52 protein-coding genes, 1 tRNA gene, 4 pseudogenes and 1 riboswitch (1 of these 58 running past the window's edge) are annotated in these 54,900 nt (G+C 71.7%); of the genes and pseudogenes, 32 read left to right on the forward strand and 25 right to left on the reverse strand.

The annotated features are described in order from the left end of the window. Nucleotides 1-128: 128 nt before the first annotated feature. Nucleotides 129-200 (forward strand): annotated as a pseudogene (locus ACH4U7_RS24220) (DNA-binding response regulator); the annotation flags it as partial. Nucleotides 201-312: 112 nt separating this feature from the next. Next, nucleotides 313-384 (forward strand): annotated as a pseudogene (locus ACH4U7_RS24225) (DNA-binding response regulator); the annotation flags it as partial. 89 nt (nt 385-473) lie between these two features. On the opposite strand, the gene ACH4U7_RS24230 reads toward ACH4U7_RS24225, so the two are convergent. Then, nucleotides 474-1,178 carry a DUF461 domain-containing protein gene (locus tag ACH4U7_RS24230; protein WP_398529939.1) on the reverse strand — a complete coding sequence of 235 codons (705 nt, stop codon included), beginning with the start codon at nt 1,176-1,178 and terminating at the stop codon, nt 474-476. Between the two features lie 750 nt (nt 1,179-1,928). Between ACH4U7_RS24230 and ACH4U7_RS24235 the strand changes: the two genes are divergently transcribed. The 6 genes from ACH4U7_RS24235 to ACH4U7_RS24260 all read left to right on the forward strand — a co-directional run bounded on the left by ACH4U7_RS24235 (nt 1,929) and on the right by ACH4U7_RS24260 (nt 8,739). Then, the gene (locus ACH4U7_RS24235; RefSeq protein WP_003953493.1) at nt 1,929-2,411 is read left to right on the forward strand and encodes a CarD family transcriptional regulator; all 483 of its coding nucleotides are present in this window, start codon (nt 1,929-1,931) and stop codon (nt 2,409-2,411) included. Between the two features lie 302 nt (nt 2,412-2,713). Continuing rightward, a complete protein-coding gene (ispD, locus tag ACH4U7_RS24240) occupies nt 2,714-3,505 on the forward strand; it encodes a 2-C-methyl-D-erythritol 4-phosphate cytidylyltransferase (RefSeq protein ID WP_398529940.1) in 792 nt (263 codons plus the stop codon). Between the two features lie 43 nt (nt 3,506-3,548). Then, on the forward strand, nt 3,549-4,031 hold the full coding sequence (gene ispF / locus ACH4U7_RS24245) for a 2-C-methyl-D-erythritol 2,4-cyclodiphosphate synthase (RefSeq protein ID WP_398530228.1): 483 nt from the start codon (nt 3,549-3,551) through the stop codon (nt 4,029-4,031). A gap of 146 nt (nt 4,032-4,177) precedes the next feature. Beyond that, nucleotides 4,178-5,578: a cysteine--tRNA ligase gene (cysS, locus tag ACH4U7_RS24250; RefSeq protein WP_398529941.1), complete on the forward strand. Its 1,401-nt coding sequence runs from the start codon at nt 4,178-4,180 to the stop codon at nt 5,576-5,578. Between the two features lie 181 nt (nt 5,579-5,759). Next, nucleotides 5,760-6,713: a 23S rRNA (guanosine(2251)-2'-O)-methyltransferase RlmB gene (rlmB, locus tag ACH4U7_RS24255; RefSeq protein ID WP_398529942.1), complete on the forward strand. Its 954-nt coding sequence runs from the start codon at nt 5,760-5,762 to the stop codon at nt 6,711-6,713. A gap of 412 nt (nt 6,714-7,125) precedes the next feature. Next, on the forward strand, nt 7,126-8,739 hold the full coding sequence (locus tag ACH4U7_RS24260) for a DoxX family membrane protein (RefSeq protein WP_398529943.1): 1,614 nt from the start codon (nt 7,126-7,128) through the stop codon (nt 8,737-8,739). Between the two features lie 294 nt (nt 8,740-9,033). Here ACH4U7_RS24260 and ACH4U7_RS24265 read toward each other — a convergent pair whose 3' ends face one another. From ACH4U7_RS24265 to ACH4U7_RS24275, 3 genes are all read right to left on the reverse strand, one after another. Then, the gene (locus tag ACH4U7_RS24265) at nt 9,034-9,828 is read right to left on the reverse strand and encodes an NDP-sugar synthase (protein ID WP_398529944.1); all 795 of its coding nucleotides are present in this window, start codon (nt 9,826-9,828) and stop codon (nt 9,034-9,036) included. A 56-nt stretch (nt 9,829-9,884) separates the two neighbouring features. After that, nucleotides 9,885-10,304 (reverse strand): hypothetical protein, encoded by a 420-nt coding sequence (locus tag ACH4U7_RS24270; RefSeq protein WP_398529945.1) that lies wholly within the window; start codon nt 10,302-10,304, stop codon nt 9,885-9,887. 326 nt (nt 10,305-10,630) lie between these two features. Continuing rightward, complete coding sequence (locus ACH4U7_RS24275; RefSeq protein WP_398529946.1) at nt 10,631-11,767, reverse strand: ABC transporter ATP-binding protein; 1,137 nt, start codon at nt 11,765-11,767, stop codon at nt 10,631-10,633. Between the two features lie 197 nt (nt 11,768-11,964). On the opposite strand from ACH4U7_RS24275, the gene ACH4U7_RS24280 reads away from it, so the two are divergent. From ACH4U7_RS24280 to ACH4U7_RS24300, 5 genes are all read left to right on the forward strand, one after another. After that, a tRNA-Thr gene (locus ACH4U7_RS24280) sits at nt 11,965-12,037 on the forward strand. Between the two features lie 612 nt (nt 12,038-12,649). Beyond that, nucleotides 12,650-13,390, forward strand: a complete 741-nt coding sequence (locus tag ACH4U7_RS24285) for a hypothetical protein (RefSeq protein ID WP_398529947.1) — start codon at nt 12,650-12,652, stop codon at nt 13,388-13,390. Between the two features lies 1 nt (nt 13,391). Beyond that, nucleotides 13,392-14,375: a LuxR family transcriptional regulator gene (locus ACH4U7_RS24290; RefSeq protein ID WP_398529948.1), complete on the forward strand. Its 984-nt coding sequence runs from the start codon at nt 13,392-13,394 to the stop codon at nt 14,373-14,375. 360 nt (nt 14,376-14,735) lie between these two features. Further along, entirely contained in the window at nt 14,736-15,428 is a 693-nt protein-coding gene (locus ACH4U7_RS24295) for an IclR family transcriptional regulator (RefSeq protein ID WP_398530229.1), read from the forward strand. A 110-nt stretch (nt 15,429-15,538) separates the two neighbouring features. Beyond that, nucleotides 15,539-16,675: an aminopeptidase P family protein gene (locus ACH4U7_RS24300; protein WP_398529949.1), complete on the forward strand. Its 1,137-nt coding sequence runs from the start codon at nt 15,539-15,541 to the stop codon at nt 16,673-16,675. Nucleotides 16,676-16,776: 101 nt separating this feature from the next. Here ACH4U7_RS24300 and ACH4U7_RS24305 read toward each other — a convergent pair whose 3' ends face one another. Together ACH4U7_RS24305 and ACH4U7_RS24310 are read right to left on the reverse strand one after the other, a co-directional pair. Further along, on the reverse strand, nt 16,777-17,787 hold the full coding sequence (locus ACH4U7_RS24305) for a zinc-binding dehydrogenase (RefSeq protein WP_398529950.1): 1,011 nt from the start codon (nt 17,785-17,787) through the stop codon (nt 16,777-16,779). 49 nt (nt 17,788-17,836) lie between these two features. Beyond that, nucleotides 17,837-19,045: an NAD(P)-binding protein gene (locus tag ACH4U7_RS24310; protein WP_398529951.1), complete on the reverse strand. Its 1,209-nt coding sequence runs from the start codon at nt 19,043-19,045 to the stop codon at nt 17,837-17,839. Nucleotides 19,046-19,174: 129 nt separating this feature from the next. Here ACH4U7_RS24310 and ACH4U7_RS24315 point away from each other — a divergent pair, with 129 nt between their 5' ends. Beyond that, nucleotides 19,175-19,915: a pentapeptide repeat-containing protein gene (locus ACH4U7_RS24315; RefSeq protein WP_398529952.1), complete on the forward strand. Its 741-nt coding sequence runs from the start codon at nt 19,175-19,177 to the stop codon at nt 19,913-19,915. Here ACH4U7_RS24315 and ACH4U7_RS24320 read toward each other — a convergent pair. The 4 genes from ACH4U7_RS24320 to ACH4U7_RS24335 all read right to left on the reverse strand — a co-directional run bounded on the left by ACH4U7_RS24320 (nt 19,900) and on the right by ACH4U7_RS24335 (nt 24,129). After that, nucleotides 19,900-20,397, reverse strand: coding sequence for a hypothetical protein (locus tag ACH4U7_RS24320; protein ID WP_398529953.1), 498 nt, complete (start codon nt 20,395-20,397; stop codon nt 19,900-19,902). The genes ACH4U7_RS24315 and ACH4U7_RS24320 overlap by 16 nt on opposite strands. Before the next feature lie 211 nt (nt 20,398-20,608). Then, nucleotides 20,609-21,247, reverse strand: coding sequence for an MBL fold metallo-hydrolase (locus tag ACH4U7_RS24325; protein WP_398529954.1), 639 nt, complete (start codon nt 21,245-21,247; stop codon nt 20,609-20,611). Continuing rightward, nucleotides 21,247-22,332: an S-(hydroxymethyl)mycothiol dehydrogenase gene (locus tag ACH4U7_RS24330; RefSeq protein ID WP_089508405.1), complete on the reverse strand. Its 1,086-nt coding sequence runs from the start codon at nt 22,330-22,332 to the stop codon at nt 21,247-21,249. The genes ACH4U7_RS24325 and ACH4U7_RS24330 overlap by 1 nt, the downstream gene beginning before the upstream one ends. A 183-nt stretch (nt 22,333-22,515) precedes the next feature. Continuing rightward, the gene (locus ACH4U7_RS24335) at nt 22,516-24,129 is read right to left on the reverse strand and encodes a M4 family metallopeptidase (RefSeq protein WP_398529955.1); all 1,614 of its coding nucleotides are present in this window, start codon (nt 24,127-24,129) and stop codon (nt 22,516-22,518) included. 99 nt (nt 24,130-24,228) lie between these two features. Here ACH4U7_RS24335 and ACH4U7_RS24340 point away from each other — a divergent pair, with 99 nt between their 5' ends. After that, nucleotides 24,229-24,402, forward strand: a complete 174-nt coding sequence (locus ACH4U7_RS24340) for a hypothetical protein (RefSeq protein ID WP_398529956.1) — start codon at nt 24,229-24,231, stop codon at nt 24,400-24,402. Between the two features lie 59 nt (nt 24,403-24,461). On the opposite strand, the gene ACH4U7_RS24345 is transcribed toward ACH4U7_RS24340, so the two are convergent. Then, nucleotides 24,462-25,379, reverse strand: a complete 918-nt coding sequence (locus ACH4U7_RS24345) for a helix-turn-helix transcriptional regulator (RefSeq protein WP_398529957.1) — start codon at nt 25,377-25,379, stop codon at nt 24,462-24,464. Nucleotides 25,380-25,529: 150 nt separating this feature from the next. Between ACH4U7_RS24345 and ACH4U7_RS24350 the strand changes: the two genes are divergently transcribed. Further along, nucleotides 25,530-26,366 carry an SDR family oxidoreductase gene (locus ACH4U7_RS24350; RefSeq protein WP_398529958.1) on the forward strand — a complete coding sequence of 279 codons (837 nt, stop codon included), beginning with the start codon at nt 25,530-25,532 and terminating at the stop codon, nt 26,364-26,366. A gap of 32 nt (nt 26,367-26,398) precedes the next feature. On the opposite strand, the pseudogene ACH4U7_RS24355 reads toward ACH4U7_RS24350, so the two are convergent. After that, nucleotides 26,399-26,622, reverse strand: a pseudogene (locus tag ACH4U7_RS24355) (NUDIX hydrolase); the annotation flags it as partial. Nucleotides 26,623-26,749: 127 nt separating this feature from the next. Next, complete coding sequence (locus ACH4U7_RS24360) at nt 26,750-27,379, reverse strand: TetR/AcrR family transcriptional regulator (RefSeq protein WP_398529959.1); 630 nt, start codon at nt 27,377-27,379, stop codon at nt 26,750-26,752. An 85-nt stretch (nt 27,380-27,464) separates the two neighbouring features. Between ACH4U7_RS24360 and ACH4U7_RS24365 the strand changes: the two genes are divergently transcribed. The 3 genes and pseudogenes from ACH4U7_RS24365 (at nt 27,465) to ACH4U7_RS24375 (ending at nt 29,395) form a co-directional block, all read left to right on the forward strand. Next, nucleotides 27,465-28,187 carry an SDR family oxidoreductase gene (locus ACH4U7_RS24365; RefSeq protein WP_398529960.1) on the forward strand — a complete coding sequence of 241 codons (723 nt, stop codon included), beginning with the start codon at nt 27,465-27,467 and terminating at the stop codon, nt 28,185-28,187. Next, nucleotides 28,184-28,339, forward strand: a pseudogene (locus tag ACH4U7_RS24370) (SDR family NAD(P)-dependent oxidoreductase); the annotation flags it as partial. The gene ACH4U7_RS24365 and the pseudogene ACH4U7_RS24370, both read left to right, overlap by 4 nt. A 390-nt stretch (nt 28,340-28,729) precedes the next feature. Then, nucleotides 28,730-29,395 carry an SDR family NAD(P)-dependent oxidoreductase gene (locus ACH4U7_RS24375; RefSeq protein ID WP_398530230.1) on the forward strand — a complete coding sequence of 222 codons (666 nt, stop codon included), beginning with the start codon at nt 28,730-28,732 and terminating at the stop codon, nt 29,393-29,395. Nucleotides 29,396-29,909: 514 nt separating this feature from the next. Here the strand turns inward: ACH4U7_RS24375 and ACH4U7_RS24380 are convergent. Then, the gene (locus ACH4U7_RS24380) at nt 29,910-30,485 is read right to left on the reverse strand and encodes a TerD family protein (RefSeq protein ID WP_398529961.1); all 576 of its coding nucleotides are present in this window, start codon (nt 30,483-30,485) and stop codon (nt 29,910-29,912) included. A gap of 201 nt (nt 30,486-30,686) precedes the next feature. Between ACH4U7_RS24380 and arfB the strand changes: the two genes are divergently transcribed. Then, nucleotides 30,687-31,115 carry an alternative ribosome rescue aminoacyl-tRNA hydrolase ArfB gene (arfB, locus tag ACH4U7_RS24385; RefSeq protein ID WP_089508398.1) on the forward strand — a complete coding sequence of 143 codons (429 nt, stop codon included), beginning with the start codon at nt 30,687-30,689 and terminating at the stop codon, nt 31,113-31,115. 158 nt (nt 31,116-31,273) lie between these two features. Beyond that, nucleotides 31,274-32,467 (forward strand): serine hydrolase domain-containing protein, encoded by a 1,194-nt coding sequence (locus ACH4U7_RS24390; protein ID WP_398529962.1) that lies wholly within the window; start codon nt 31,274-31,276, stop codon nt 32,465-32,467. Here ACH4U7_RS24390 and ACH4U7_RS24395 read toward each other — a convergent pair. Next, nucleotides 32,464-32,820 (reverse strand): arsenate reductase family protein, encoded by a 357-nt coding sequence (locus ACH4U7_RS24395; protein WP_398529963.1) that lies wholly within the window; start codon nt 32,818-32,820, stop codon nt 32,464-32,466. The genes ACH4U7_RS24390 and ACH4U7_RS24395 overlap by 4 nt on opposite strands. Before the next feature lie 46 nt (nt 32,821-32,866). Beyond that, complete coding sequence (locus ACH4U7_RS24400) at nt 32,867-33,367, reverse strand: flavin reductase family protein (protein ID WP_089508395.1); 501 nt, start codon at nt 33,365-33,367, stop codon at nt 32,867-32,869. 417 nt (nt 33,368-33,784) lie between these two features. On the opposite strand from ACH4U7_RS24400, the gene cdgB reads away from it, so the two are divergent. Continuing rightward, the gene (cdgB, locus tag ACH4U7_RS24405) at nt 33,785-35,494 is read left to right on the forward strand and encodes a diguanylate cyclase CdgB (protein WP_398529964.1); all 1,710 of its coding nucleotides are present in this window, start codon (nt 33,785-33,787) and stop codon (nt 35,492-35,494) included. A gap of 469 nt (nt 35,495-35,963) precedes the next feature. After that, nucleotides 35,964-36,968 (forward strand): CBM35 domain-containing protein, encoded by a 1,005-nt coding sequence (locus ACH4U7_RS24410; protein ID WP_398529965.1) that lies wholly within the window; start codon nt 35,964-35,966, stop codon nt 36,966-36,968. 35 nt (nt 36,969-37,003) lie between these two features. On the opposite strand, the gene ACH4U7_RS24415 is transcribed toward ACH4U7_RS24410, so the two are convergent. The 3 genes from ACH4U7_RS24415 to ACH4U7_RS24425 all read right to left on the reverse strand — a co-directional run bounded on the left by ACH4U7_RS24415 (nt 37,004) and on the right by ACH4U7_RS24425 (nt 40,273). Further along, entirely contained in the window at nt 37,004-37,933 is a 930-nt protein-coding gene (locus ACH4U7_RS24415; protein ID WP_398530231.1) for a 1-phosphofructokinase family hexose kinase, read from the reverse strand. 196 nt (nt 37,934-38,129) lie between these two features. Further along, a complete protein-coding gene (gene nagA, locus ACH4U7_RS24420) occupies nt 38,130-39,335 on the reverse strand; it encodes an N-acetylglucosamine-6-phosphate deacetylase (RefSeq protein ID WP_398529966.1) in 1,206 nt (401 codons plus the stop codon). Then, a complete protein-coding gene (locus ACH4U7_RS24425; protein WP_398529967.1) occupies nt 39,335-40,273 on the reverse strand; it encodes an ROK family protein in 939 nt (312 codons plus the stop codon). Before ACH4U7_RS24425 ends, nagA begins: the two co-directional genes overlap by 1 nt. A gap of 285 nt (nt 40,274-40,558) precedes the next feature. Here ACH4U7_RS24425 and ACH4U7_RS24430 point away from each other — a divergent pair, with 285 nt between their 5' ends. The 3 genes from ACH4U7_RS24430 (at nt 40,559) to otsB (ending at nt 43,272) form a co-directional block, all read left to right on the forward strand. Then, nucleotides 40,559-41,839, forward strand: coding sequence for an extracellular solute-binding protein (locus tag ACH4U7_RS24430; protein WP_398529968.1), 1,281 nt, complete (start codon nt 40,559-40,561; stop codon nt 41,837-41,839). Nucleotides 41,840-41,982: 143 nt separating this feature from the next. Further along, nucleotides 41,983-42,201 carry a DUF3263 domain-containing protein gene (locus ACH4U7_RS24435; RefSeq protein WP_043490648.1) on the forward strand — a complete coding sequence of 73 codons (219 nt, stop codon included), beginning with the start codon at nt 41,983-41,985 and terminating at the stop codon, nt 42,199-42,201. 219 nt (nt 42,202-42,420) lie between these two features. Further along, nucleotides 42,421-43,272 carry a trehalose-phosphatase gene (otsB, locus tag ACH4U7_RS24440; RefSeq protein WP_398529969.1) on the forward strand — a complete coding sequence of 284 codons (852 nt, stop codon included), beginning with the start codon at nt 42,421-42,423 and terminating at the stop codon, nt 43,270-43,272. 72 nt (nt 43,273-43,344) lie between these two features. Here the strand turns inward: otsB and ACH4U7_RS24445 are convergent, their stop codons facing one another. Together ACH4U7_RS24445 and ACH4U7_RS24450 are read right to left on the reverse strand one after the other, a co-directional pair. Beyond that, a complete protein-coding gene (locus tag ACH4U7_RS24445; protein ID WP_398529970.1) occupies nt 43,345-44,805 on the reverse strand; it encodes a trehalose-6-phosphate synthase in 1,461 nt (486 codons plus the stop codon). 92 nt (nt 44,806-44,897) lie between these two features. Further along, the gene (locus ACH4U7_RS24450) at nt 44,898-45,845 is read right to left on the reverse strand and encodes a glucosyl-3-phosphoglycerate synthase (RefSeq protein WP_398530232.1); all 948 of its coding nucleotides are present in this window, start codon (nt 45,843-45,845) and stop codon (nt 44,898-44,900) included. Between the two features lie 168 nt (nt 45,846-46,013). Continuing rightward, nucleotides 46,014-46,158, forward strand: a riboswitch (SAM riboswitch). A 17-nt stretch (nt 46,159-46,175) separates the two neighbouring features. On the opposite strand from ACH4U7_RS24450, the gene thrC reads away from it, so the two are divergent. The 4 genes from thrC to groL all read left to right on the forward strand — a co-directional run bounded on the left by thrC (nt 46,176) and on the right by groL (nt 50,474). Next, a complete protein-coding gene (gene thrC / locus ACH4U7_RS24455) occupies nt 46,176-47,489 on the forward strand; it encodes a threonine synthase (protein ID WP_398529971.1) in 1,314 nt (437 codons plus the stop codon). 89 nt (nt 47,490-47,578) lie between these two features. Then, nucleotides 47,579-47,857 (forward strand): MoaD/ThiS family protein, encoded by a 279-nt coding sequence (locus tag ACH4U7_RS24460; RefSeq protein WP_398529972.1) that lies wholly within the window; start codon nt 47,579-47,581, stop codon nt 47,855-47,857. Between the two features lie 445 nt (nt 47,858-48,302). Next, on the forward strand, nt 48,303-48,509 hold the full coding sequence (locus ACH4U7_RS24465) for a cold-shock protein (protein WP_009716982.1): 207 nt from the start codon (nt 48,303-48,305) through the stop codon (nt 48,507-48,509). 339 nt (nt 48,510-48,848) lie between these two features. Next, the gene (gene groL, locus ACH4U7_RS24470) at nt 48,849-50,474 is read left to right on the forward strand and encodes a chaperonin GroEL (RefSeq protein WP_358630045.1); all 1,626 of its coding nucleotides are present in this window, start codon (nt 48,849-48,851) and stop codon (nt 50,472-50,474) included. A 103-nt stretch (nt 50,475-50,577) separates the two neighbouring features. Here groL and murQ read toward each other — a convergent pair whose 3' ends face one another. Together murQ and ACH4U7_RS24480 are read right to left on the reverse strand one after the other, a co-directional pair. Beyond that, nucleotides 50,578-51,513 (reverse strand): N-acetylmuramic acid 6-phosphate etherase, encoded by a 936-nt coding sequence (gene murQ, locus ACH4U7_RS24475; protein ID WP_398529973.1) that lies wholly within the window; start codon nt 51,511-51,513, stop codon nt 50,578-50,580. Between the two features lie 95 nt (nt 51,514-51,608). Beyond that, on the reverse strand, nt 51,609-52,538 hold the full coding sequence (locus ACH4U7_RS24480) for a MurR/RpiR family transcriptional regulator (RefSeq protein ID WP_398529974.1): 930 nt from the start codon (nt 52,536-52,538) through the stop codon (nt 51,609-51,611). A 97-nt stretch (nt 52,539-52,635) separates the two neighbouring features. Here ACH4U7_RS24480 and ACH4U7_RS24485 point away from each other — a divergent pair, with 97 nt between their 5' ends. Further along, entirely contained in the window at nt 52,636-52,998 is a 363-nt protein-coding gene (locus ACH4U7_RS24485; RefSeq protein WP_398529975.1) for a hypothetical protein, read from the forward strand. 152 nt (nt 52,999-53,150) lie between these two features. On the opposite strand, the gene ACH4U7_RS24490 is transcribed toward ACH4U7_RS24485, so the two are convergent. Then, nucleotides 53,151-54,413 (reverse strand): Cmx/CmrA family chloramphenicol efflux MFS transporter, encoded by a 1,263-nt coding sequence (locus tag ACH4U7_RS24490; protein ID WP_398530233.1) that lies wholly within the window; start codon nt 54,411-54,413, stop codon nt 53,151-53,153. Nucleotides 54,414-54,542: 129 nt separating this feature from the next. Here ACH4U7_RS24490 and ACH4U7_RS24495 point away from each other — a divergent pair, with 129 nt between their 5' ends. Further along, entirely contained in the window at nt 54,543-54,716 is a 174-nt protein-coding gene (locus ACH4U7_RS24495; RefSeq protein WP_398529976.1) for a hypothetical protein, read from the forward strand. A 57-nt stretch (nt 54,717-54,773) separates the two neighbouring features. Here the strand turns inward: ACH4U7_RS24495 and ACH4U7_RS24500 are convergent, their stop codons facing one another. Continuing rightward, nucleotides 54,774-54,900, reverse strand: the 3' portion of a protein-coding gene (locus ACH4U7_RS24500; RefSeq protein WP_398529977.1) for a GNAT family N-acetyltransferase. 389 nt of this gene lie beyond the right edge of the window; 127 of the gene's 516 nt are visible here — the last part of the coding sequence; its start codon lies off the right edge, out of view; its stop codon occupies nt 54,774-54,776.

The raw sequence follows: 54,900 nt of genomic DNA on the forward strand, positions 1-54,900 counted from the left end.
CAAGTTCGAGCCGTAAACCCCGGCCTCGGTGTCCCGGCCCGAGACCGACGGACGGAGTCCGGCGCAGTGTCCCGAAGCCTGTGAGGCCCTCTGGGCTGAGCGGTGCGAGGGGCGCGTGGGGAGGGGGGATTGAGCCGGATCCGGGTTCGCCGCGTTATCTGGTGACGGTGCGTGGTCTGGGTTACAAGTTCGAGCCGTAAACCCCGGCCTCGGTGTCCCGGCCCGAGACCGACGGACGGAGTCCGGCGCAGTGTCCCGAAGCCTGTGAGGCCCTCTGGGCCGAGCGGTGCGAGGGGCGCGTGGGGAGGGGGGATTGAGCCGGATCCGGGTGCGCCGCGTTATCTGGTGACGGTGCGTGGTCTGGGCTGCAAGTTCGAGCCGTAAGCCGCTACAAGCCGCCGTATGGCTTCACCGAGAGGGCCCTGGAAGTCGCTTCCAGGGCCCTCTCGGTGGTTGCTGTCGGTGCCGTCGGGTCAGTTGCCCGTCGGGGTCGGTTCGCCCGAGGCGATGCCGTTGGTCGGCGTGCCGCTCTCGTTCTCCGCCGCGCCGGACGGCTTGTTGGTCGCCGTGGCGCTGCCGGACGCCGTGGAGCCCGGCTTCTTGGTGCCGGTCTGCTTGCCGGCCGGGGTGGTGGGCGCCGTGGTGGTCGGGGTCGCGGTCGGCATCTGCGACGGGCCCCAGTCCTCGAAGTAGTGCGTCGCCGGAACCACGAACGCCGTGATCGGCACATCGCCCGTCTTGCTGAGGTCGAAGACGATCCGCTGCGCGTCGCCGTTCCTGGGGGCCTCGCGCCCGTTCTCGATGACCGCGGAAGGGTTGCCCTTGCCGCCGAGGAGCACCGAGCCGCCGGCCGGGATGATGACCGCGCCTCTGCCCTTGGCCGGGGACACCTTCACCTTGGTGCTGGTCCCGGGGAGGGTGATGGCCTTGAGGGTCTGGTTGTCCCCGCCGTTGTTGAAGATCTTGGCCGTGATGACGGCCGGGCCCTTCGCCTTGCGGTCCGGCTGGGTCACGATGGTGGCGTTCTGGATCTTGATATCGCCGATGGACGTCGCGGCGTTGTCCGGCTTGACCTGCAGCGTCTGCGCGTTGTCCCCGGCCGCGCAGGCGGAGAGCGGGGCGACCGAGACCACGAGGGCGGCGGCGGCGAGGGCGCCGCGTCGAAGGCTGCTGCTCACGGCGGCGGCATCTCCTAAGGGCTAGGTAAAAGTTGGATCAGCGGGCTTAGGTTACCGATCCCCCCGTCCGGGGCCGCACCCGACCCACCCGGGGCCGCACCCGACCCACCCGGGGTTGCCCCTGCCCGACCGGCGCGCCGCCCGGCCAGCGCCCGGCCCGCCGCCCGGGGCACCGTGGGCGGGTGCCCCGGCCCGCCGCCCGGGGCACCGCCCACGGCCGTGGAGAGACCGCAGAGAGGCCGTCGCCAAGGACGCCGCGCGATGCGATCTTCAGCTTCCCGGATCCACTTCTGACGTGCGTGTCTGATGCACGTCTGATGTGCGCGGCGAATATCGGTCCGGTGGTGGAAGGGGCGATTATCGGTAAGGAATGTGTGGACGTCCGAGAATTGATCAACACTCTTGATCCACTCTTGATCCACCCCTGATCCACTCTGGCGTGATCAATTCGGGAAAGACGATGGGATCACTCGCTCCAGGCCCGAACGGAGTAGCGGAAGTCCTTCGACTGGACTCCGGCAAAACGGGACGTAAGGTCACTCGTGAGGGGCTGTTGAGGGGTGTAACGTACGGGTTTCGCTACGCCCGTGCAGCCGCTCCCACCTGCGAATACCCGCTTCCGCAGGCCCCGCCCAGCACGTTCCGCCCGCTGTTGTCAAGCCCCGAGATATGCCCTGACCTGCGAAAACGCCATTCAGAAGAAGGCGTTCCCGTGTTACCCTGGATAGCCACGGAAGGGGTACCTGTCACATGACGTTCAAGGTTGGCGACACCGTGGTCTATCCCCATCACGGGGCCGCGCTGATCGAGGCCATCGAAACTCGCCAGATCAAAGGCGTGGACAAGACCTACTTGGTGCTGAAGGTCGCTCAGGGTGATCTGACGGTTCGTGTGCCGGCGGACAATGCGGAGTTCGTCGGTGTGCGTGATGTGGTCGGCCAGGACGGGCTGGACCGGGTCTTCGAGGTGTTGCGCGCACCGTACGCCGAAGAGCCGACGAACTGGTCCCGTCGCTACAAGGCAAATCTCGAGAAGCTCGCCTCCGGCGACGTTATCAAGGTCGCCGAAGTGGTGCGCGACCTGTGGCGCCGAGAGCGGGAGCGCGGACTCTCCGCCGGTGAGAAGCGCATGCTTGCCAAGGCACGCCAGATCCTGGTGAGTGAGCTCGCCCTCGCTGAGAACACCAACGAGGACAAGGCCGAGGCCCTGCTCGACGAGGTCCTCGCGTCCTGACACATAGATGCCGCGGTGCCCGAGTGATCCAGACATTGTCTGTCGCCGGGCGCTGCGGCATGTGCGCATGCTGGTGTCGCCGAAGATTCCGGTGCCCTGAAGTGCCCTGAAATCCGGCCCACTGTCACCACGGCCGATGCTCCGGCCGACTGCCTGCCGGCTCCGCGCCGACGGTGTTGGTGTGCCGGGCCCGGGCAGCTGACTCGACCAGTCGTCACGGAAGGGGCTGGTCGGGGCATCGCGCCCGGCACGCTGTGGCCATACCCATTTCGGTCGAGGAAGCAAACCTGAACGCCAACTCAATGTCCGTCTCAGGGCAGTCCGTGAATCCCGGGGGCAGCGAGAGCCCCGCCCGCCCCACCCGTACCGCCGCCGTGATCCCGGCCGCGGGCCGCGGGGTGCGGCTCGGGCCCGGCGCGCCCAAGGCGCTGCGTCCGCTCAGCGGTACGCCGATGCTGATCCACGCCGTCCGCGCGATGGCCCGGTCCCGTTCCGTCGCGCTGGTCGTCGTGGTCGCCCCGCCGGACGGGGCCGATGAGGTCCGCCGGCTGCTCGACGCCTATCCGCTGACCGGAACCACCGACGTGGTCGTGGTGCCGGGCGGTGAGACCCGCCAGGAGTCCGTGCGGCGCGGCCTGGCCGCCGTACCCGAGGACGTCGCTTGCGTCCTCGTCCATGACGCGGCGCGCCCGCTGGTCCCCGTCGACACCGTGGACGCGGTCGTCGCCGCCGTACGGGAGGGGGCACCCGCCGTCGTCCCGGCGCTGCCGCTCGCCGACACCGTCAAGCAGGTCGAGCCGCGCACCGGCGACCGGGCCGGGGAGCCCGAGCCGGTGGTCGGCACCCCGGACCGCGCGCTGCTGCGCGCCGTACAGACCCCGCAGGGCTTCGACCGGGCCACGCTGGTCGAGGCGCACGAGAAGATCGCCCTGGAGGGCGAGGGCGCGACGGACGACGCCGGGATGGTGGAGCGTCTTGGGGCCGAGGTCGTGGTCGTGCCCGGCCATGAGGAGGCGTTCAAGGTGACCCGGCCGCTGGATCTGGTGCTGGCCGAGGCCGTGCTCGCCAGGAGGAGGGCCACCGATGGCTTCTGAGGATTCCGGACCCTCTGAGGTCCATGGCGCGTCCCTCGCCGGGATGCCGCTCGTGGGTATCGGCACGGATGTGCACGCCTTCGAGAAGGGCCGCGAGCTGTGGTGCGCGGGTCTGCTGTGGGAGGGCGATGAGTACGGAGGGTACGGCCTGGCCGGGCACTCCGACGGCGACGTCGCCGCGCACGCCGCCTGTGACGCGCTGTTCTCCGCCGCCGGGGTCGGTGACCTCGGCGCGCACTTCGGCACCGACCGCCCCGAGTGGGCCGGGGCCTCGGGGGTCACCCTGCTGGCCGAGGCCGCCCGGATCGTCCGCGCCGCGGGGTTCGAGATCGGGAATGTGGCGATCCAGGTGATCGGCGTACGCCCGAAGATCGGCAAGCGGCGGGACGAGGCGACGAAGGCCCTTTCGGCGGCGGTCGGGGCGCCCGTGGCGATTTCGGGCACCACCACCGACGGCCTGGGTCTCACCGGCCGTGCGGAGGGACTCGCGGCGATCGCCACGGCCCTGGTGGTGCGGACGGCCTAGCCGCCCCCGGCATGGGCAAGGGAAGTCGCTCCGGCGAGCGGTTCGGCCGGACGGTTCCGCGGCCGGAGCGTCCCAAGTGTCACGCTTCTGTGTCCCTGTGGCCCTAGGGTCCCGGGGCACTGCCGCGTTCCGTCTACCCTTGATGCGTGACTATTCGCCTGTACGACACCAGCGCCCGGCAGATCCGTGACTTCAACCCGCTCACGCCGGGCTGCGTCTCGATCTACCTGTGTGGCGCGACCGTGCAGGCCGCCCCGCATATCGGGCACATCAGGTCGGGGCTCAACTTCGACATCATGCGCCGCTGGTTCAGCTACCGCGGCTACGACGTGACGTTCATCCGCAACGTCACCGACATCGACGACAAGATCATCGCGAAGTCGGCGGAGCAGAACCGCCCCTGGTGGGCGATCGGCTATGAGAACGAGCGCGCGTTCAACTCCGCGTACGACATCCTCGGCTGCCTGCCCGTGACCTATGAGCCCCGGGCCACCGGCCATGTGCCGGAGATGATCGAAATGATGCGGGGGCTGATCGAGCGGGGCCATGCCTACGCCGCCGAGGGCAGCGTCTACTTCGACGTGCGCTCGTACCCCGGCTATCTCCAGCTCTCCAACCAGGAGCTGGACGGGCTGCGCCAGCCCTCCGGCGAGGGTGAGTACGGCAAGCGCGATCCGCGTGACTTCGCCATGTGGAAGGCGGCCAAGCCCGGCGAGCCGAGCTGGGAGACCCCGTGGGGGCGCGGCCGGCCCGGCTGGCACCTGGAGTGCTCGGCGATGGCCCATAAGTACCTGGGCTCCGCCTTCGACATCCACGGCGGCGGCGTCGACCTGATCTTCCCGCACCATGAGAACGAGATCGCGCAGGCCAAGGCGTACGGCGACGACTTCGCGACGTACTGGACGCATAACGCCTGGGTGACCATGAGCGGCGAGAAGATGAGCAAGTCGCTCGGCAATTCGGTGCTGGTCTCCGAGATGGTCAAGCACTGGCGCCCCATCGTGCTGCGCTACTACCTCGGCACCCCGCACTACCGCTCCATGATCGAGTACAGCGCGGAGTCGCTGCGCGAGGCCGAGTCCGCGTTCGCGCGCATCGAGGGCTTCGTACAGCGGGTCACCGAGAAGGCCGGGAAGGTCGTTCCGCCCGCGCCCGAGGTGCCGCCCGCGTTCGCGGAGGCGATGGACGACGACTTCGGCGTCCCGCAGGCGCTCGCGGTCGTCCACACCACCGTCCGCCAGGGGAACTCCGCCCTGACCGCCGACGACAAGGAGGCGGCGGTCGCGCGGCTGGCCGAGGTGCGCGCCATGCTCGGCGTGCTGGGCCTCGACCCGCTCGACGAGCACTGGGCGGGCGGCCCGGACCGGGGTGAGGATCTGCACGGCGTGGTCGACTCGCTCGTACGGCTGGTCCTGGAGCAGCGGCAGGCCGCGCGGACCCGTAAGGACTACGCGACGGCGGACGCCATCCGCGATCAGCTTCAGCAGTCGGGGCTGGTCATCGAGGACACCCCGAGCGGGCCTCGCTGGGAGCTCGGCTCGCGCTGACCCCGGCGGCCCCGCCCCGACCGACCGACCCACCGACGCGGTGCGCCCCGGCACACCCCTACGACATGACCCAAGCAGGCAGCCGCCGGACCAGGCCCGGGGGCGCAGCCGCGCGAAGCCGTGAGGCCCGTCAGGGCCGGGCGGCCGGCGGGCGGCCACGGATGAGGAACAGGTGAACCCCATGGCCGGCAACAGCCAGCGCAGGAACCGTCGCACCGCCAACAAGAAGGGCGCGACGGTCGGCAGCGGCGGCAAGCGGCGCCGGGCTCTGGAAGGCAAGGGCCCCACCCCGCCCGCCGAGATGCGCAAGGGCCATGCCAAGCAGCGCGTCGCCCAGGCGCGCGCCAAGCAGGCGGCCCGCCGCCCGGCCCCGCGGCGCGGCGGCGGCAAGGGTACGAACGAGCTGGTCGTCGGGCGTAACCCGGTCGTCGAGGCGCTGCGCGAGGGCGTCCCGGCCAGCACGCTGTACGTCCAGCAGTTCATCGACAGCGACGAGCGGGTGCGCGAGGCGCTGAAGCTCGCGGCCGACCGCGGCGGTATCCACCTCATGGAGGCCCCGCGCCCCGAGCTGGACCGGATGACCAACGGGCTCAACCACCAGGGGCTGGTGCTCCAGGTGCCGCCGTACGAGTACGCGCACCCCGAGGACCTGCTCGACGCCGCGGCCGAGGAGGGCCAGGATGCGCTGATCGTGGCCCTCGACGGGGTCACCGACCCGCGCAACCTGGGCGCCGTGGTGCGCTCGGTGTCGGCGTTCGGTGGCCATGGCGTGGTGGTGCCGGAGCGGCGCGCGGCCGGGATGACGGCGGGGGCGTGGAAGACCTCGGCGGGCACCGCGGCGCGTACGCCGGTGGCGCGGGCGACCAACCTCACGCGCGCGCTGGAGGCGTACAAGAAGGCTGGCCTGATGGTGGTCGGGCTCGACGCGGACGGCGACACCGAGGTGCAGAACGCCGAGGTGCTGGACGGTCCGGTGGTGATCGTGGCCGGCAGCGAGGGCAAGGGGCTGTCCCGGCTGGTCGCCGAGACCTGCGACGTCCTGGTGCGCATCCCGATGCCCGGCGGCGCCGAATCGCTGAACGCGGGCGTGGCGACGGGTGTCGTGCTGTACGAGGTGGTCCGGCACCGGAGCTGAGCGGTCCGGCCCGCGGTCGGGCTTCCGGTCCGGCCCCCGGTCGGGTTCCCGGTCCGCCCCCCGGTCCGGCACCCCGTCCGGCACCGTTCGGGCTCCCGGTCCGGCACCCCGTCCGGCCCTCGGTCGGGCTCCCGGCCCGCCCCCGGTCCGGCACCCCGTCCGGCACCGTTCGGGCTCCCGATCCGGCACCCGGGCCGCCCCGGGTCCGGCTCCAGGCCCGCCCCCGGAGCTGAAGCGATCATGGTCTGAGGGGTCTCACATGATCATGGCTTGACGGGCCTCGGACACCTCGGGGCGGTCACGGCAGTGTCCTATCCGCGCGTCACTCGGTTAGTTGAGCGTGGAGACCAGAACACCCCGCACGCCCTTGGGGGGACGCGCACCGGGTTTTGACGACGAGCCACGGCTGACCATGGCCAAGGTGCCGAGCGATCCGGCACAGGTCACCGTCAATCCCGCGAGCTTCCGGGTGCAGCTCGCCGCCCCGGTGGTGAGCGACGCGCTGGCGGACACGACGCGGCTCGCCCGCGTCCCGGCCGCCGCCCGGCGCCGCCCGCCCGTGGTCTGGAGCGGCCGCACCCGGCCCGGCGGCGACGCGGACACCACCCGGCTGCTGCAGGCCGTGCGGTACGCGGGGGTGGGACTCGCAGAAAAAGGGGCCAAGGGGGACGGCGCCTCCGGCGTCGGGGACGGCGGCGATGACGTGGCCGCCACCCAGGTGCTGCCGCGGCTCGCCTTCGACGACGGCCCGCCCACGGTCATCGGCCCGCGCCGAAGCCCGTACGCCGAGCGGGGGCGCGCCCCGGCGGCAGCCGGTGGAGTGCCCCCGCAGGCGGGGGAGCGGCGGGCGGCCGGGGGGCGGACCGCTGAAGGGCGGGCGGCCCGGAGCGGGAGCCGGGGCGCCGAGGTGCCGCGACCGCGCCGCCACGCCGAGTCCGTACGGCACGGCTACTACCCCGGCCGCCGGATGAACCTGGGCGTGGTGCTGCTCCCGCTGCGCGTCTTCCTCGGCCTCATCTCCATCTACGCCGGTATGGGCAAGCTCTCCGACCCGGTCTACTTCGACGGCGGCGAGCGCGGCTCGATGGTCACCTGGCTGCGTTCGCTGCGCCCCTGGGCGATCGCCGAGCCGCTGCGCGACTTCGCGCTCGGGCATCCGGTGGGTGCGGGTCTGACGGTGGCCTTCCTACAGGTCGTGGTCGGGGTGCTGACGGTGCTGGGGCTGTGGCAGCGGCTGGCGGCCTTCTTCGGCGCGTCGCTGTCGGCCGCGCTGATCCTGACCGTGAGCTGGCGGACCGTACCGGTGTACGACGCGCCGGACATCATCTACCTCGCCGCCTGGAGCCCGCTGATCATTGCCGGCGCCCCGGTGTACTCGACGGACGCCCGGCTCGCGGGCGAGGCGTGGCGGCGGCTTGGGCCGCGGGTCGGGCTGTGGGCGCTGCGGCGGCGGGTGCTGCGCCGGGGCGGCTTCATGGCGATGATCGTGGTCGGGATGACGCTGCTGCTCGGCTCGATGCTCGGCGGTGCCGTACGGGCCTCGGAGACGGTGCGCGGACCGGCGCCGAGCGACACCCCGACGAACAACCTGCCCGGTTCGCCGCTGCCCCGGCGGGCCGACGAGAGCCCCAGCGGCGCCACCCGCGGCCCCCTCGGCGCGGGCGGGGCGCCGTCCCCGCGCGCCCCGCGGACCAGCCCGACCGCCCCGTCGGCGGCCTCCTCCACGGGCTCGCCCAGCGCGTCGGCCCCGGCAGGCAGTTCCCACCGCCCCCGCCCGTCGCACAGCGGCGCGCGGACCGCCCCAGGGCAGCCGCGGCGGCCCGCAGCCGACCCGGAGACCACGGAAGGGCCGTCGTCGGCGGGCGGGCGGACCGGCCGGGGCGGCCGGGGCGGTCTCGGCATCGGCGAGGGCGAGACCTGGCCCGAGGCGGTCACGGGCAGCGGCGGCACGTCCGGCGACTCGTACGGCTACGGCGAGAGCTCCCCGGAGAGCGGCGGCGGGGCCCTCGGCGGGCTCCTCGGCTGACGCGGCGGTCGGCTGGCGCGGGGGTCGGCGCCGACGCGCCGCGATATTGGCGTCGCGCCACGGTCTCGCTGATGTGCCGCCACCCGGCTGACGCCTCGGCCCGGCCCAGGCAGTGCCTGGGCCGGGCCGACCGCTGTCCGGGCGTTGTCCGACCGCTGTCCGGGCGCGGCTGCCGCGGGGCCGCTGCCGCGGGGCGCGGCGCTCCTCAGCAGCGCACGGCTCCAGGGCCGCGGCCGACCGCGGCGCCCGGGCCGCGGCCCGGATCATCACGCGCGTGAGCTCGTGAGCCGGCGCTCATGCGCGCTGTGCGGCGGGGGCCTGGCCCAGTGTGCCGTGCGGCGGCGATCCGGCGGCCAGCTCCTTGGCGGCCTCGGTCAGGTCCTTGGCCGTGTCGATGGCGCGCCAGTACGCGCCGTGGGGCAGCGGGAACCCGGCCAGCCGGCGCTCGCGGGCGAGCCGGGGGAAGGTGGTGCGCTCGTGGTCCCCGCGGTCGGGGAGCAGCGCGGTGAAGTCGGCGGAGAAGACGTAGACGCCGGCGTTGATGAGGTACGGCGACGGCGGCGCCTCGATGAAGTCGAGGACATGGCCGAACTCGTCGGTCTCCACCGCGCCCCAGGGGATGCGCGGGCGGGCCAGGGCGAGCGTGGCGACGGCGTCGCGCTCGCGGTGGAAGTCGGCCATGTCGCGGAGCGAGAAGCGGGTCCAGATGTCGCCGTTGGTGGCGTACCAGGACCGGTCGGGGTGCGGGAGCGACGCGGCGGCGAACTTGAGACCGCCGCCGCGGCCCAGCGGCTCCTTCTCGACGACCGTCGTCACCCGCAGCGGCAGATCCGCCGACTCCAGCCAGTCCTGGAGCACCGCCGCGAGGTGGCCGCAGGAGACGACGGCGTCGGTGACGCCCTCGGCGGCCAGCCAGGCGAGCTGGTGGCCGATGATCGGGGTGCCGGTGCCTGGGATCTCGACCATGGGCTTGGGCCGGTCGTCGGTGTACGGGCGCAGCCGCGAGCCCTGGCCTCCGGCCAGAACGACGGCTTGTGTGGGGCGCGCGGGCAGTGGGTGCCGCGCCGCGGTGCGGGCGTCATCTGTCATGGGCCGCACGATATGCGGGACCGCCGAGAACATAAGGGTGGGGGCGGCCGGCCGCGTCAGCGGCGGGCCCGGGTGACGCCGGTCGCGTACGAGGTGTCGCAGACCGGACGGGAGTAGGCCTGGGCGCGGTCCGTGCCGCCGTACTTGGCGACCGCCGCGCGGCCGAGCGCGCGGGCGATGGAGGCGCAGTGCCTGGCCAGCGAGGGCCGCTCGGATGTGGCGACTTGGAGATGGGTGAGGGCCACGCCCGGGTCCTTCTCCTGGAGTTCGGCGAGCAGCCGGTCGCGCAGCGCCTCGTGCGGGGCGCGGTGGGCGGCGCGGGTGGATGCCTTGTCGGAGGAGGCGGTGAGGATCTGCGACCCGGCCCCCGGGGAGGCCCACGGGACGCGGGTGACGGCGAGCGTCCCGGAGAGGACGAGGACGACGGGGAGGACGAGGGCGAGAGTTCTGCCGATGCGGCGGGCTGCGGTGTTCAAGACGTTCCTCGCGGTTCGTGGCCGTACCGACCGCCCGTATGCGGACGGTCGGTACGTAGGGGACTGCGGTACGCGGCGATCGTAGCGAGGAGCGATGATTTGGCGACATTTAGTCACCGTTTTGGGGGACCAGATACGCCAGAGAGGGGGGTGGGCCTTGACGGGTTGGGGTGAAATGCCCGATCTGTGAGGGTATTTATCTGTCGGGCTATTTGTCGATACAGCAACAGGCGCCGCCCGTCCGCACAGAGGCGGACGGACGGCGCCGTGCAGTCAATCGGATTGTCGCGCGCTCAGTCGCTCACGCGCTCAATCGGCTCGGGCGGTCAGTCGCTGAGCCGCTCGCCCGTGGACGTCGAGAAGACGTGGGTCTCGCCCGGGCGCGGGACGACGTGCAGCTGGGCGCCCTTCTCCGGCACCTGGCGGCCGTTGACCCGGACGACCAGGTCCTTGACCTCGCCGCCGACCTCGGCGGTGCCGTAGACGTAGCCGTCGGCGCCGAGTTCCTCGACGACGTTGACGGTGACGGCCAGACCGGCCGGGGCGTCCTTGCTCTCCTTGGTGAGGGCCTTGGCGGCGGCACCGCCCTCCTCGACCACGTCGAAGTGCTCGGGGCGGACGCCGACGGTGACCGTGCGGTCGCCCTTGTCGGACGCGGCGCTCAGCGCCTCACGGCTGACCGGGACGACGCTGTTGCCGAACTTCACGCCGCCGTCGGTGATCGGCACCTCTACCAGGTTCATCGCCGGGGAGCCGATGAAGCCCGCGACGAACAGGTTGTTGGGGCGGTCGTACATGTTGCGCGGCGAGTCGACCTGCTGGAGCAGCCCGTCCTTGAGGACGGCCACCCGGTCGCCCATGGTCATGGCCTCGACCTGGTCGTGGGTGACGTACACGGTGGTGATGCCCAGCCGGCGCTGCAGGCTGGCGATCTGGGTACGGGTCTGCACACGGAGCTTGGCGTCCAGGTTGGACAGCGGCTCGTCCATGAGGAAGACCTGCGGCTCACGCACGATCGCGCGGCCCATCGCGACACGCTGCCGCTGACCACCGGAGAGCGCCTTGGGCTTGCGGTCCAGGTACTCGGTGAGGTCCAGGATCTTGGCCGCTTCCTCGACCTTCTGCCGGATCTCCGTCTTGTTGACGCCGGCGATCTTCAGCGCGAAGCCCATGTTCTGGGCCACGGTCATATGCGGGTACAGCGCGTAGTTCTGGAACACCATCGCGATGTCCCGGTCCTTCGGCGGAAGGTGGGTGACATCGCGGTCGCCGATCCGGATCGAGCCGCCGTTGACGTCCTCGAGGCCGGCGAGCATCCGTAGGGAGGTGGACTTGCCGCAGCCGGAGGGGCCGACGAGAACGAGGAACTCGCCGTCCTCGATGTCGATCTCGAGCTGATCGACGGCGGGCTTCTCAGTGCCCGGGTAGATCCGGGTCGCCTTGTCGTACGTAACCGTGGCCATGCTGATCTGGTCCCTTCACCGGCAGGAACGTGCCGGACGATCCGAGTAAAGGCAGGGGTCTAGTCCACTTGCGCGGACTGGCCGCGACCTTAACTCGGAGTGGGGCTCCCTGTCTCTACCTGTGCTGACCAAACTTTGGGCGAGCGGAGAATTTCGAACGGATCACCCCCTCGGCGTGGGTACACTGCTGGGGACGCGCCGACTTAGCTCAGCTGGTAGAGCACCGCTCTTGTAAAGCGAAGGTCGTCGGTTCGAGCCCGACAGTCGGCTCCGCGAGCGCACGGCCCTTCGTGGCGAACCACGGAGGGCCGTTCGTCTCGCCCCTCACACCCATCCCGTGCCCCGGGTTCCCGTCTCGGCTGTCAACAAATTGCCAGCCGCGCCCCCGCGTGATCGCCCACCGTTGCCCTCCGAGTGCGCTGCGCATTCGGAGCGGGGTCACCTGGGGCGGAGTTTCCGGGTCGGAGTGCAGCTTGTTGACAATCCCGTGGCTGCCGCGCCGTGGCGTTAAGTAGAAGCGGCACAAAAGTGGGCGATTTTACTTGATCTTTACCAACTGTAGTGCGTTGACTGGCTTGCTGAGGGCGAACTAATCTCCCGCCGCAGGGGCTTGTACGGCCTTTCCAGCCACAATCCACCTACTGGACACGGGCTTCTCGACTGCGGGGAAGAAGGGCTACTCGCGGGTTGAGGACCGGTGGGTAACGGTGGCGCGGAAGTTCGTGATGCGGAAGTTCGTGATTCTGATCGGCGGCTGTGTCATTGCGGATTCAATTACGGGGCGGCCGCCGATCGCCTTCGCGGCCGTTCTCGGTGACTTGGGACGGTCGGCAGCAACCGACGGGTATGCGACGGACGGGTCGTGTGCCGCATGGGGGAGTCATGGCTGAACTGTCCATGTCCAAACTGTCCATGTCCAATACAAAGGAAGAGCCGGCGGCGTCCATGCTCGGTGCCCCGGCCCAGTCCCCGCCGATGGTGCTGGCCACCGACGGCCCCGCCGTCAGACAGGCCATCGGGCAGCTCCTGTCGCGCGCCCGGCACAGCATCAGTCTGATCGTGCCCGGCACCTTCGAGCGGGCCAAACCGATCCTCCCGCTGATGGGCCGGTTCACCGCCGTCGCGGGCACCGGGGTCACCGTGCGGGTGCTCTGCGCCCCGCAGGTCCTGGCCCCGCTCGGCATCCTCGCCGCCGCGCGGCGCGGCCCGCTGGGCTATGAGGTCCGGGTCGCGGACGTGGATCTGCAGGGGACCGTGATCGCCGACGGCAGGGCCGCCTTCGGCCGGTCGGGCGGCGAATGCGGCGGCCGGTACGCGACCTTCAACTACGACCCCGCCTCGGTCCGCGCGCTGGACCTGATGTTCGCCGGGGCCTGGGGCAGCGCGATGCCGCTGGACGAGCATCAGCGCCTGGCCGACCGGCTGCGCTCGGACTCGGTACGGATGATCCTGGAGCGCCTGCGCGAGGGTCACACGGACGATGTGGCGGCGCGCCAGATCAGGGTCTCGCTGCGCACGTACCGCCGCCATGTCGCGGCGATCATGCGTGACGTCGGGGCCAACTCCCGCTTCCAGGCCGGGGTGCGCGCCGTCGAACTGGGGCTGTTGTCGGACGTCGACTGACGTGACCGGGCACGAGGAGGGCGGCGTCGAAAACGAGCTGGCCGAGCAGGCCATCGCCCAGGAACTCCTGGCGGTACGCGCGCTCATAGCATCCACGGTCGCCGCATCAGCCGCGGCTGCCGAATCCGTCGTCGGCGATTCCGGGGCCGGTGATTCCGGCTCTGGTGAATCCGGTTCCGGCCAATCCGGTTCCGGCCAATCCGCGGCCGGTCAATCCGGTTCCGGTGATTCCGGGGCGGCCGAATCCGCGGCCGACCAGGGCGCCGGGCGACCGCGGGGGAACTCCTGGGTCGCGGCGGTGGAAACGGACGAGGAAGAAATTCGAACGGCTGCCGAAGAGCTGATCCGGGAGGCCGGGGGGAATGTCGACGTGGTGCTCGCGGCGGAGGCCGCGCATGTCGGTGCGCTGCATTCCGTACTGAGCGAATGGCTCCGCTCCGGCGGCGAGGACGTGAGAACACGTGTTCTGTGCGCCCAGAACTCACTCGACTGGAATTTTGTGCGACGGCACGCCAGGGACCGGCGGCATCTGGAGGTCCGGGTCGCCCGGATTCCGCTCCTCGCCGCGTTCATCGTCGACGGCCGCGCCGCGCTGGTGTGCGCCGACTCCGCGGTCGGCCGCCGGGCCTCCGCCATCCGCGACCCGGGGGTCATCGAGACCCTGCAGACCCTCTTCGACGGCATCTGGCGCAATGCGGTGGTGGTGAACGAGCGGGTCGACTTCGGCGACCACCCCCGGATGGAGATGGTGCGGCCGATCCTGGAGTGGCTGAGGCTCGGCGTCACCGACGAGGTCGCCGCGCGCGAGCTGTCGGTCTCGGTGCGCACATATCGCCGCTATGTCGCCGAGATCATGGCCCTGCTGGGTGCGAGCTCCCGGTTCCAGGCCGGGGTGCGCGCCGCTGAGCTGGGGCTACTGCCGGTCACACCCCCCGGGGACGCCCAGCGGGACCCGCCGCGAGACCCCCCGCGCCACCGGCGCTGAGCCGGTGGCGAGGAGGGCGGTGACCGTGGCCGGTTGAGGTGCTGGCAGCTTCCTGTAGGCGCGTTGCGGGTGCTCTGGGCGTCCGGCTAGACATGATGAACTGACCTGACGAAAGCCGTAGTTGCGGACGGTCCTGGCGCATGGGAGTGACCGGCCCGACAAGGAGGCACTCTTATGACGATTTCAACTCCCGAAATGTTGGTGACGAGTCACCGGAAGACGACTCGGGGAAACACGGCTCCGGCCGCCCCCGCCGCCCCGGAAAGGATGACTCCGGAACGGATATCTCCAGACCGGACCTCTCCAGACCGGACCTCCCCGGACCGGACCTCCCCGGAGCAGCTGCTGAGCGGGGTCGGTGTGCTCGACAAGGCATCGCTGCTGCTCGGTGTCCTGGAAGCGGGCCCGGCCTCGCTGGCCAGGCTGGTCTCCGCCACCGGCCTCAAACGCCCCACCGTGCACCGGCTGGTGCTCGCCCTGGAGCGGCTGCGGCTGCTGGCCCGGGACGCACAGGGCCGCTTCATCCTGGGGCCGAGGCTCGGGCTGATGGCCCTGGAGGCATGTCGGGACCACCTGGCGACGACGGCGGAGCCCGTGCTGAGCGAGTTGCGCGATGTGACCGGCGCCAGCGCCCGGCTCTACCGGCGCCGCGGATATATGCGTATCTGCGTCGCCGAGGCCGCGGTGGCCGGCAACCCGGTCGCACAGGACCGGGTGCCGGTCGGCGCCGCCCTGCCGATGAACGCCGGCCCCGTCTCCCAGGTGCTGCTGGCCTGGGAGCGGCCCGAGGATCTGTACGAGGGGCTGCGCGGCGCCCAGTTCACCGCCGCCACGCTCTCCGGTGTACGGCGCCAGGGCTGGGCCCAGAGCGTCGGCGGGCGGGAGCACGGGATAGCCGCCGTGGCGGCCCCGGTGCGCGGCCCCGGCGGCCGGGTGGTCGCCGCGCTATCGATCTCCGGGCCCATCGGGCGGATGTCCAACGCCCCGGGCCGGGTCTACGGCAGCGCGGTGATCGACGCGGCGGTACGGCTCGGCAGCGGTTTCCAGCGCTGAGGTCGGGGGCCGCCGCCTGTTGCGGGGTTGCCCCCTGCCGCCGGGGCCGCCCTCTGCCGCCGGGGCCGCCCCCTGTCGCGGGGTGGCCACCGCTGCGGGATGCTGTGCGCATGCCGACGCCCGCTGAGCAGCAGCTCGCCCCCATGACCCTTGAGGACTACACCGCCCGGATGTCCCGGGCGGCCCGCACCGCCGCCGACGCCGGGCTGGCCGGGCTGGTGGTCACCCCCGGCCCGGACATGGTCCATCTGTGCGGTTACCGCCCCCCGGCGGAGACCGAGCGCCTCACCGCCCTGATGCTCGTCCCGGGGCAGACGCCCCGGCTCCTGGTCCCCCTGCTGGAGCGGCCGGACGCGCTGGCCGCGACCGGCGTGGGCGCGACCGAGGTGACCGGCTGGACCGACGGCGGCGACCCGTACCGGACGGCGGCGGACATGCTGCCGCCGCGCGGCCGTTACGGGATCTCCGACGAGACCTGGGCCGTCCACCTGCTCGGCCTCCAGCGCGTTCTGCCGGACACCTCCTACTCCGCGATCGGCGAGGCGCTGCCCATGCTGCGCGCGGTCAAGGACACCCACGAGGTGCAGCGGCTCGCGTCCGCGGGGGCGGCGGCCGACGCGGCGTACGAGGAGATCGTGCAGGTCCGCTTCGCCGGGCGGCGGGAGCGCGATATCGCCGCCGACCTCAGCGCGCTGCTGCTGCGGTACGGCCACAGCCAGGTCGACTTCACGGTCGTGGGCTCGGGCCCCAACGGCGCCAACCCGCACCACGAGGCCGGGGAGCGGGTGATCGAGGAAGGCGACATGGTGGTGCTGGACTTCGGTGGCCTCAAGGACGGCTACGGCTCCGACACCACGCGTACGGTGCACGTCGGCGAGCCGACGAAGGAAGAGCGCAAGGTCCACGACATCGTGCGCGAGGCACAGCAGGCGGCGTTCGAGGCGGTCCGGCCGGGGGCGGCCTGCCAGGACATCGACCGGGTGGCGCGCCAGGTGATCAACGAGGCGGGCTACGGCGAGTACTTCATCCACCGCACCGGCCACGGCATCGGCGTCACGACGCATGAGCCGCCCTATATGGCGGAGGGCGAGCAGCTGCCGCTGGTGCCGGGGATGTGCTTCTCGATCGAGCCGGGGATCTATCTGCCGGGGCGGTTCGGGGTGCGTATCGAGGACATCGTGACCTGCACGGAGACGGGCGGGCGGCGGCTGAACAACACGGCCCGGGAGCTGCGGGTCGTGGCCTGAGAACGGAGCGGATACGGGAGGGGGCCCGGGGCCGGTGCCGCTCTCCCCTCGTGCAGCGGCACCGGCCCCGCGGGCCCGGTCTGGTGGCGGCGCCGGGACGGTTACGGCACCAGGACGACCTTGCCCGTCGTGGCGCGCGTCTCCAGGGCCCGGTGGGCGGCCGCCGCCTCGGCGAGGGGGAAGCGGTGCACCCCTGGGACGAGACGGCCGGCCGCGGCCTCGGCCATGGAGCGCTCCTCCAGCGTGCGGATCGGGTCCGGCCCGCCGGCCTTCGCCAGCATCGGCGGGCCGAGCACGACCTGTGAGGTGATGCCGCGGGCCGTCAACTCCTCCTCGCTGAACTCCAGCGGGCCGCCACCGCCGGTGAGCAGCCCGCCCGAGGACCAGCCGAAGACGAGGTGACGGCCGCCGGGGCCGAGCAGGTCCACGGCCGCGCGGCCGGGCTCCCCGCCGACGCCGTCGAACAACACGGTCGCGGCCCGGCCGCCGAGGGCCGCCCGGACCTGGTCCGGCCAGCCCGGGTCCGTGTAGTCGACGGCGATGTCGGCGCCCAGTTCGCGCACCCGCGCCACCTTCTCGGGGCCGCCCGCCAGCGCCACGACCGTGGCGCCCGCATGCCCCGCGTACTGCACCAGGAGCTGGCCGATCCCGCCCGCCGCCGAGGTGACGACGGCGACGTCGTCGGCGGTCAGCTCGGCGAACTGCAGGATCCCCATCGTGGTCCTGCCGGTGCCGATCATGGCGACGGCCTGAGCCTCGTCCAGGTTCGCGGGCACCTCGTGCAGCTTCCCGGCGGCGACCACGGCCAGTTCGGCGTAGCCGCCGGGCACCATCCCGAGGTGGGCGACCACGCGCTTGCCGAGCCACGCCGGGTCGGTGCCCTCGCCCAGCGCCTCGACCGTGCCCGCGACCTCGCGGCCGGGGATGGTCGGCAGTGCGGGCGCGGCGTGGATGGCGGTGGTCTGGCCCGCGCGCAGGGCGGTGTCGAGCAGATGGACCCCGGCCGCGGCGACCGCGATCCGGACCTCGCCCGGGCCCGGCACCGGATCGTCGGTCTTCTCGTAGCTCAGGTTCTCGGCGGGGCCGAAGGCGTGCAGGCGGATGGCGTACATGGGTGGTCTCCCTGGGCCGGTGGGGCTGTCGTACGGCCACCCTCCAACCTCAACCAAAGTTCAGGTCAAGGGGCGTTGAGCCATGCCCGGGCGTGACGGCGGTCACCGAGGCGCCGTCTCCGGCCCGCCCGCCGAGCGCGAGCGTGACCGCGGTGAGCGCGCTGTTGAACGACACCTCGCAGAGCACCCCCGGCGCCGCCACCTGGTCCCCCGCCAGATACACCCCGTCGCCCCGGTGGATCGCCGGCCGGTCCCGCCAGGTGGTGCCGGGCGCGTCCACCGCTCCCGTACGCCCGGTCGCCAGGGCCACCCGGCGGAAGACCGTACGCTCGCGCCAGCCCGGAAAGCCCAGGTCCAGCAGGTGTTCGGCGCGGGCGAGGCCGTCGGCCCTGGTCTCGTCCGGGCCGATGGGCACCTGGCCCTGGAGCAGCTGCTCGCCGGGCGGGGCCAGCGAGGGGTCCTGGGCCGTGAAGCGTTCGACCCAGCCGGGGGAGTCGAGGTCGGAGACGGCGAACGCGTCGCCGCGACGGGTGCGTACGGCCAGATCGACCAGGACCGTACGGCCGCTGTCCCAGGTGAGCGAGGCGTCGCCGAGCAGCGTGCGGGCGGTGGGCAGCGCGGTCGCGACGATCACCGGGCCCTGGTCGGTGGGCAGCGTGTCCACCCGGGAGCCGGTTTCGAGCCGTACGCCGAGCTTCCAGGCGTGGTCGGCCATCCGCTCGACGACCGCGCCCCAGCCGCCGCGCACATAGCGGGCCTCGGGCGGCACCTTGGCGGAGCGCCGGAACCGCTCCTGGACAAAGGCGGCCGACAGCTCCCCGGGGGCGTGGTGGAAGGTGGCGACGCCGACGTAGTTGGCGGCCGCGCGGGCCCCGGCCGCGCCGACGACGCCCGTCGCCCAGGTGGTGAAGTCGGCGTCGACCGGCGCCCGTTTGGCCCGCAGCAGCCTGATCATGGCGGCCGGCGGCACGCGGCGCAGCCGCCCGTCGCGGTGGAAGCGCAGCCGGGCGGCCTCCAGGGGCGAGAGGTGAGCAAGCGGGCCGGCCAGCCCGCGCTTCTTCAGCCATGACCAGTGCGGCCCGCCCGCGTAGAAGGCGTGCGGGCCTTCGTTGACGCGGTACGGGGCGGGGGCGGTGCGGGCGCGGCCGCCGAGTGAGTGATGGGCCTCGTGCAGGGTCACCACGGCTCCTGCCTCGGCGGCGGCGATGGCCGCGGTGAGGCCGGCCAGACCGCCGCCGACGACGGTGATACGGCGCATGGGCAGCACTCCTTCCCGTACTGCGACCCAGGTCGGATCGCGTTTCACGGGTACGACGGGGCGGCGCGGCGAGACGTGACATCGGGCCGTTGTCAGTGGCGTGGCTCACGATGGAGGGCGGGTCATGGCATGGCGAGCGGACGGGACGGAGCGGGTATGGCGGGGCGCGGCAGGAGCGGTGCGGCGGGCGCGGTGCGGGCGGCGCGGCGGCCGGAGGTGGTGCTGCCCGAGCTGCGGCCTTACGAGGGCGGGGAGCTGGAGCCGGAGGGGGACTACGACGGGTTGGACTTCGCCGACCTGGACTTCGCCGGGCAGCGGGCGGGCGGCGCGCGCTTCCTGGACTGCGGGTTCCGCCGCTGCGCATTCGACGAGGCCCGGCTGTCCCGGGCCAGGTTTCTCGACTGTGTGCTGGAGGGCGTGCGGGGCGTGGGCGCCGATGTCTCGGAGGCGCGGCTGCGGGATGTGGAGCTGGTGGACGCCCGGCTGGGCGGGGTCCAGCTGCACGGGGCGGTGCTGGAGCGGGTGCTGGTCCGCGGCGGGAAGATCGACTATCTGAATCTGCGGACGGCGCGGCTCACGGACGTCGTCTTCGAGGGGTGTGTGCTGGCGGAGGCGGACTTCGGCGGGGCGGTGCTGGAGCGGGTCGAGTTCGTGGACTGTGCGCTGCGCGGGGCGGACTTCACCCAGGCGCGGATGACGGACGTCGATCTGCGCGCGGTCACGGAGCTGGACATCGCGCGGGGTATGGAGCATCTGGCGGGCGCGGTGATCAGCCCGCCGCAGCTGCTCGACCTGGCTCCGGCGCTCGCGGCCCGGCTGGGCATCCGGGTGGAGGAGGCGGTCCGGGCCGGGGATCAGATGCGGGGGTAGCGGGCCTGTAGCTCCCACACCGCCGGGTTGTCGGCCAGCCCCTCGTGCATATCGGTGAGGTCCGCGATCAGATCGTGCAGAAAGTCGCGGGCCTCCCGGCGCAGCGCGGTGTGGTTGAAGGTGAGCGGCGCGTCCTCGGCCTCCACCCAGTCGGCCGTGATGTCCACCCAGCCGAAGCGCCGTTCGAAGAGCAGCCGGTCGGTCGACTCGGTGAAGTCCAGCTCGGCGTGGACGGAGCGCGCGGAGCGGCTGCCGAGCGGGTCGCGGTCGAGCCGTTCCACGATGTCGCACAGCGCCCAGGCGAAGTCGAGCACGGGCACCCATCCCCAGGCTGTGGACAGTTCGCGGTCCGCTTCCGTATCGGCGAGGTAGACATCGCCGCAGAACAGGTCGTGGCGCAGGGTGTGCACATCCGCGGTGCGGTAGTCCGTCTGCGGGGGGTCGGGGAAGCGGCGGGAGAGGGAGTAGCCGAGGTCGATCACACGGCCGATGGTGTCACGGCGGTCCCGCCCGCCGGCCCGCGCGGTCCCGCCGGGCGGGACGGCACGGGCCGATGCGGACCGGCGCGGACGGTGCGGCCCGACGCGGCCCGGCGTGGGCTGACGAGGGCCGATTCGGGTCGGCGCGAACGGTGCAGCCCGACGAGGGCCGACGCGGGCCGACGGGCCCCATGTCGGCCGGCCCGGAACGCCCTCAGTGACCGCGGGCGATCCACTCCTCCAGATGCGGGGCCTCGTCGCCGATGGTGGTCGGGTCGCCGTGGCCGGTGCGTACGACGGTCTCCGCCGGCAGCGACAGCAGCCGCTCCCGGATGGACTCGATGATCGTCGGGAAGGACGAGTACGAGCGGCCGGTCGCCCCGGGGCCGCCCTGGAAGAGCGTGTCCCCGGAGAAGACCGTGGTCAGCGTGGGGGCGTGGAGGCAGACCGCGCCCGGGGAGTGGCCGGGGGTGTGCAGCACCCGCAGCTCGGTGCCGCCGACGGTGAGCACATCGCCGTCGGCCAGCGCCCCGTCCGGCTTGCGGTCGGGGTGGCGCATATTCCACAGCACCTCGTCGTCCGGGTGCAGCAGGATCGGCGCGCCGGTGCGGTCGGCGACCTCCGGGGCCGCGTCGATGTGGTCGTCGTGGCCGTGGGTGCACAGGATGCCGAGCAGCCGCCGGCCGCCGATCGCCTCGATGATCGCGTCCGCGTCATGGGCGGCGTCGATGACGTACACCTCGTTGTCGTCGCCGATCAGCCAGACGTTGTTGTCCACCTCCCAGGTGCCGCCGTCCAGGGAGAAGGTGCCGGAGGTGACCAGCCGGTCGATGCGCACGGGCGGGGGAGTCATCAGAGCGTCACCACCGAGCGCAGCACCTCGCCGCGGTGCATCTTCGCGAACGCCTCCTCGACATCGTCAAGACCGATCGTCTCGCTGACGAACGCGTCGAGGTCGAGCCGCCCCTGCAGATACAGGTCGATCAGCATCGGGAAGTCGCGGGAGGGCAGGCAGTCCCCGTACCAGGAGGACTTGAGCGCACCGCCGCGCCCGAAGACGTCCAGGAGCGGCAGCTCCAGCTTCATCTCCGGGGTGGGCACGCCGACCAGCACCACGGTGCCGGCCAGGTCGCGGGCGTAGAAGGCCTGGCGGTAGGTCTCGGGCCGGCCGACCGCGTCGATCACGACATCGGCGCCATGGCCGCCGGTCAGCTCCTGGATGGCCTCGACGGTGTCGGCCGTCTTGCCGTTGACGGTGTGGGTGGCGCCCAGGGTGCGCGCCATCTCCAGCTTCCGGTCGTCCACGTCCACCGCGATGATCTTCGAGGCTCCGGCCAGCCGGGACCCGGCGATCGCCGCGCCGCCGACACCGCCGCAGCCGATGACGGCGACCGAGTCGCCGCGCCCCACCGCGCCGGTGTTGATCGCCGCGCCGAGACCGGCCATCACACCGCAGCCCAGCAGGCCCGCCGCCGCGGGCGATGCGGCCGGGTCGACCTTGGTGCACTGCCCGGCCGCCACCAGGGTCTTCTCGGCGAAGGCGCCGATGCCCAGGGCCGGGGACAGCTCGGTGCCGTCGGTGAGGGTCATTTTCTGGCGTGCGTTGTGGGTGTTGAAGCAGTACCAGGGGCGGCCGCGCAGACAGGCCCGGCACTGGCCGCATACGGCACGCCAATTGAGGATCACGAAGTCGCCGGGGGCCACCTCGGTGACGCCCTCCCCGACGGACTCCACGACACCGGCCGCCTCGTGGCCGAGCAGGAAGGGGAACTCGTCGTTGATGCCGCCCTCCCGGTAGTGCAGGTCGGTGTGGCACACACCGCACGCCCGCACCTGCACCACCGCCTCGCCGGGCCCGGGGTCCGGCACCACGATCGTCTCGATCCTGACCTGCTCGCCTTTGCCCGGGGCGATGACACCGCGTACGTGTTGAGTCATGGCAGCAGCGTATGTGCCGATCAGCGGTGGAGACAGCAGGGGACGGCGGTGGCGGTGGGGACGGGAACGGGCCGCACCGGGTTGCGGTGCGGCCCGTCGCCGGCACGGCGCTCCTCTGGCGCCGGGCCTACTTCAGGTGCGTGAGGTGCTTCAGGTGCTTCAGGTGCTCGGGATGCTTCGAGCTCACTTCACGTTGATCGCGGTCCAGGCGGCCGCGACGGCCTTGTACTCGGTGCTGCTCGCCCCGTACAGGTCGGTCGCCGCGCTGAGCGTGGCTGTGCGGGCCTGCGCGTACTTGGACGTGGAGGTCAGGTACGTGGTCAGGGCCTTGTACCAGATCTTGATGGCCTTGTCCCGGCCGATGCCGGTGACCGTGGAGCCGTCGTACGTCGGGCTGTTGTAGCTGACGCCGTTGATCACCTTGGCGCCGCTGCCCTCGGACAGCAGGTAGATGAAGTGGTTGGCGGGCCCGGAGGAGTAGTGGACGTCGATGTTGCCGAGCGTCGAGGACCAGTAGTCCCGGGACGCCCCGTCCTTGCTGGGCTTGTCCATGTAGCGCAGCGGGGTGCCGTCGCCGTTGATGTCGATCTTCTCGCCGATGAGGTAGTCACCGACGTCGGCGGAGTTGGACGCGTAGAACTCCACAGCGGTGGCCATGATGTCGGAGGTGGCCTCGTTGAGGCCGCCGGACTCGCCGCTGTAGTTGAGCTTGGCGGTGGCCGCGGTCACGCCGTGGCTCATCTCGTGACCGGCCACGTCGATCGAGGTGAGCGCGTTGTTGTTGCCCGAGCCGTCGCCGTAGGTCATGCAGAAGCAGGAGTCCTGCCAGAAGGCGTTGACGTAGCTGTTGCCGTAGTGGGTCCGGGAGTACGAGCCGACACCGTCGTTCTTGATGCCGTTGCGGCCCAGCACGTTCTTGTAGAAGTCCCAGGTCTCCGCGGCGCCGTAGTGCGCGTCCACGCCGGCGGTCTGGCGGCCGCCGCCCCACACGTCGTCGGCGTCGGTGAACAGGGTGCCGGTGCCCGACGTGCCCTGGTTCAGGTCGTACGTCTTGTGGTTGCCGCGCGTGCTGTCGGTGAGGCTGTAGGTGCTGCCGCTCTTGGTGGTGCCGAGCGTGACCGTGCCGCTGTACTTGCTGGTGCCGGTGCCGGTCTTGACGGCCTCGTCGGTGAACAGCTTCTTCCCGGTGGCGGCGTCGGTGATGACGTGCAGCTCGCTCGGGGTGCCGTCCTTCTGCATGCCCGTGACGACGGTCTCCCAGGCCAGCACCGGCTTCCCGGACGCTGCCCAGATGACCTTCCGCGGCGACTTGCCGGCCTTGTCGTCGGTGGTGGCCGCCTTGAGGGCGGTGCTCTTGGCGTCGGCGGACGACACCTCGGCGGAGATGCTCGGTACGGAGATCGTGGCCGAGGTCGCCTTGGTCACGGTGCGCGCGCCACTGGCCTTCTCGTGGACGACCAGGTCGCCGCCGAGGACCGGCAGCCCGGCGTACGTACGCTCGTAACGGGTGTGAACGGTGCCGTCCGCGTCCTTGATGACGTCCCGCACCAGAAGCTTCTCCTGGGCCCCGAGCCCGAGGAACTCGGCCTGGGCGGACGCGTCGGCCTGCGCGGCCTTGATCGCGGACGCGCGCTCCTGGGCGGAGAGCGGCAGCGCCGTCGCGCCGGCTTCACGGCTGCGCTCGGCCTGGGCGTTGGCCGGGCCGCTCTGTACGCCGATCACGACCATCGCGGCGGAGGCGACGAGGGCCGCGGCGCGGACAGACTTCTTACGGGTGGCGGAAGCGATGGATCTCACTCGGTCTCCTTGCCTTGGGGCCGCGGGGTCGCGGCCCTGTGTAGGGGGTGCGGGCGGCCGTGGGTGGGTCGCCCGGTGGTGCGAGGAGTGGTGCGAGGAGTGGTGCTTGCTTCGGCGGTTCTTGTTCCGGTGGTGCTTGTTCCGGTGGTTCTTGTTCTGGTCGTGCTTGCTTCGGTGGTGCCGGCACCTGGCGCGCGGTCATCTGACGTGCATCTGACATGCACAGTGACCGAGCAGAGATTGTCATTGAACGATCTGTTCGGACAGGTCTGAAACAAGAATTTGACTTGGCGTTGTCTCTTCAGGGGCGATTCAAGTCAGGTTTCCGCCACTCAACCGCGCCTGGAAGGTGAGGGCTTGTCATCTTTCGCGCGGCCGTCCTCGGCCGCCGAATCGGCCCCGCCCTGGCTCGCCGCCCAGCTCGCGAGCACCGCCAGCTTCTCCGCGGCGGCCGAGCCCGGCACCGCCGTGTACGCGACCAGGAGCTGGTCCGGATCGCCAGGCAGCGCAAGCGTTTCGTATCCCAGCTCCAGATCGCCCACGACCGGATGGCGCATGCGCTTGACCCCGTGGGTCTTCTCCTTGACCGGGTGATCGGCCCAGAGCCGGCGGAATGTCTCGTTCTTCATGGCCAGTTCACCGATCAGCGATGCCATCAGCGGGTCGTCCGGGTGCCGTCCCGCGTCCAGTCGCAGATAGGCCACCGTCTCCGCGGCCACCGTGGCCCAGTCGGGGTAGAACTCGCGGGCCGTCGGGTCCAGAAAGGTGTGCCGGGCGGCGTTGCGCTCCCCCTCGGCCATCGCGGAGAAGCCCGACACCGCGTCCGCGAGGGCGTTCCACGCCAGGACGTCCATCCGCCGCCCGAGAACGAACGCAGGCGTGCCCGTCATGGTGTCCATCAGGGTGCGCACCCCCGTACGCAGCGCCCGCCCGCCGCCCTCCCGCGCCGCCGCCCCACGGCTCCGGCCCCGGCTCTGCTTGGGTCTGGCCAGATCCCGCAGATGGCCGTGCTCGGCCTCGGTCAGCCGCAGCACCCGAGCGACCGCGTCGAGCACGGCGTCGGACACGTTCGCGCCGCGGCCCTGCTCCAGCCGGACGTAGTAGTCCACGCTGACCCCGGCCAGCTGGGCCACCTCCTCCCGGCGCAACCCCGGCACCCGGCGACGCCCATGGGAGATCAGCCCCACCTCTTCGGGGCGTATACGGGCGCGCCGTGAGCGCAGGAAGTCACCGAGACCGTCGTCGTGCATGGCTTGAGGGTAGGTGAGCCCTCCGCCGCCAACCTGGTACTGGCAGACCCAGGAAAAGCAGCACCCTGGGTAAGGCGGCGCGGCGACCGCAGCCTTGAGGACGTGCCGGGAGGCACGACACCACTGCACGACACCTCAGGAGCACCAGAAATGAACCACGCAGACGTCGCCGTGAACACCGCCTCGAACACCGCCACCCTCGCTGCGAACACCGGCGAGGCCGCCTCGAACACCGGCGACCTCGCTGGGCGCACGGCCGTCATCACCGGGGCCGCCAGCGGTATGGGCGCGGCGACCGCCCGGCTGCTCGCCGCGCGGGGCGCCCGGGTGGCGCTGTGGGCGCGGCGCGCCGACCGGCTGGAGGAGCTGGCCGGGAAGATCGCCGCCGAGGGCGGGCAGGCCCTCGCGGTCCCGGTCGACGTGACCGACGAGGCCGCGGTCGCCGCCGGTGCCGCCCGGGTCCACGACGCCTTCGGCCCGGTGGACCTGGTGGTCAACGGCGCCGGGGTGATGCTGCCGAACCCGATCGACGTTGGCCGGACCGACGAGTGGACCCGCATGGTGGACACCAACCTCACCGGAGCGCTGCGCGTCGTGGGCGCCTTCACCCAGGACCTGCTCGCCGCGGCGGCGGACGGCAGGCCGGCCGACCTCGTCAACATCTCCTCCATCGGGGCGCATGTGCCGTTCCCCACCTATGCGGTGTACTCGGCGACGAAGGCCGCGCTCACCCAGCTGTCGGCGTCGCTGCGCACCGAATTCGGCCCGCGGAATGTGCGCGTCACCAACATCGAGCCGGGGCTGACCGAGAGCGAACTCGGCAGCCACGTCGACAACGCGACGGCGACCAGCCAGCTGGACGACATGTTCACCGCCCTCGGGGGGCTCTCCTCCGAGGACATCGCCGACCTGATCGCGTACGTCACCAGCCGCCCGGCCCATGTGAACCTGCGCCAGGTGATCGTGCTGCCCACGCGCCAGGCATGACCTCGGCCGCCCTTGCCCCTGCGCCGGATGAAGCTCTGTGCCAGCGCGAGGCCGAGGTCGACCAGCGATGAACGGCGCAGGCGGACCCGGTAGAAGATGCCGACATTCTGGTGCTCGACTCCCACCCGTGCGACGGCCGCGGGGATCACCCTCGAGTCCACGCCCAGCAGGCGATCGACCACCGCGGCGCAGCCGGTCTCCTCGGCGACCCCCCGGACACCGCATCGAACGGATCCTCCCCGTGCTCGACCCTGCCGACCGAGTCCAGGGCCCCGCGGCCCCGCGGCCCGGTGGCACTGGCTTCGCTCTGCTCAGCGGGGCTGTACCGGCGCCGGTTTCGCCCGGCGAGGGTTACCCCGCGTCGGCCTTCGCCGCCGGGCGCTCTACCCGGCGCCGACCTCGCCCGCCGACGCGCCCTCGCCCGGCGAGGCGAGCAGTCGGCGTAGCGCGGCCGACACCTCGTGGGCCAGCTCGGCGTTTACGGGTGCGTGTCGGCTCATCAGCCGGTACCACATCACCCCGAAGGCGAGGTCGACCGCGAGGTCGAGCGAGGCCGCGTGTTCGCTCAGCTTCCCCTGCCGTACCGCCCGCTCCAGCACTTCGCGCAGCGCCCGGCGGCGCTCCGCGAGCAGGCCGGCCTGTAGCCGGTCGGCGAGTTCGGGGTCGCGCTGGGCCTCGGCCATCAGTCCGGCGACGGCCTGGCCGGTCAGCCGCGCGGTCATGGTGTACGCGCCGACGAGAAACGTCTCCAGATCGCGCAGCGGATCGCCGGTGTCGGGCAGGAGCGTCGGGGCCTCGCGCTCCGTCAGATCGCGCAACGCCTCCAGGAGTACGGCCTCCTTCGTCGGCCACCAGCGGTAGACCGTCTGCCGCCCGACCCCGGCGGCCTCGGCGATGCCCTTGATGGTCAGCGGCTGGAAGCCGTCGCGCTGGCACAGCTCCAGCGCCGCGGCCAGGACGGCCCGCCGCGCCTGCTCACTGCGCGGTCTGCCACGCGCCGGGGTGCCTGTCATGGAACGCACTTTACAAGACACCGTGCCTCGAATTAAATTTAACGAGTCACCATGCCTCGTAAATGGCCTTGAGGAGCAGTAGGCAATGACAGAACGAATCGTGATCATCGGCGGCACATCGGGCATCGGGCTGGCCGCGGCCGAGCGGCAGTTGGCCGCGGGCCGCGAGGTCGTGATCACCGGGCGGGACGCGGACCGCCTGGCTGCCGCCCTGGAGAAGTTGGGCGGGGCCGCCACCGGCCAGTCCGTCGACGCGTGCGACGAGACGGCGATGCGCGCCTTTTTCGCCGGCCTCGGCAAGGTCGACCATGTCGTGATCACCGCCACCGGCGCCTCGGCGGGCGGCCCCTTCAAGGACCTGACGGTCGACGCACTGCGCACCGCGGTCGAGGGCAAGCTCGTCGCCCAGACGGTCGCCGCGCAGGCGGCGCTCGATGTGCTCGCCCCCGAAGGCTCGCTGACCTTCATCACCGCGGGGTCGTCTGGCGCATCGCTGCCCGGTACGGCGGGGCTGGCGGCGGTCAACGCCGCCGTCGAGGCGATGGTTCCGGTGCTGGCCGTGGAGCTCGCGCCGGTCCGGGTCAACGCCGTGTCCCCGGGTGTTATCGCCACCCCGTGGTGGGACTGGATGCCCGCCGAGGCGCGGCAGCAGGCCTTCGACAGCTACGCCAAGGTCACCCCGGCCGGGCGCGTGGGCGCGGCGGAGGACATCGCCGACGCCATCGGCTATCTGATCGGCAACAGCTACACCACGGGCACGGTGCTGTCGGTCGACGGCGGTCTGCGGCTCAACGCGGCAGCGCTGTGACGGTCCGTCCCGCAGTCGCGGGCCGGACCGTACTGATCACCGGCTCGACGGACGGGCTCGGGCGCGAGTTGGCCGTACGGCTTGCCGCCGAGGGCGCGCGGGTGCTGGTCCACGGGCGGGACGCGGGGCGGGCGGAGGAGGTCCAGGAGCGCATCCGCGAGGCGACGGCCGGGGCTGACTCCGGGCCCGGCCCGGGCTCTGGCCCTGGGTCCGGCTCTGGAGTCGGCTCCGTCTCCCGCTCGGGTTCTGTCTCCGACTCGAACTCCGGCTCGGGCTCGGGCTTCAGCTCTGGGTTCGGCTCTGGGCCTGGTTCCGGCTCCGGCTTGGGTTCCGTCTCCGGCTTGGGTTCCGGCTCCGGGTCCGGCTCGGGCTTTGGGCCCGGGTCGAGGTCCGGGGCCGGGTCCGGGGCCGGATTTGGGGTTGGTGCAGGGTCCGCGTCCGGTTCCGGGTTCGCGTCCGTGCCTGGGGCCGAGTCCGAGCCCAGGTTTGGCCCCAGGCCCGGCTTTGGCGCCGGGGCGGGCGCGGGTGGCGGTGGTGCCGAGGTGCTGCTCGCCGACCTTGCCGACTTGCGGGCGGTGGACCGGCTCGCGGACGAGGTCCTGGCCCGCTACGACCGGCTGGACGTCCTGATCAACAACGCCGGCCTCGGCGGCGGCCCGGCCGGCTCCGCCCGCCAGGAGAGCGTCGACGGCTACGAGCTCCGGTTTGCCGTCAACTACCTTGCGGGCTACCACCTCACTCGCCGCCTGCTGCCCCTGCTCACCCGCTCCGCCCCGGCCCGCGTCATCAATGTCGCCTCGGTGGGCCAGCAGGCGCTCGACTTCACCGACGTCATGCTGGAGCGCGGCTACGACCGTTCGCGCGCGTACGCCCAGAGCAAGCTCGCCCAGATCATGTTCACCTTCGACCTGGCGGACGAACTCGACCCCGCCACCGTCTTCGTCGGCGCCCTGCACCCCGCGACGTACATGGCCACGACGATGGTCCGCGAGGCTGGTGTCTCGCCGTGGAGCACGGTCGAGGAGGGCGTGGAAGCGGTCCTTCACCTCCTCGGCGCACCCTCGCGCGGCGTGCCGTCCGGCCGGTACTTCAACGGCACGGAGGAATCCCGCGCGGATGCCCAGGCGTACGACGCGCAGGCGCGGCGGAGGCTGCGCGAGTTGGCCGAGGGCCTTGTCGCGCGGGCCCTGGCGCCGGGGCGTACGTGAGCGAGTATCCCGAGCACCGAGCATCCCGACGGCCTCGCCCTGGTCTTCCCTGCTCTGATCTTCCCTGTCCCCTCCTTTGGTCCGCTGTCGTGTAGGAGCTCAAAGGCGATACCCGAAGCCCCTGACCTGCGGGAACGCTCAACATCCCTCGTATAGGTGACATCTGGCCCATTGATCCATCGGCCGCCCGCCCAGGCTGGGAGTGTCGCTCCGTACGAAGAGGTCCACCGTGGCACTGACGGCTCCCGAGCCCGCTCCGCCGCACACGGACACCGACGGGAACACCGTCTCATCGGTCGAAGATGCCTTCGTGGCGTTGAGCGCGGCAGCCCCCGAGGGGTGGTGCGCGGAACTGGTCGAGGGGCGCATCCATGTGGCTCCGCTTGCCAGTGGCGGGCACGTAGAGATCGTGTCCGAAGCTCAAAGGCGACGGCGTCCTTACGAGCTGACCCCCGAAACGACCAAGGGCCGCCCCTCTGACAGGGCGGCCCTCAGTGTTTGTGCTTTACGTCCGTCAGACGTTGACGCCGAAGTCCTTGGCGATACCCGACAGGCCCGCGGCGTAGCCCTGGCCGACGGCGCGGAACTTCCACTCCGCGCCGTTGCGGTAGAGCTCGCCGAAGACCATGGCGGTCTCGGTGGCCGCGTCCTCGCTGAGGTCGTAGCGGGCGATCTCGGCGCCGCCGGCCTGGTTGAGGATGCGGATGAAGGCGTTCCGCACCTGGCCGAAGTTCTGGCTGCGGGACTCCGCGTCGTAGATGGAGACCGGGAAGACGATCTTCTCGACGTCGGCGGGCAGGGCCGCGAGGTTGACGTTGATCTGCTCGTCGTCGCCCTCGCCCTGGCCGGTGAGGTTGTCACCGGTGTGGACGATGGACTGGTCCGGGGTGGACTTGTTGTTGAAGAAGACGAAGTGCTGGTCCGAGTAGACCTTGCCGCTCGGGTTCACGGCGATGGCGCTCGCGTCGAGGTCGAAGTCGGTACCGGTGGTGGTGCGGACGTCCCAGCCGAGGCCGACCGTGACGGCGGTCAGGCCCGGTGCCTCCTTGGTGAGCGAGACGTTGCCGCCCTTGGACAGGCTTACAGCCATGGGGAGTCCCTTTCGTGGTCGAGTCCTCAGGGCTTCGTACTCCGGACGAAGCTACCGTCACCCTCCACAACGCCGTCGGCCGCCCACCGGTTCCAGGTTCCTTTACCTTCTTTGCCAATCCTTAGCGCCTAGCGATTCGCCCTCGTCCTGGTGCGCGCAAAAGCAGGTGACGGTCCCGCGGTGGCGCGGGATCATGGGGGCATGTCCGGGCCCTATGTCATCCGTGGCTCGGTCTCCCTGCCGGAGGCCGAGCTCATGTGGCGTTTCTCGAGGTCGTCCGGGCCGGGTGGGCAGCACGTCAACACCAGCGACAGCCAGGTCGAGCTGCGCTTCGACCTGGCCGCGACCGAGGCGCTGCCGGCGGTGTGGAAGCAGCGCGCGCTGGAGCGGCTGGCGGGGCGGCTGGTCGGTGGGGTGGTTACCGTACGGGCCTCCGAGCACCGCTCGCAGTGGCGCAACCGCGAGACGGCGGCGGTCCGGCTCGCGTCGCTGCTGGCCGAGGCGACCGCACCGCCGCCCAAGCCGCGCCGTCCGACCCGTATCCCACGCGGTATCAACGAGCGGCGGCTGCGGGAGAAGAAGCAGCGCGGCGACACCAAGCGTGGGCGGTCCGGGCGGGACTGGCACTAGCGACATCCCTGTGGCTTCCAGGTGCCCCTTGGGGGCGTGGCGGTCGGCTCCCTAGGGGATTCGCGAGGGGGCGCTCAGGGTGATCACTGATGGGGGCGCACGGGGAACCCGAAAGGGTGGCTGACAGTTCATTTCCAGCTGTCCCCGGGAGCAGAGCGATGCGTCGTCGTCCCTCCGTCTTCTGCCGTTCGGCCGTCATCGGCATGGCCCTGGCCGCGGTCACGGCGGGCCTCGCCCTGCCCGTTTCGACGGCCGCCGCGGCTTCTCCGCGGCCGCCGCAGGCCGCTGCTGCCGCCCGGCTCTCGCCGTTCGATCCCGCTGCGATGCGGGAGCTGCTGGCGGGCCTGCCCGATCCGGTGGTCTCCGGTGCGCTGGTCAGGGTGGCGCAGGGCGGTTCGGGGCGGCCGTGGGCCGGTTACGCGGGAGAGGTGCCCCAAGGTGCCCATTTCCGAATCGGCAGTGTCACGAAGGCTTTCACCAGCACGGTGGTGCTCCAACTGGTCGCCGAGCGCCGGATCGTCCTCGACGCCCCCGTACGGCGGTATCTGCCCGAGCTGATACCGGACGCGTACCAAGAGGTCACCGTGCGCCAGCTTCTGGACCACACCAGCGGTCTGCCCGCCCCCGCGGGCATACCCGGGCCCGCTGACGGGCCCGGCTGGTGGCTGAAGAGCGTCTCGCCGCGGGAAGTGGTCCGCGCGGCCTTTGCGAACGCCGAGGGCGGCGGGACGGCGCCGCGGCCCGGTTCCGTCCAGCAGTACAACGGCGTCAACACCTTTGTCGTGGGCCTGCTGGTCGAGAAGGTGACCGGGCACACCTTCGCGCAGGAGCTCGGCCGGCGCGTCATCCGGCCCCTTGGGCTGCGGGACACCAGCCTTCCCGCTGCCTCGGACACCTCCATCGCCATACCTCACGCCCGGCCGCGTCTCGGCGGGGACGAGGTGACCGAGCAGTCCCCGTGGGCCTGGGCCGAAGGGGGAATGATCTCCACTGCCGCGGACTTGGACAGGTTTCTGACCGCCCTGTTCCGCGGCAGGCTGCTGCCACCGGCCGAGCAGCGGCTGGCCTTCACCGTCCCCAGAGCGTCCAGCGCGCCGGACAACGAGAACTGCATCAACGGAACCGCCTGCTTCAGCATCGGCGGACTGATGCGGGTCACGCTCGACAACGGTGTGACCGTATGGGGCAAGACCGGATCGCAGCCCGGCTGGACGACGGGCATGTTCGCCACGCGTGATCTGACGCGCCGCGTCGTCTACTCGCTCAACCCCACGGGTGCCGCCTCGGAACGCCCCTACGTCATGGCCGTTCTCAACGCCGCCTTCGGCGATGCCGCAGGGGACAGGGGTTAAGGGAGGACGGAGCGGACCGCGTCCGGGGTGCGGGCCACCACCGTGGTGCCGTCGTCCGCCGTGATGATCGGCCGCTGGATCAGGATCGGATGGGCGGCCAGCGCCTCGATCCACCGGGCGCGGGTGGACTCCTCGCGCGGCCAGTCGGCCAGGCCCAGTTCGGCCGCGACGGATTCGCCGGTGCGGGTGATGTCCCAGGGTTCCAGGCCGAGGCGGCGCAGCACGTCCTCGATCTCCTGGGCGGTCGGCGGCGCTTCCAGATAGCGGCGCACCGTGTACTCGGCGCCCTCGGCATCCAGCAGGGTCAGCGCGGAGCGGCATTTGGAGCAGGCCGGGTTGATCCAGATTTCCATGGCTCGGACGCTATCCGAGCAGGAGGGGTTGTCCCCAGTGGGGGCGTCACCCCAGCGTGCGGTAGCGGCTCCGGAAGTACATCAGCGGGCCGCCGTCCGCGCTCGGGGTGCCCGCCGACAGCACTCGGCCCACCACCAGCGTGTGGTCGCCCGCCGTCACTCGCTGTTCGGTGCGGCTCTCGACGACCGCGAGCGCTCCGCCGACGAGGGGTGCGCCCGTGGCGTCGCCGCGTCTGTAGGGGATGTCCTCGAACAGCAGCCTGTCGCTGATGCGGCCTTTCATGGCGAATCGCCCCGCTATATGGCGCTGGCTTTCCGACAGGACCGATACCGCCCAGAGGGGCTGTCGGGCCAGTAGGTCGTCCATCCGCGAGCCGTTGCGAACGCTCACCATCACGAGCGGCGGGTCAAGTGACACCGACATAAACGAGGTGGCCGTCATGCCGACGTCCTCGCCGCGCGGCCCTTCGTCCGGGTCGTGGGCGGTCACCAATACCACGCCCGCGGAGAGTCGGGACAGGGCAGCACGGAACTCGTCCTCACTCACCCCACCAGCATGGGGGATGACGGGCTGCGCGGCGGCGGAACTCGATGGGTGCGGCACGTAATGAACGCTAACGCGGGCCGGGTGAGCCCCGCATCGGGCCCCGGGACCAGGCCGGTCCTAGGTCGCGGGCCGTATTCGCGGTACGCCGGGGGCGGCAGTGCGCGGCCTTCGGATGAGTGGCTGAACGGCGTTTCGGGATTTGCATTCACAAAAATCAGGAGCGCTCCCACGCCTGTCTCCAAGGCTTGAATACAGTCTGTGACATCAGTCACACCAGATAGTAATTGTTGACCCTGTGTACCGAGTGAGCAGCTCGCTGTGATTCAGTGGCCATGGCAATCGGACGACAAGTCGGACGAGTAGAAGGACGACAAGAAGCCAGGAGTTGCTGTCGAGGTCTCGGGGGAGTAGCGAGCGATGGAGACCGAGTCGGAGCCGTACATCCGCCTTGCGACCCTGCGGCTGTTGCACCAGGTGATCGCCGATCTGAACACCGCCCGCAGCTTCGCCGACACCGTGCAGACCGTCGCCGACGGGGTGATCGCCGGGCTCGGCTACGAATTCTCGGCCGTCAATCTCGTCCGCCCGGACGGCGATCTGGTCGTCGCGGCCGTCGGGGGCGACCCCGGGGCCGAGGCCCTGATGGCGGGACGGGTCGGCTCGCGTGACGCCTGGGACCGCCGGCTGTCCATGGGTGACCGCTGGGGCGCTCTGCACTTCGTCCCGTACAGCGAGGGGTGGGTGCTCGATGACGACGACGTGCCGCAGTGGCACACCCCGGGGCCCGCGCCCGGCTTTCCCGACGGATGGCATCCCATGGACCGCCTGTTCGCCCCGATGTACTCGGCAGGCGGCTCGGGCGGCGAGCTGATCGGCGTCATATCTGTCGACCGGCCGAGGAACGGCCGCCGCCCCGGCGCATGGGGGCGCGAGGCCCTGCAGATGTACGCCTTTCATGCCGCGACCGCGATCGGCAACGCCCGTCTGCGCGCCAATATGCAGCGCGCGCTGCTGCGCCTGGAGCGCGAACAGCAGGCCCTGCGTGCCAGCGAGGAGAGCTTCCGGCAGGCCTTCGAGTACGCGCCGAGCGGCATGGCCATCGCCGAGATGGGCGGCGATCAGCGCGGGCGGCTGCTGCGCGCCAATGACGCGCTGTGCCGGCTGCTGGGCCGCCCGGCCTCCGCCCTGCGCCGCTCCTCCTTCTCCGACCTCGTGCACCGCGAGGACATCGGCACCCTGCTGCGCACCTCCGCCGAGGGCGGCCGCTCCGAGCTGCGGCTGGCCCGTCGGGACGGCAGCTATGTCTGGGTGAGCCTGCGCAACTCCGTGGTCGCCGACGCGGCCGACGGCCCGCGCTTTCTCCTCACCCACGTCGAGGACATCGAGGAGCGCAAACAGAACGAGCTGCAACTGGCCCACCGTGCCAGCCATGACTCGCTGACCGGCCTGCCCAACAGCGCCGAGCTGCGTGCCCGCCTCGGCAGCAGGCTGTGCGACAACCCGCGGCGCTCGGGGGAGTCCGGGCGCGGGGAGCCCGGGTTCGGGGCCGATGCCGCCGGGGCGGGCGGGCTCTTCCGGGGCTACGACGAGTTCGAGGGGCCGGGCGTCTTCGATGAGCCGGGGGTCTTCGGCGGGCCGGGCGCGTTCGACCGGCCGGGCGGCTCCATCCCGTACGAGCCCCATGTGCACGCCATCGCGCCGCGGGAGGACCACGACATCGACGACGGCCACAAGGGGCTGGCCGTTCTCTTCTGCGATCTGGACGGCTTCAAGTCCATCAACGACCGGTTCGGCCACCACGCGGGCGACGCCGTCCTCATCGAGGTCGCCCGCCGGCTGGCCGCCGGGGTGCGGGAGGGGGACACCGTTGCCCGGCTCGGCGGCGACGAGTTCGTGGTCCTCGCGGACGGCCTCGGCCGGGCCGACGCCAAGGACCTGGCCGTCCGGCTGCGCAACGCGATCACCCCGCCGATCCGGGTCGACGGCCGGGCCGTCCGGGTCGGGGGCAGCTTCGGTATCGGCTGGGCCAGTTGTGGGATGACGGCCGAGGAAGTGCTGCAATCGGCTGACCAGCGGATGTATATCGAGAAGCGGTCGCGCGCCAAGGACCGCCGCCGCGCCGGATAAGACCGTCCGGCAGTGGGGAGCGCGGGTGAAGGAGGGGGCACCCGCCAGGGCCTGGGGGGAGGGTCGAGGGGCAAGCATGGGCGTGCCCCGTGAGGAGAGCGCAGGGGGCACCTCCCGTGCGAAGCTACGGGGGAGGCTCCTCCAGCTACCGCTGGGAGGTGCCCCCTGCGTGCGACGAGCGGGGTGCGGCTGGGGGCACCTCCCGTGCGGAGCTACGGGGAGCCGCCCATCGGCACGCGACGCCGCGGGCCCTACTGCTGGACGGTCTAAGCGTTCGCGGAATGGCGCCGCCCTCGGCACGGTAGGCTGCTCCGAATGCGGTACTGCCGCCGAGGGTGAATCGATCATGAATATTGGCCATCCGGACAGTGCATGCCCTGTTGCGGCCTTCCCGGCCCTGATATGAGCTGTCATGGCGCCTCCGCACCTGAGCGCCGTTGGCCATATGCACAGGGGAGTGACGAGAGGGATGACGGCCGGCAACAACGGCTCGGACACGCCGGAGAATGACGACCCGTTCGCCTATCTGTACCGCTCGGACGGTGGACAGGACGGCCAGGCGGGACAGTCGGGCTCCGCCCCCGCGGCCGGTGGCTATGGATACCCGGGCCCGGCCGGCCCGCGCCAGCCAGGGGTCCCCCGCACCTCGTACAACCACGTCCGCGCGGTCGGCGAGCGCAGCTACGGGCAGCAGCAATACCCGCAGCAGACCCAGCCGATCCCGAACCAGCAGACGTACGGCGGCCAGGGGCAGCAGCAGGGCTACGGGCAGCAGAACGCCCACTACGCCGCCCCCGAGAACCTGCCCGGTGGGGGCGGCTCCCGCCGGGCGGCCCCCTCGCGCGGCACCGGCGGTCGTGGCCCCAACAGCAAGGGGCTGCTCATCGGCGCGATCGCCGTCGTCGCCGTGGTCGTGGTCGGCATCGGTATCGCGATGATCACGAACGGCGGCGACGACAAGGACGACAAGGCCGACCCCACCAACTCGCCCACGGTGTCCACGAGTGCCGAGCCCAGCAAGACCTCCGGGGCCTCCAAGGACCCGTCCGAGCTGCCCAGCGAGGACGCGTGGGGCCTGCGCCTGGAGGGCAGCGCGGCCCCCGCGACGGACATCCCCGGAGCCAAGGCCGAGGGCGGTAAGTACGTCGGCGGGCTGAACGCCGTCGGCGCGTCCGTGACCTGGAACGTGGACGTCGCCAAGGCGGGCAAGTACCGGGTGTACGCGAGGTACAGCGTGCCTGGCACGAACCAGTCGCTCTCGCTCACCGTCAACGGGGAGCGGTCGACCCGGCCGATCAACATGAAGAGCTTCGTGCCGGGGGTGGAGCAGGGCGACTGGGAGAAGAGCTGGACGGAGACCTGGTCCTTCGTCAACCTGAACGAGGGCGCCAACACCGTCAAGGTGTCCTGTGAGGCCGGTGACAAGTGCGACGTCATCCTCGACCAGCTGTGGCTCACCGGTAAGAACGGCTGACGGCGCCGCCGTACAACGCGGGGCCCGGTGGCCGCTCAGGCCGCCGGGCCTTCGGTGACCTCGACCCGGCCCAGCAGCTCCTCGTAGGTGGCGCGGTCGAACTCGCCCGCCACCGGGGCCCGTACGGCCGCCGCCGACAGGGCCACCGCACGCGCCAGCCGATCCGGCCACGGGACGCCCTCGACCAGGCCCGACAGCAGCCCGGCCACCGCGGAGTCGCCCGCCCCCGTCGGATTGCCCACCAGGCGGCGCGGCGGGGCGGCCCGCCAGGTGCCCTCGGGGGTGACCGCGAGCATGCCGTCCGCGCCGAGCGAGGCGGCCACGGCGCGCGCCCCGCGCCGCCGGGCGTCGCGCGCGGCGCGCAGCGGCTCGGTGGAGCCGGTGAGCCCGGCGAGTTCATCGGCGTTGGGCTTGACGATGTCGGGGCGGGCGGCGATGCCGCGGCGCAGCGGTTCGCCGCTGGTGTCCAGCAGCGTGGGCACGCCCGCCGCGCTCGCCTCCCGGATGAGCCGCGCGTACGTCCCCACGGGGACGCCGGGCGGCAGACTGCCGCACAGCGCGACCGCGGACGCCTCGCGCAGCAGCTCGGCGTACGAGCCAAGGAACGCGGACCACTCGGGCGTGGTAACGACCGGGCCGGGCTCGTTGAGCTGGGTGGAGTCGCCCGAGCCGGCGTCGACGACGCCGACGGTGCGCCGGGTCGTACCGGCGATCGGCACCAGGGCGTCCATCACCCCGCCGCCGAGTTCGGCGAGCCGTTCCCGCAGGACCGTTCCGGTCACGCCCCCGGCGAAGCCCGTGACGACGGTGCGGTGGCCGAGGGCGGCCAGCACCCGGGCGACGTTGAGGCCCTTGCCGCCGGGCCGTTCGGTGACCTCGGTGACGCGGTGGGTGGTGTGGGCGCGCAGGCGCGGCACCTGGTAGGTGATGTCCAGGGCGGTGTTGAGCGTGACCGTCAGGATCACCCTGGCATCCCCTTCGTCCATCCCCGGCCCGTCCCCCGGCCCGGTCCTCGGCACCGCCCCACAGGTGCGCGCCGAGTGTGCCACCGGATGTGCGCCTGTGAATGCCGTGTGTGTGCGGCTGTGAAGGATCATGCCAAAACGGCGGCGGCGGGCCCAGACCCCCACCGGGGCCGGCCCGCCCGACCGAGGTGTCGAATCAGCCCACTTCGGGATCGATCACCCACTCGCCCCGGCGCATCACGCCCACCAGCCCGAAGTCCTCGCCCAGCACGACCAGATCGGCGTCCTTGCCGGCCTCCAGCGAGCCCACCCGGTCGTCGAGGCCCAGAACCCTCGCGGGGGTGGCGGACAGCGCCTGTACGGCCTCGGGCACGCTCAGCCCGTCCAGCGTCACGGCCCGGGCGAAGGCGCGGTCGAGGGTCAGGGTCGAGCCCGCGATCGAACCGGCCGTCGGGCCGCTGCTGATCCGCGCGACCCCGTCGGTGACCTCGACCTCCATCGGGCCCAGCGGATAGACCCCGTCGCTCATACCGGCCGCGCCCATCGCGTCCGTGATGAAGGCGACCCGGTCGGCCCCCGCGCGGCGGAAGGCGAGGCGCAGCGCGGCGGGGTGCAGATGGGTGCCGTCGTTGATCAGCTCGATGGTGACCCGCTCGTCCTCCAGGAGGGCGGCCACCGGCCCCGGCTCGCGGTGCAGCAGCGGCGGCATCGCGTTGAACAGGTGCGTCGCCACCGTCGCGCCCGCCTCGACGGCCTCGAGCGCCGCCTCGTACGCCGCGTCGGTGTGGCCGACGGCCGCGATGACGCCGCTGTCGGCCAGCAGCCGTACGGAGTCCAGGCCGCCGGGCAGTTCGGGCGCGAGCGTCATCATCTTCGCGGTGCCGCGCGCGGCGTCGACGAGCTTGCGCACATCCGCGGGGTCCGGGTGGCGCAGCAGCGACGGCTGGTGGGCGCCGCAGCGGTGCGGGGAGATGAAGGGGCCCTCGAAGTGGACGCCGGCCAGCTCGCCCTGTTCGACCAGTTCGGAGAGGGCCGCGGCCTGCCGCGCGAGGTCGTCGAGGTCGCCGGTGACGGTGGAGGCGAGCAGGGTGGTGGTGCCGCGGCGGCGGTGCGTATGGGCGACGGTGAGGGCTTCCTCGGGGGTGCCGGCCGAGAAGGACGCGCCTCCGCCGCCGTGCACATGCATATCGACGAAGCCGGGGACGATCCAGTGGCCGGTCAGGTCGAGCGCGGGGCCGCTGTTGTCCCCCTGGGCGCCGCCGGTCGCCGTTCCGCCCGCGCCCGCCTCGACGATGTGCCGGCCCTCGACCGTCACCCGCCCGTCCTCGACCACGCCGGTCGGCAGCACCACCCGGGCGCCCGCGAGAACCGTTCGAGCCGTTGGAGCCGTTCGTCCGACCATCAGGCGCTTACCTCCGTGGAGAGTAGATCCCAGGCGAGCAGGCCCGCGCCCAGGCATCCGGCGGTGTCCCCGAGGGCCGCCGGGACGATAGAGGGCAGCTTCTGGAACGTGATCCGCTCCTCGACCGCCGTGCGCAGCGGAGCGAACAGGGTCTCCCCGGCCTCGGCCAGACCCCCGCCGACGATCAGCACCTCGGGGTCCAGCAGGGTGACCCCGGTGACCAGGCCGTCGGCGAGCGCGCCCACGGCCTCCTGCCACACCGCCACCGCCCGCGGATCGCCGGACTCGACGGCCCTGGCGCAGTCCGCGGCGTCGTTCTTCATGGCGTCGCCGCCGCTCGCCCGCGCCCAGGCGCGGCCCACCGCGGAGGCGGAGGCAAGCGTCTCCAGGCAGCCGAACTGCCCGCAGCCGCATGCCGGGCCGCCCGGCCGTACGACGATGTGGCCGATCTCGCCCGAGGAGCCGTTGGCCCCGGGGTCGACGCGTCCGTGGATGCCGATGGCCCCCGCGATGCCGGTGCCCACCGATACGAACAGGAAGCGGCCGGCCCCTTCGCCGGCTCCTATCCGTCCCTCGGCCAGTCCGCCCATGCGTACGTCGTGGGCCAGCGCGACCGGCGTTCCGGCGAGCCGTTCGGCCAGCAGGGCGCGCAGCGGCACATCGCGCCAGCCGAGGTTGGCGGCGAAGACGGCGATGCCGCGGTCCTCGTCGAGGACCCCGGGCACGCCGACCCCGGCCGCGGCGGCGGGGGTGCCGTAGCGCTGCTCGCCGATGGCGCGCAGCTCGGCGGCGAAGTCGAGGATCGTGGCGACGACGGCTTCCGGTCCGCGCTCGCGGCCGGTGGGCCGCCTGTCCTCATGGAGGAGCGCGCCGTCCGCCCCCACGAGGGCGGCCTTCATGCCGGTGCCGCCCACATCGAGGGCGATGACGTGTTTCACGGGGACAGTCTGGCGCGATTGACCGTGAGAGGTCTAGTCCACTCGCCGTCAGGATGGTCGACTAAGCGGCCCCGGGGAAGTGGGGGTGGGTTCCCGCGTCGGCGTGGGGGCCTGCCTCTACTTCCTCGGGGTCGCCTAGGCTCCGGTTATTCGCGTAAAGGTGAAGTTCGATACCGAAGCGATATCCGTATGGTGTAGACCCTGTGGAGGTATGCGGGGCAGACTCGCTCGACCCTTCTGGGACCAGCCAGGAGGACAGTCAATCCACGAGGGTGGGGAAGAGCAGTGCAGCGTCGGCGGTTCTTGGGTCTGACGGCGGCGGGGGCCGCGACGGCGGCGATAGCGCCCGCGCTGACGGCGTGTGGAAACGAAAGCCCGGGCTCGGGCGAGGTCACCCTGAAGGTGGTGGCGGCGGACTACGGCGACAGCTCGGCCAACAGCTCCCAGAAGTACTGGGACAAGCTGGCCAGAGCGTTCGAGGTCGAGCACGAGAACATCAAGGTCGACGTCACGATCCTCAGCTGGACCGAGATCGACAAGAAGGTCGCCGACATGGTCAAGCGCGGTGAGGCCCCGGACATCGCGCAGATCGGCGCGTACGCCGACTTCGCCGCCGCGGGCAAGCTCTACCGCGCCGACCAGATGCTCTCCATCCCCACCCAGGCCGGGTTCATCGAGTCGATCGCGCGGGCGGGCGAGGTCAAGCGGGTGCAGTACGGACTGCCCTTCGTCTCCAGCGCCCGGCTGTTCTTCTACAACCAGAAGCTGTTCGACGAGGCCGGCGTCACCTCGGTCCCGGAGACCTGGGCCGAGCTCAAGGCCGCCGCCGTCAAGCTCAAGGCGATCGGCGTGAAGATCCCCTACGGGCTGCCGCTCGGCCCCGAGGAGTCGCAGGGCGAGGCCCTGATGTGGATGCTCGGCGGCGGTGGCGGCTACGCCGACGCCAACGGCAGCTACACCATCGACTCGACCGAGAACATCAAGACCATGGAGTGGTTGCGCGACGAGCTGGTCGGCGAGGGCCTGACCGGCCCCGACGCCCCGGGCCGCACCAACCGCCAGGACGTCTTCGACGCGTTCACGCGCGGCGAGGTCGGCATGCTCAACGGCCACCCGACCCTGATGCAGCAGGCGGACGGCCACGGCATCAAGTACGGCACCGCGCCGCTGCCCGGCCGCGACGGGAAGTCCAGAGCCACCATGGGCGTCGCCGACTGGGTCATGGCCTTCAAGCAGAACGGCAACCGCCGGCAGGCCGGGCTGTTCCTGGACTTCCTCTACAGCGAGCAGAACGTGCTCGACTTCACCAGCCGGTACGACCTGCTGCCGGTGACCACCAAGGCATCCGGCGCGATGCGCGGGGACCGCAAGTACAAGCGGCTGTGGAAGTTCCTCGACGAGCTGGGGACGGCGCAGTTCTACCCGGTGGACAAGACGTCCTGGGCGACGGTCCAGTCGGACCTGAAGAAGAAGCTCGGTTCGGTCGTCTCCAAGGGCGGCGACCCGGCGGGCGTGCTCAGCGAGATCCAGCGCCAGGCCGACGCGCTGGAGAGCTCGGCGGGCTAGCGATGCAAGGCGAGCACGGTCGGCAAGGCCCGTCCCGGGACGGGCATGCGGAGGAACACGCGGCCGGTCCCGGTAACGCTGCCGCAGCGCCAGACGAGGCAGTCGCGCCAGACGAGGCAGTCGCGCCAGACGAGGCGGCCGGGCTGTCCGAGCGGGACCGGGCCGTGCTCGCCGTGGAGCGGCGCGGCTGGCCGGGGCCCGGCGCCAAGGAGCGCGCGATACGCGAACAGCTCGGTATCTCGCCGACCCGCTACTACCAGCTCCTCAACGCACTCCTGGACGACCCCCGCGCCCTCGCCCACGACCCGGTGACCGTCAACCGGCTGCGCCGCGTGCGCGCGGCGCGGCGCGAACGCCGCTGACGCGGGCCGCCGCTGACCTCGCCGCCGCTGACCCCGACCGCTCCCGCCGCGCCACCGCCTCGCGCGCCGGTTCGGCCTGACGCGCAGCGCCTGGCTGTCCCGCCGGAGCTGTCAGGACCGGCGCCGGATGTCGGCGTCGGGCACCGGCCGCCGGCCCGGAACCGGCCACTGACGCGGACCGCCCCACTTCCCCACCCCCACGGCGATAGGGTCGGCCGCATGGGCAGCCACCTTCCCGCACCCACGACAGCGGCCGGCCGTGACGGCCTCGCGGCGATCCTCGAGCGGCCCGGAGAGGCCATCGCCGCCTTCGACTTCGACGGCACCCTCGCCGATATCGTCCCCGACCCCGACCAGGCGCGCGCCCACCCCGGCGCCGCGCCCGCGCTCTCCCGGCTCGCCCCGGGGCTGCGCTCCGTCGCGGTGATCACCGGCCGTCCGGCCGCCCTCGCCGTGGCGTACGGCGGCTTCGCCGAGACCGACGGCCTCGACCACCTGGTGGTCCTCGGCCACTACGGCGCCGAGCGCTGGGACGCCGCCGACCGTGAGATCACCGCCCCGCCCCCGCACCCGGGCGTCGCGGCGGCCCAGGCCGAACTCCCGGACGTACTCGCCGCGGTCGGTGGCGGGGGCGGCGCCACCGTGGGCGCCACCGTGGAGGAGAAGGGGCGCGCCGTCGCCGTCCACACCCGCCGCGCCGCCGATCCGCAGGGCGCCTTCGAGGCGCTGCGCGAACCGCTGCGCCACCTCGCCGAGCGGCACGGGCTGATCGTCGAGCCCGGCCGCCTGGTGCTCGAACTGCGCCCGCCGGGCATGGACAAGGGCGTCGCCCTCACCGAGTACGTACGGGAGACCGGGGCCACGGCGGTGCTGTACGCGGGCGACGACCTGGGTGACCTGGCCGCGTTCGCGGCAGTGGAACGGCTCAGGTCGCAGGGGGTGCCCGGGGTGCTGGTGTGCAGCGGCAGCACCGAGGTCACCGAGCTGGCCCAGCGCGCCGACCTGGTGGTCGACGGCCCCGCGGGGGTCGTGGACCTGCTGACTTCCCTGGCCCAGGCGATCGGGCACTGAGGAGCCCCGCGTGAGCCGCGGGCGGCAGACCTTTCCGGGCCGCGGGCGGCAGACCTCACCGAACCCCAGGTGTCAGGTCTCCGTCAGCTCCCGCAGCTGCGCGAGGAACCACTGCGCGGGCGGCAGCGCCGTCGCCGCGGTCACCAGCCGCTTCGTACGCTCCGCCCGCTCGCCGTCCCCCATCGACAGCGCCTCGTGCAGCGCCCGCGCCGTCGCCTCGATGTCGTACGGGTTGACCACCAGCGCGGCCTCGCCCAGCTCCGCGTACGCCCCGGCCTCCCGCGACAGCACCAGCGCGCAGCCGCGCTCGGAGACCACCGGCACCTCCTTGGCGACCAGGTTCATCCCGTCCCGGATCGGGTTGACCAGGGCCACGTCCGCCAGCCGGTAGGCGGCCAGCGACCGCGCGAAGTCGTCCTTCACATGGAGGGCGACCGGCTGCCAGCCTTCCGTGCCGTACTCGGCGTTGATCCCGTCGGCGACCCGCCGCACCTGCTCGGTGTAGTCGCGGTAGACGGCCAGGTCCTGGCGGGAGGGGTAGGCGAAGGCGATGTGCACCACGCGCTCCCGCCACTCGGGGCGGGTCTCCAGCAGCCGCCGGTAGGCCAGCAGCCCGCGGACGATGTTCTTGGACAGCTCGGTGCGGTCCACCCGGACCACGGTTTTGCGCCCGGGGCCGATCTGCGCGCGCAGGGCCGTCAGCCGCTCGTCGACGTCCGCGGCCCGGGACCGCTGGAGCAGGAAGTCCGCGTCCGCGCCGAGGCCGTGCACGCCCAGCCGGGTCTCGCGCCCGTCGAGGCGCACGGACAGCCGCGCGCCGTCCCGCACCACCTCCGCGCCGAGCACGGCCGCGGCGCAGTCGGCGAAGGCCAGGGCCCAGCGCTCGGTGAGGAACGCGGCGCGGTCACCGCCGAGGATGCCGCGCAGCACGCCCGCCGCCACATCGTCCGGCAGCAGCCGGTAGTAGTCCGGGGGCGCCCAAGGGGTGTGCGAGAAGTGGCCGATCCGCAGGTCCGGCCGCCGTTCGCGGAGCAGTCCTGGCACCAGCGCCAGGTGGTAGTCCTGGATCAGCACGGCCGCGCCGTCGGCGGCCTCCTGGGCGAGGGCGTCCGCGAAGGCCGCGTTGTACGCCTCGTAGGCGTCCCATTGGGCGCGGAACTCCGCGCCGAAGACCGGTTCGAGCGGCGTCTGGTAGAGCAGGTGGTGGACGAACCACAGCACCGAGTTCGCGATGCCGTTGTACGCGGCGTCGAAGACCTCCGGCGCGATGTCGAGCATCCGCACCAGCTGCCCGCCGGTGTCGCCCGCATCCAGATGCCCGGCCCCGGCCCTCCTGGCCGCCTCGCGGTCGCCGTCGCCCAGCGCCGCGCAGACCCATACGGCCCCGGCGTCCGGCCCTATGGCACTGAGACCGGAGACCAGCCCGCCGCCGCCGCGCTTGGCGTCGAGTGAACCGTCCTCCCGCAGGGTGTAGGAGACCGGGCCGCGGTTGGACGCGACGAGGACCTGTGCAGCACTGTGCTCAGAGGCCATGTCGCGTACCTAGCCACCTCATGCGTCGCGCAAACGTGCGTGCGGTTTCTTGCCCCTGTCGGCGGCCCCCGGCAGGGCCGAGGGCCGGGGCGTCACGCCGCCCGCCGCTCCACATACTCCGGGATCTCGATCATCGGCGGCCGCTCCACCGTGTCCACATCGCTGGTCCGCGCCACAAAACCGGCCTCGCCCCGGTCGAACTGGGTCAGCCGCGGTCGCACCAGATGCCCGCGGGCCAGCCGCAGCTGGGCCGTGCGGTAGATCGTGGCCGCCATCCGGCCGAGCGCCTGCGGGTCCTGGTGGCGGTGGATGCGCACCCCGAGGTCGACCTGGGCGAGCGCGTCGAGCCCGACCGTGTGCAGCGAGTCGACGAGAATGGCGAGTTCCACCCCGTATCCGACGGGGAACGGCAGCCGCTCCAGCAGCGAGCGGCGCGCCGCGTACTCACCGCCGAGCGGCTGTACGAAACCGGCCAGTTGCGGCCAGTGCAGATTGAGCAGCGGCCGGGCGACCAGCTCGGTGACCCGTCCGCCCTGGCCTACGGCGCCACCGAGCGGCCGGTCGTACATCCCCTTGACCAGCTGTACGTCCGGGTCGGTCAGCAGCGGGCCGACGATCCCTGAGACGAAGCGGGCGTCGAATTCGCGCAGGTCGGCGTCTATGAAGCAGATGATGTCGCCGCTGGTCGCCAGCAGCGAGCGCCACAGCACCTCGCCCTTGCCGGGCAGCGCCGGCAGCTCGGGCAGCAGGGAGTCCCGGTGCACAACCCTCGCCCCGGCCGCCGCGGCGACCTCGGCGGTGCGGTCGGTGGACCCGGAGTCCACCACCACCAGCTCGTCGACCAGGGGCGCGGCCTCGCCCATCAGCTCGCGGCGGATGGCCGCGGCGATGTCGCCGACCGTCGCCTCCTCGTTGAGGGCGGGCAGGACGACGCTCACGGTCCGGCCCGTGGCGCGCTTGGCGGCGAGCAGGCGCCTCAGCGGACGGTCGTCGGCGGACCAGGACCGCTCCTTCAGCCAGCGCTCGACATCTTCCAGCACGGCCATGCCTCCCTGTTGTGGGTCGCGCGCGTCAGCTGTGATCCATCTCGCGCTTCGGACGACTATCTCAACCATCCGGGCCTTCGGTTACAGTCTTGAACAGCGCACGTGACCGCTGTATGTCGGGGGTCCCGTGCGATAAACACGCCGGTTCGGCCGGCGTCATACCGCTCATCCAGAGGGGCAGAGGGAACGGCCCGTTGAAGCCCCGGCAACCCTCCAGCCAGTCCTGATTCGTCATGCGAAGCGGGGCCCGGCTAGGGAAGGTGCCAATTCCGGCTCGCGGCGAGATGCGCCGTGAGGAAGATGAGGAGAAAGGGCCTCGCCTCCATGGCTGTGCAAGCTGTCGAAAGCTCTACCGGTTCCACTGGTTCTGCCGGTTCCGCTGGTTCCTCCGTCTCGCTCGGCCCCGCCGTCGCCCTGTCCTGTCGCGAGTGCGGGGAGCGTTTCCCCCTCGGCCCCATTTTCGCCTGTGCGGAGTGTTTCGGACCGCTCGAAGTCGCGTACGACCTGCCGACCGGCGACCCCGAGGGGCTGCGCAAGCGGATCGAGGCCGGGCCGAACAACATCTGGCGCTACGCCCCGCTGCTGCCCGTCCCGGCGGACGTGGCCGACAAGCCGAACATCAACCCCGGCTTCACCAAGCTGGTGAAGGCCGACAACCTGGCCCGCGAGCTGGGGGTGACCGGCGAGCTGCACATCAAGGACGACTCCGGGAACCCGACGCACTCCTTCAAGGACCGCGTGGTCGCCCAGGCCGTCGAGGCCGCCCGCGCCTTCGGCTTCACCACCCTCTCCTGCTCCTCCACCGGCAACCTCGCGGGCGCGGTCGGCGCCGCGGCCGCCCGCGCGGGCCTGCGCTCCTGCACCTTCATCCCGCACGACCTGGAGCAGGGCAAGGTCGTCATGGCCGCCATCTACGGCGGCGACCTGGTCGCCATCGAGGGCACGTACGACGACGTCAACCGCTTCTGCAGCGAGCTGATCGGCGACCCGGCGGGCGAGGGCTGGGGCTTTGTCAACGTCAACCTCCGCCCGTACTACGCGGAGGGGTCCAAGACCCTCGCGTACGAGATCTGCGAACAGCTCGGCTGGCGGCTGCCGGACCAGCTGGTCATCCCGATCGCGTCCGGCTCGCAGCTCACAAAGATCGACAAGGGGCTGAAGGAGCTCATCGCGCTCGGCCTCGTCGAGGACAAGCCGTACAAGATCTTCGGCGCCCAGGCCGAGGGCTGCTCCCCGGTCTCCACCGCCTTCAAGGCCGGCCATGACGTGGTGCGGCCGCAGAAGCCGAACACCATCGCCAAGTCGCTGGCCATCGGCAACCCGGCGGACGGGCCGTATGTGCTGGACATCGCGCGCCGCACGGGCGGGGCGGTGGAGGACGTGAACGACGAGCAGGTCGTCGACGCGATCAAGCTGCTGGCCCGTACGGAGGGGATCTTCGCGGAGACCGCGGGCGGGGTGACCCTGGGCGTGGCGAAGAAGCTGCTCGAGAACGGGGTGCTGGACCCCACCCTCACCACCGTCGTGCTCAACACCGGAGACGGCCTCAAGACGCTTGACGCGGTCGCTCCGACGACTGGGCCCACGGCGGTGATCCGCCCGAGTCTCGACGCGTTCCGCGAGGCTGGTCTGGGCTGAATTGGCTCGGCTCATACCAGCTGGCTTGAATTCGCCCCTCGAATTCGCCCTCGCTTCCCGCAGCACTTCCCACAGAAGGTGAAACCCGCATGAGCGTCAATGTCCGGATCCCCACCATCCTCCGCACCTACACCGGCGGGCAGGCCGAGGTCAGTGCCGAGGGGGCGACCCTTGCCGAGGTCCTGACGGACCTGGACCGCAACCACCAGGGCATCGCGGCCCGCGTTCTGGACGACACCGGCAAGCTGCGCCGTTTCGTGAATGTCTACGTCAATGACGACGATGTGCGCTTCGCGGAGGGCCTGGAGACGGCGACCCCGGACGGCGCCGGTGTCTCGATCATTCCGGCGGTCGCGGGCGGCTGCTGAGCCGGTTCTGACCCCGCCCTGACCGCGGCTTAAACGGAATCCATAACCCCGGGTTAAACGGAATCGCCCCGTCCTGATAGAAACGGACGGGGCGATTCCGTGTCTTGAATCGCGATACAGTTGAGGGGATCCCCTAGCGTCGGCGCCTCGTCGGCCGCATATGAGAACTCGTCAACTTGTGCGTGAAGTGTGCGCGTGAATTGCCGGGTTAATCCCTTATGTCCGACCCGGCTTGCCCCGAATTCACGTGAATTTGCCACTTATTACCGTTCGACCGTCGCCAGAATTCTCGTCCGATTGACCTGTTGCACAGGGCAGTTGGACAGATACATTCAGCGGCGGTCGACGCGTTCCGGCGCACACCCCCCTCGACTCGGGGGGTGAGGTCTGACCCGGGTCCGCGGAGTGCGGTCCTGCGCAAGGGCCAGCAATAGGGGAGTTAGGAATGGCTCAGGGCACCGTCAAGTGGTTCAACGCGGAGAAGGGGTACGGCTTCATCGCGGTCGACGGTGGTGCGGACGTGTTCGTCCACTACAGCGCGATCCAGATGGACGGCTACCGCACCCTCGAGGAAGGCCAGCGGGTCGAGTTCGAGATCTCGCAGGGTCAGAAGGGGCCGCAGGCGGACATGGTCCGCGTGGCTGTTGGCTGAAGCGCGCCGACGCGAGGCAGCTGACTGGACTGTTCAAAGGGCCCGTACCCCCAGGGGTAGCGGGCCCTTTGACGTGACCGCAGACGATCACCGTCGTCGGCTTGTCCCACGCCCATGACCAGCGAGTCCTTCGCCGTAGCCCTTTGGGCGCTTGCACTCTAAGGGGTCGAGTGCTAATCATTGGCGTTAGCACTCTGAGAGTGAGAGTGACAGAAGGATCGGGTCGGTGAGGTCCGTCGGACCGTGCGGGGCAAGGAACCGCAAGGCAGACAGACCGTCCGTCGCGGGCGCCAGGCGCGGTCCGGAGCAATCCACCCCGTCTTGGGAGGACCACTTCACATGGCCAAGATCATCGCGTTCGACGAGGAGGCGCGGCGCGGCCTCGAGCGCGGGATGAACCAGCTCGCCGACGCCGTCAAGGTCACCCTCGGCCCCAAGGGTCGCAACGTCGTCCTCGAGAAGAAGTGGGGCGCCCCCACGATCACCAACGATGGTGTGTCCATCGCCAAGGAGATCGAGCTCGAGGACCCGTACGAGAAGATCGGCGCCGAGCTGGTCAAGGAGGTCGCGAAGAAGACGGACGACGTCGCCGGTGACGGCACGACGACCGCGACCGTCCTCGCCCAGGCGCTGGTCAAGGAGGGCCTGCGGAACGTTGCCGCGGGCGCCAACCCGATGGCCCTCAAGCGCGGCATCGAGAAGGCCGTCGAGGCCGTCTCCGCCCAGCTGCTCGAGCAGGCCAAGGACGTGGAGACCAAGGAGCAGATCGCCTCCACCGCCTCCATCTCCGCCGCCGACACCCAGATCGGCGAGCTCATCGCCGAGGCGATGGACAAGGTCGGCAAGGAAGGCGTCATCACCGTCGAGGAGTCGCAGACCTTCGGGCTCGAGCTCGAGCTCACCGAGGGCATGCGCTTCGACAAGGGCTACATCTCCCCGTACTTCGCCACCGACATGGAGCGTATGGAGGCGTCGCTCGACGACCCGTACATCCTGATCGTCAACTCGAAGATCAGCAGCGTGAAGGACCTCCTCCCGCTGCTGGAGAAGGTCATGCAGTCGGGCAAGCCGCTGCTGATCATCGCCGAGGACATCGAGGGCGAGGCCCTGGCGACCCTGGTCGTCAACAAGATCCGTGGCACCTTCAAGTCCGTCGCCGTCAAGGCCCCGGGCTTCGGTGACCGCCGCAAGGCCATGCTCGGCGACATCGCCATCCTCACCGGTGGCACCGTCATCTCCGAGGAGGTCGGCCTCAAGCTGGAGAACGCGGGCGTCGACCTGCTCGGCCGTGCCCGCAAGGTGACCGTCACCAAGGACGAGACCACCATCGTGGACGGCGCCGGCGACACCGACCAGGTGCAGGGCCGCGTCAACCAGATCCGCGCCGAGATCGAGTCCTCGGACTCGGACTACGACCGCGAGAAGCTCCAGGAGCGCCTGGCGAAGCTGGCCGGCGGCGTGGCCGTCATCAAGGCCGGTGCCGCCACCGAGGTCGAGCTCAAGGAGCGCAAGCACCGCATCGAGGACGCGGTGCGCAACGCCAAGGCCGCCGTCGAGGAGGGCATCGTCGCCGGTGGTGGCGTGGCCCTGCTCCAGACCGTCTCGGTCTTCGACAAGCTGGAGCTGGACGGCGACGAGGCCACCGGCGCCCAGGCCGTGCGTCTGGCGCTCGAGGCCCCGCTCAAGCAGATCGCGGTCAACGCCGGCCTCGAGGGCGGCGTCGTGGTGGAGAAGGTGCGCAACCTGACCCCGGGCCACGGCCTGAACGCCGCGACCGGCGAGTACGTCGACCTGATCGCCGAGGGCATCATCGACCCGGCCAAGGTCACGCGCTCCGCGCTGCAGAACGCCGCGTCGATCGCCGCGCTGTTCCTGACCACCGAGGCCGTCATCGCCGACAAGCCGGAGAAGGCCGCCGCGGCGGGCGCTCCGGGCGGTATGCCGGGCGGTGACATGGACTTCTGATCGACGACTTCACGTCGATCGGCTGTCCGCCCGGAACATCGGGTACGTCGGGGCGGCACCCTCTCCCAGGGTGCCGCCCCGACGGCGTTGCTGTATGCGGTTCTTACGCCTGCGCGGCCTCCAGGGCCGCGCGCAGATGGCCGTCCGACTCGCTCAGCAGCCGGGTGGCGGTGGGGGCGTCGACCCCGCCGAGGATGGCCAGGATGGCGTGCTTCGTCTCCCCGTCGCTGGCGGCCAGCGCGGCCTCGATCTGCGGGTCGGGGGCGCCGGTGGCCAGGGAGACGATACGGCGCGAACGCGCGCGAAGCTTCTCGTTCGAGGCGCGCACATCGACCATCAGATTTCCGTAGGTCTTGCCCAGCCGGATCATGGTGATGGTCGAGACCATGTTGAGCACGAGCTTCTGGGCCGTGCCCGCCTTCAGCCGGGTGGAGCCGGTCAGCAGCTCCGGCCCGACCACGACCTCGATACCGTGCTCGGCCGCCGCCGCGAGCGCCGAGCCCGCGTTGCACGACAGCCCGACGCTGAGCGCCCCGAGCCGGCGTGCGTGCTCGACCGCGCCGACCGCGTACGGGGTGCGGCCGGAGGCGGAGACGCCGACGACGGTGTCGTCGGCGCCGACACCCAGCGCGTCGAGGTCGGCGGCGGCCAGCTCCTTGCTGTCCTCGGCGCCCTCGATGGAGGTCACCATGGCGGCGGGCCCGCCCGCGATCAGCCCGACGACCCGGTCCGGGTCCGTATTGAAGGTGGGCGGGCACTCGCTGGCGTCGAGTACGCCGAGCCGCCCGGCGGTGCCCGCGCCCGCGTAGATCAGCCGGCCGCCGCGGGCCATGCGCTCGGCGATGGCGTCGATCGCGGCGGCGATCCGCGGGAGCTGGGTGGCGACGGCCGCGGGCACGGCCGCGTCCTCGCCGTTCATGATGCGGGCGATCTCGATGGTCTCCAGCCGGTCGATCTCGGCGAGCTCGGGGCGGAACGCCTCGGTGGTGAGCGTGTCCAGCTGGGCGCGCAGCTGTTCCTGTTCAGCGGCGGAAGTCATGACGAAGCGGCTCTTTCCGGTACGGGGTGGTGACGGGGCCCGCCGGAATGGGGCCCCGCCGATACGGGGGGTGTCCCGACTCGGTCGACGCTCGGTCAGCGGGGGCCGGGCCGGGGGTCATGCCGGTGGGCGAGCGCTTCGTACGAGGCCGCCAGCGCGGGCGCGGCCGCCTCGTACGTACGCTGCGCCACACCTATGAAGAGGCAGTCCACGACGAGAAGTTGACTGGTGCGGCTGGACATCGCGGCCGGGCGCAGCTCGCTCTCGCGGGCGGTGGACGTGGTGAGCACGAAATCCGCGTACTGCGCGACCTCACCGTCGGGGCGGCCGGTGATCGCGACGGTGGTGGCTCCGTGCTCGAAGGCGACGCGCAGGGGCTCGATGACGTCGGTGGTACGGCCCGAATGGGTGATCGCGAGCGCGACGTCGCCGGAGTGCAGCTGCACGGCGTTGGTGACCGCGAGGTGCGGGTCGGCGTGGGCATGCGCTATCAGGCCAATGCGCAGCAGCTTCTGGACCAGGTCCTGGCCGACCAGGCTGGAGGCGCCGACGCCGTAGACATCGATCCGGCGGGCGGTGGAGAGCGCGGCGACGGCCGCTTCGAGCTGGCTGGTGTCCAGCCCGGCGGCGGTGTCGGCCAGGCACTGCTGCTCTTCCTGGGCGAGCTTGGTGACGACGTCGGCGATGGGGTCGTCCACGGCGATGTCCGCCGTGACGGCCGGGGCGCGGCCGGCCGCCTGCTGCGCGGCGAGCGCGGCGAGCGCGAGGCGCAGATCGCGGTAGCCGGGATAGCCGAGCAGACGCGAGGTGCGGACGACGGTGGCCTCGCTGGTGCCGGTGCGCTCGGCGAGCCCGGTGACGGTGAGCGCGGCGCAACCGGCCGGATCCCCCGCCACGGCCTCGGCGACGCGCTGCATCGAGCGGGTCATGGAGGGCACGAGGGTGCGGACCTTGGCCGCGAGGGCGGCGGGGGCGGGTGGAGTGGCTTCGGGCACGGTGAAAGTTTCCTTCAGCTTGCTACTCACCGGTGAAAGGTATTTTCAGCGCCCGGGGGCCGTCAAGGGGCCCGCCCTGCCGTCGTGCGCGCTGACCGACGGGCGCCAGTTGTGCTCAAAGGTGACAATGGGTCTCATGAAGCTCGAACAGGCACTGCATGCGGCACGGGCACTGGTGCTCGCCGACCTCGCGGCGGGAGAAGTGGCCCAGGCGGACATCGTCTCGCTCGTCGAGGACTCCATCGCGCACCGCAGGTGGTGGGTCGAGCAGTGGCCGGAGGGCGCCGCGTACTTGGCCGGGCTGGTCGCCCAGGACGTACAGGACGCCCTGCTCGAACGGTACGGCCGCTGGCCGCTGTGCCCGGTGTGCACGGAGGGCGGCGACCTCCACGCGCTGGACGTGGAGCCGGAGCTGGGGCCGGATCCGCACTGGGTGTGCGGCAAGACGGCGGTGGCGGTGGCGCGGGTGGGGGCGCTCGGGACCGTGTGACGGGTGCGGCGCGGGGGTGATTCGCGCGGACTTCAGCTCAGTCGCCGCCGCTGTCCAGCGCTGCTGGGCAACCGAGGCCGCCCTCGTATGACGGCGGTCCGCGCCGTCCGCGCCGTCCGCTCGCGGTCCCGGTCATGGTCCGACCGGGCCGCTCACCCCGTCTTCCGAAGGCCGTCGTGCCGGTCGACACCGTCGCGCCCGTCTTTGCTCCCAGGCTCCTGTTCCCGCGCCTCCGAACCGACGATCACGCGCGAAGTGCCCGGCGCCTGATGCGGCAGCCGCGCGGCGAGCGCCGTCGTCCCGACGGCGGCCGCCGCGAGCGCCGCGCCCGTCCAGGCCACGGCCGGGTAGCCCCAGCCCAGGTCGATGACGAGCCCGCCGAGCCAAGGGCCCAGCGTGTTGCCGATGTTGAAGGCGGAGGTCGTGGTCGCGCCCGCGAGGGTCGGGGCGGCGTTCGCGACATTGAACATCCGGGCGTTGAGCGCGGGCCCGGTGAAGAAGGCCGTCACACCGAGCAGCAACGCCAGGCTCACGGCCGCGACCGCGTGGTGCGCGGTCAGCGCCAAGGCGGTCAGCACGACCGTCGAGGCCGTGATGCCGCCGTAGAGCGTGCCGAAGAGATGGGCGTCCGCGATCCGCCCGCCGATCGCCGTCCCCACGAGCGCCCCGACGCCGAACAGCGCCAGCACGCTCGGCACCCAGTCCTCGTCCATCCCGGCCACATCCGTCAGCAGCGGCGCGAGATACGAGAACAGGCAGAAGACCGCGCCGCCGCTGAGTGCGGTGGTGATCAGCGCCAGCCACACCTGCCGGTCACGGTAGATGGACAGCTCGGCACGGAGCCTCGGCCGGTCCGCTCCGGTTTGCGCCTCCGTACGCGGTACGAGCCCGGCCACGCCCACCAGCCCGAGCGCCGACAGCGCCGCCACCGCCCAGAAGGCCGCCCGCCACCCGGCGTGCTGCCCGAGGAACGCCCCCGCGGGCACGCCCACGACATTCGCGACGCTCAACCCGCCGAGCATCACCGCCATCGCCCGCGCCCGCGCGCTCGAAGGCACCAGCGACACGGCCACCGCCGCCCCCACCGCCCAGAACCCGGCACACGCGAGCGCGCTGACCACCCGGGACGCGAACAGCACCCCGTACGAAGGCGCCACCGCCCCCGCGACCTGCCCGAGCCCGAACGCGGCCAGCAGCGCGATCAGCGTCGTCCGGCGCGGCAGCCGCAGCGTGGCGGCGGCCAGCAGGGGCGCGCCGACCACCATCCCGATCGCGAAGGCGGAGATCAGCAGCCCGGCGGTCGGGATGGAGACGTCCATATCGCGGGCGATGGGCTGCAGCAGCCCGGAGAGCATGAACTCCGAGGTCCCGAGGGCGAAGACGGACAGGCCGAGCACATAGACGGCGACGGGCATGCGGACGTGAGCGCGGTCAATGGGGGACATGCCAAGGGTCAACTCCCGCCTGGAGTTTGGTGTTCCACATCCGATTCCGCCCTCCCGCAGGCTCGTCGTGCTGCCGGGGGACGTCGTTTGACTTCTCGTATGCATCCGACGACCACTCTGGCAGCCCTGCGTGACTTCTGCGTAGAGCATGTCGGGGCCGACCTCTGGGACAGCTGCTACTACGGCCAGTGCGACTACGGCTACGTCGACGGCACGTACGGGACGATCCTGGACGACGGCACCTGCGGAGGGTGGAAGAACTTCCTGCGCTAGGGCAGCAGCCGTGCGAGGGGCCGGGGCCCGGAGGCGGGCCCCTCGCACGGCCGGCTGTCAGACCCCGAAGGGCGCCGCGTAACGGACGGTGCCGCTCGGCAGCGGGTGGGTCTCGTCCAGGGTGAGGGCCATCATGGCCTCGTCCGGGACGTCGAGGGTCACGCCGATGCCATGGGCGGAGGCG

Origin of the sequence: Streptomyces sp. NPDC020845, from assembly GCF_044334165.1 — a bacterium.
Classification (GTDB): domain Bacteria; phylum Actinomycetota; class Actinomycetes; order Streptomycetales; family Streptomycetaceae; genus Streptomyces.

Coding starts and splice junctions, on each gene's coding strand:
- ACH4U7_RS24300 (WP_398529949.1), top strand. CDS start 15,539: ATGCCGACGCCCGCTGAGCAGCAGCTCGCCCCCATGACCCTTGAGGAC.
- ACH4U7_RS24445 (WP_398529970.1), bottom strand. CDS start 44,805: ATGGCCTCTGAGCACAGTGCTGCACAGGTCCTCGTCGCGTCCAACCGC.
- ACH4U7_RS24395 (WP_398529963.1), bottom strand. CDS start 32,820: ATGGAAATCTGGATCAACCCGGCCTGCTCCAAATGCCGCTCCGCGCTG.
- ACH4U7_RS24285 (WP_398529947.1), top strand. CDS start 12,650: ATGGCTGAACTGTCCATGTCCAAACTGTCCATGTCCAATACAAAGGAA.
- otsB (WP_398529969.1), top strand. CDS start 42,421: ATGGGCAGCCACCTTCCCGCACCCACGACAGCGGCCGGCCGTGACGGC.
- ACH4U7_RS24330 (WP_089508405.1), bottom strand. CDS start 22,332: ATGACTCAACACGTACGCGGTGTCATCGCCCCGGGCAAAGGCGAGCAG.
- thrC (WP_398529971.1), top strand. CDS start 46,176: ATGGCTGTGCAAGCTGTCGAAAGCTCTACCGGTTCCACTGGTTCTGCC.
- ACH4U7_RS24325 (WP_398529954.1), bottom strand. CDS start 21,247: ATGACTCCCCCGCCCGTGCGCATCGACCGGCTGGTCACCTCCGGCACC.
- ACH4U7_RS24390 (WP_398529962.1), top strand. CDS start 31,274: ATGCGTCGTCGTCCCTCCGTCTTCTGCCGTTCGGCCGTCATCGGCATG.
- ACH4U7_RS24460 (WP_398529972.1), top strand. CDS start 47,579: ATGAGCGTCAATGTCCGGATCCCCACCATCCTCCGCACCTACACCGGC.
- ACH4U7_RS24275 (WP_398529946.1), bottom strand. CDS start 11,767: ATGGCCACGGTTACGTACGACAAGGCGACCCGGATCTACCCGGGCACT.
- ACH4U7_RS24465 (WP_009716982.1), top strand. CDS start 48,303: ATGGCTCAGGGCACCGTCAAGTGGTTCAACGCGGAGAAGGGGTACGGC.
- ACH4U7_RS24495 (WP_398529976.1), top strand. CDS start 54,543: ATGCATCCGACGACCACTCTGGCAGCCCTGCGTGACTTCTGCGTAGAG.
- ACH4U7_RS24235 (WP_003953493.1), top strand. CDS start 1,929: ATGACGTTCAAGGTTGGCGACACCGTGGTCTATCCCCATCACGGGGCC.
- ACH4U7_RS24350 (WP_398529958.1), top strand. CDS start 25,530: ATGAACCACGCAGACGTCGCCGTGAACACCGCCTCGAACACCGCCACC.
- ACH4U7_RS24305 (WP_398529950.1), bottom strand. CDS start 17,787: ATGTACGCCATCCGCCTGCACGCCTTCGGCCCCGCCGAGAACCTGAGC.
- arfB (WP_089508398.1), top strand. CDS start 30,687: ATGTCCGGGCCCTATGTCATCCGTGGCTCGGTCTCCCTGCCGGAGGCC.
- ACH4U7_RS24410 (WP_398529965.1), top strand. CDS start 35,964: ATGACGGCCGGCAACAACGGCTCGGACACGCCGGAGAATGACGACCCG.
- ACH4U7_RS24310 (WP_398529951.1), bottom strand. CDS start 19,045: ATGCGCCGTATCACCGTCGTCGGCGGCGGTCTGGCCGGCCTCACCGCG.
- ACH4U7_RS24360 (WP_398529959.1), bottom strand. CDS start 27,379: ATGACAGGCACCCCGGCGCGTGGCAGACCGCGCAGTGAGCAGGCGCGG.
- ACH4U7_RS24315 (WP_398529952.1), top strand. CDS start 19,175: ATGGCGAGCGGACGGGACGGAGCGGGTATGGCGGGGCGCGGCAGGAGC.
- nagA (WP_398529966.1), bottom strand. CDS start 39,335: ATGGTCGGACGAACGGCTCCAACGGCTCGAACGGTTCTCGCGGGCGCC.
- rlmB (WP_398529942.1), top strand. CDS start 5,760: ATGGCCGGCAACAGCCAGCGCAGGAACCGTCGCACCGCCAACAAGAAG.
- ispD (WP_398529940.1), top strand. CDS start 2,714: ATGTCCGTCTCAGGGCAGTCCGTGAATCCCGGGGGCAGCGAGAGCCCC.
- cdgB (WP_398529964.1), top strand. CDS start 33,785: ATGGAGACCGAGTCGGAGCCGTACATCCGCCTTGCGACCCTGCGGCTG.
- groL (WP_358630045.1), top strand. CDS start 48,849: ATGGCCAAGATCATCGCGTTCGACGAGGAGGCGCGGCGCGGCCTCGAG.
- ACH4U7_RS24260 (WP_398529943.1), top strand. CDS start 7,126: ATGGCCAAGGTGCCGAGCGATCCGGCACAGGTCACCGTCAATCCCGCG.
- ACH4U7_RS24485 (WP_398529975.1), top strand. CDS start 52,636: ATGGGTCTCATGAAGCTCGAACAGGCACTGCATGCGGCACGGGCACTG.
- murQ (WP_398529973.1), bottom strand. CDS start 51,513: ATGACTTCCGCCGCTGAACAGGAACAGCTGCGCGCCCAGCTGGACACG.
- ACH4U7_RS24365 (WP_398529960.1), top strand. CDS start 27,465: ATGACAGAACGAATCGTGATCATCGGCGGCACATCGGGCATCGGGCTG.
- ACH4U7_RS24380 (WP_398529961.1), bottom strand. CDS start 30,485: ATGGCTGTAAGCCTGTCCAAGGGCGGCAACGTCTCGCTCACCAAGGAG.
- ACH4U7_RS24490 (WP_398530233.1), bottom strand. CDS start 54,413: ATGCCCGTCGCCGTCTATGTGCTCGGCCTGTCCGTCTTCGCCCTCGGG.
- ACH4U7_RS24265 (WP_398529944.1), bottom strand. CDS start 9,828: ATGACAGATGACGCCCGCACCGCGGCGCGGCACCCACTGCCCGCGCGC.
- ACH4U7_RS24345 (WP_398529957.1), bottom strand. CDS start 25,379: ATGCACGACGACGGTCTCGGTGACTTCCTGCGCTCACGGCGCGCCCGT.
- ispF (WP_398530228.1), top strand. CDS start 3,549: ATGCCGCTCGTGGGTATCGGCACGGATGTGCACGCCTTCGAGAAGGGC.